At 38.4% G+C, this 48,918-nt stretch carries 48 protein-coding genes; 35 read left to right on the top strand and 13 right to left on the bottom strand.

The window, feature by feature from the left end:
* The first annotated feature begins 174 nt into the window (after positions 1 to 174).
* Together CD138_RS10545 and CD138_RS10540 are read left to right on the top strand one after the other, a co-directional pair.
* The gene (locus tag CD138_RS10545; protein ID WP_051005963.1) at positions 175 to 1,356 is read left to right on the top strand and encodes a glycosyltransferase; all 1,182 of its coding nucleotides are present in this window, start codon (positions 175 to 177) and stop codon (positions 1,354 to 1,356) included.
* Positions 1,357 to 1,366: 10 nt separating this feature from the next.
* Positions 1,367 to 1,672: a glycosyltransferase gene (locus CD138_RS10540; RefSeq protein WP_081583070.1), complete on the top strand. Its 306-nt coding sequence runs from the start codon at positions 1,367 to 1,369 to the stop codon at positions 1,670 to 1,672.
* Between the two features lie 71 nt (positions 1,673 to 1,743).
* Here CD138_RS10540 and CD138_RS10535 read toward each other — a convergent pair whose 3' ends face one another.
* Genes CD138_RS10535 through CD138_RS10525 form a run of 3 tightly spaced genes read right to left on the bottom strand, consistent with a single transcriptional unit; the run spans position 1,744 to position 4,707 of the window.
* On the bottom strand, positions 1,744 to 3,243 hold the full coding sequence (locus CD138_RS10535; RefSeq protein ID WP_096559587.1) for a tripartite tricarboxylate transporter permease: 1,500 nt from the start codon (positions 3,241 to 3,243) through the stop codon (positions 1,744 to 1,746).
* A gap of 12 nt (positions 3,244 to 3,255) precedes the next feature.
* Positions 3,256 to 3,699, bottom strand: coding sequence for a tripartite tricarboxylate transporter TctB family protein (locus CD138_RS10530; protein ID WP_019167513.1), 444 nt, complete (start codon positions 3,697 to 3,699; stop codon positions 3,256 to 3,258).
* A gap of 18 nt (positions 3,700 to 3,717) precedes the next feature.
* Positions 3,718 to 4,707: a tripartite tricarboxylate transporter substrate binding protein gene (locus CD138_RS10525; protein WP_019167514.1), complete on the bottom strand. Its 990-nt coding sequence runs from the start codon at positions 4,705 to 4,707 to the stop codon at positions 3,718 to 3,720.
* A 311-nt stretch (positions 4,708 to 5,018) separates the two neighbouring features.
* On the opposite strand from CD138_RS10525, the gene CD138_RS14060 reads away from it, so the two are divergent.
* Positions 5,019 to 5,123: a type I toxin-antitoxin system Fst family toxin gene (locus CD138_RS14060; RefSeq protein WP_019167515.1), complete on the top strand. Its 105-nt coding sequence runs from the start codon at positions 5,019 to 5,021 to the stop codon at positions 5,121 to 5,123.
* Between the two features lie 159 nt (positions 5,124 to 5,282).
* Here CD138_RS14060 and CD138_RS10520 read toward each other — a convergent pair whose 3' ends face one another.
* Positions 5,283 to 5,945, bottom strand: a complete 663-nt coding sequence (locus CD138_RS10520; protein ID WP_019167516.1) for an NAD(P)H-dependent oxidoreductase — start codon at positions 5,943 to 5,945, stop codon at positions 5,283 to 5,285.
* Positions 5,946 to 6,056: 111 nt separating this feature from the next.
* Between CD138_RS10520 and CD138_RS10515 the strand changes: the two genes are divergently transcribed.
* Entirely contained in the window at positions 6,057 to 6,920 is an 864-nt protein-coding gene (locus CD138_RS10515) for a fructosamine kinase family protein (RefSeq protein WP_019167517.1), read from the top strand.
* Positions 6,907 to 7,353 carry a DUF1648 domain-containing protein gene (locus CD138_RS10510; RefSeq protein ID WP_019167518.1) on the top strand — a complete coding sequence of 149 codons (447 nt, stop codon included), beginning with the start codon at positions 6,907 to 6,909 and terminating at the stop codon, positions 7,351 to 7,353. The genes CD138_RS10515 and CD138_RS10510 overlap by 14 nt, the downstream gene beginning before the upstream one ends.
* Before the next feature lie 65 nt (positions 7,354 to 7,418).
* On the opposite strand, the gene CD138_RS10505 is transcribed toward CD138_RS10510, so the two are convergent.
* A complete protein-coding gene (locus CD138_RS10505) occupies positions 7,419 to 8,021 on the bottom strand; it encodes a YIP1 family protein (protein ID WP_019167519.1) in 603 nt (200 codons plus the stop codon).
* Between the two features lie 177 nt (positions 8,022 to 8,198).
* On the opposite strand from CD138_RS10505, the gene CD138_RS10500 reads away from it, so the two are divergent.
* The 6 genes from CD138_RS10500 (at position 8,199) to CD138_RS10480 (ending at position 13,751) form a co-directional block, all read left to right on the top strand.
* Positions 8,199 to 8,840 carry a hypothetical protein gene (locus CD138_RS10500; protein ID WP_019167520.1) on the top strand — a complete coding sequence of 214 codons (642 nt, stop codon included), beginning with the start codon at positions 8,199 to 8,201 and terminating at the stop codon, positions 8,838 to 8,840.
* Positions 8,841 to 8,945: 105 nt separating this feature from the next.
* Positions 8,946 to 9,998 (top strand): efflux RND transporter periplasmic adaptor subunit, encoded by a 1,053-nt coding sequence (locus tag CD138_RS10495; RefSeq protein WP_019167521.1) that lies wholly within the window; start codon positions 8,946 to 8,948, stop codon positions 9,996 to 9,998.
* Positions 9,995 to 10,690: an ABC transporter ATP-binding protein gene (locus CD138_RS10490; protein ID WP_019167522.1), complete on the top strand. Its 696-nt coding sequence runs from the start codon at positions 9,995 to 9,997 to the stop codon at positions 10,688 to 10,690. The genes CD138_RS10495 and CD138_RS10490 overlap by 4 nt, the downstream gene beginning before the upstream one ends.
* A complete protein-coding gene (locus CD138_RS10485; RefSeq protein WP_019167523.1) occupies positions 10,674 to 11,849 on the top strand; it encodes an ABC transporter permease in 1,176 nt (391 codons plus the stop codon). The genes CD138_RS10490 and CD138_RS10485 overlap by 17 nt, the downstream gene beginning before the upstream one ends.
* A 732-nt stretch (positions 11,850 to 12,581) precedes the next feature.
* A complete protein-coding gene (locus CD138_RS14255; RefSeq protein WP_019167524.1) occupies positions 12,582 to 12,725 on the top strand; it encodes a hypothetical protein in 144 nt (47 codons plus the stop codon).
* An 84-nt stretch (positions 12,726 to 12,809) separates the two neighbouring features.
* Positions 12,810 to 13,751 carry a cation diffusion facilitator family transporter gene (locus tag CD138_RS10480; protein ID WP_019167525.1) on the top strand — a complete coding sequence of 314 codons (942 nt, stop codon included), beginning with the start codon at positions 12,810 to 12,812 and terminating at the stop codon, positions 13,749 to 13,751.
* Between the two features lie 141 nt (positions 13,752 to 13,892).
* On the opposite strand, the gene yut is transcribed toward CD138_RS10480, so the two are convergent.
* The gene (gene yut, locus CD138_RS10475; protein WP_019167526.1) at positions 13,893 to 14,810 is read right to left on the bottom strand and encodes an urea transporter; all 918 of its coding nucleotides are present in this window, start codon (positions 14,808 to 14,810) and stop codon (positions 13,893 to 13,895) included.
* Positions 14,811 to 15,060: 250 nt separating this feature from the next.
* On the opposite strand from yut, the gene CD138_RS10470 reads away from it, so the two are divergent.
* The 8 genes from CD138_RS10470 (at position 15,061) to CD138_RS10435 (ending at position 22,586) form a co-directional block, all read left to right on the top strand.
* On the top strand, positions 15,061 to 15,363 hold the full coding sequence (locus CD138_RS10470) for an urease subunit gamma (RefSeq protein WP_019167527.1): 303 nt from the start codon (positions 15,061 to 15,063) through the stop codon (positions 15,361 to 15,363).
* An 11-nt stretch (positions 15,364 to 15,374) separates the two neighbouring features.
* Positions 15,375 to 15,731 carry an urease subunit beta gene (locus CD138_RS10465; RefSeq protein ID WP_019167528.1) on the top strand — a complete coding sequence of 119 codons (357 nt, stop codon included), beginning with the start codon at positions 15,375 to 15,377 and terminating at the stop codon, positions 15,729 to 15,731.
* Complete coding sequence (ureC, locus tag CD138_RS10460; protein ID WP_019167529.1) at positions 15,728 to 17,443, top strand: urease subunit alpha; 1,716 nt, start codon at positions 15,728 to 15,730, stop codon at positions 17,441 to 17,443. Before CD138_RS10465 ends, ureC begins: the two co-directional genes overlap by 4 nt.
* 343 nt (positions 17,444 to 17,786) lie before the next feature.
* Positions 17,787 to 18,332: a dCTP deaminase gene (gene dcd, locus CD138_RS10455; protein WP_026066776.1), complete on the top strand. Its 546-nt coding sequence runs from the start codon at positions 17,787 to 17,789 to the stop codon at positions 18,330 to 18,332.
* Complete coding sequence (locus tag CD138_RS10450; protein ID WP_019167531.1) at positions 18,333 to 19,235, top strand: CobW family GTP-binding protein; 903 nt, start codon at positions 18,333 to 18,335, stop codon at positions 19,233 to 19,235.
* A gap of 205 nt (positions 19,236 to 19,440) precedes the next feature.
* Positions 19,441 to 19,863 (top strand): universal stress protein, encoded by a 423-nt coding sequence (locus CD138_RS10445; RefSeq protein ID WP_019167532.1) that lies wholly within the window; start codon positions 19,441 to 19,443, stop codon positions 19,861 to 19,863.
* A gap of 246 nt (positions 19,864 to 20,109) precedes the next feature.
* Positions 20,110 to 21,357, top strand: coding sequence for an ATP-grasp domain-containing protein (locus CD138_RS10440; RefSeq protein WP_019167533.1), 1,248 nt, complete (start codon positions 20,110 to 20,112; stop codon positions 21,355 to 21,357).
* Complete coding sequence (locus CD138_RS10435; RefSeq protein ID WP_019167534.1) at positions 21,354 to 22,586, top strand: ATP-grasp domain-containing protein; 1,233 nt, start codon at positions 21,354 to 21,356, stop codon at positions 22,584 to 22,586. The genes CD138_RS10440 and CD138_RS10435 overlap by 4 nt, the downstream gene beginning before the upstream one ends.
* 791 nt (positions 22,587 to 23,377) lie before the next feature.
* On the opposite strand, the gene CD138_RS10425 is transcribed toward CD138_RS10435, so the two are convergent.
* A complete protein-coding gene (locus tag CD138_RS10425) occupies positions 23,378 to 24,607 on the bottom strand; it encodes an MFS transporter (protein ID WP_019167237.1) in 1,230 nt (409 codons plus the stop codon).
* A 157-nt stretch (positions 24,608 to 24,764) separates the two neighbouring features.
* Here CD138_RS10425 and cidR point away from each other — a divergent pair, with 157 nt between their 5' ends.
* The 5 genes from cidR to CD138_RS10405 all read left to right on the top strand — a co-directional run bounded on the left by cidR (position 24,765) and on the right by CD138_RS10405 (position 28,421).
* Complete coding sequence (gene cidR / locus CD138_RS10420; RefSeq protein ID WP_019167238.1) at positions 24,765 to 25,694, top strand: cidABC operon transcriptional activator CidR; 930 nt, start codon at positions 24,765 to 24,767, stop codon at positions 25,692 to 25,694.
* A gap of 77 nt (positions 25,695 to 25,771) precedes the next feature.
* Complete coding sequence (locus CD138_RS10415) at positions 25,772 to 26,164, top strand: CidA/LrgA family protein (protein ID WP_019167239.1); 393 nt, start codon at positions 25,772 to 25,774, stop codon at positions 26,162 to 26,164.
* Positions 26,161 to 26,847 (top strand): LrgB family protein, encoded by a 687-nt coding sequence (locus tag CD138_RS10410; protein ID WP_019167240.1) that lies wholly within the window; start codon positions 26,161 to 26,163, stop codon positions 26,845 to 26,847. The genes CD138_RS10415 and CD138_RS10410 overlap by 4 nt, the downstream gene beginning before the upstream one ends.
* Before the next feature lie 291 nt (positions 26,848 to 27,138).
* Positions 27,139 to 27,315 carry a hypothetical protein gene (locus tag CD138_RS14250; RefSeq protein ID WP_019167241.1) on the top strand — a complete coding sequence of 59 codons (177 nt, stop codon included), beginning with the start codon at positions 27,139 to 27,141 and terminating at the stop codon, positions 27,313 to 27,315.
* A gap of 281 nt (positions 27,316 to 27,596) precedes the next feature.
* Positions 27,597 to 28,421 (top strand): hypothetical protein, encoded by an 825-nt coding sequence (locus CD138_RS10405; RefSeq protein ID WP_026066752.1) that lies wholly within the window; start codon positions 27,597 to 27,599, stop codon positions 28,419 to 28,421.
* 216 nt (positions 28,422 to 28,637) lie between these two features.
* Here CD138_RS10405 and CD138_RS10400 read toward each other — a convergent pair whose 3' ends face one another.
* Entirely contained in the window at positions 28,638 to 29,087 is a 450-nt protein-coding gene (locus CD138_RS10400) for a MarR family winged helix-turn-helix transcriptional regulator (RefSeq protein WP_019167243.1), read from the bottom strand.
* Positions 29,088 to 29,227: 140 nt separating this feature from the next.
* Between CD138_RS10400 and CD138_RS10395 the strand changes: the two genes are divergently transcribed.
* Positions 29,228 to 29,857 (top strand): nitroreductase family protein, encoded by a 630-nt coding sequence (locus CD138_RS10395; RefSeq protein ID WP_019167244.1) that lies wholly within the window; start codon positions 29,228 to 29,230, stop codon positions 29,855 to 29,857.
* Between the two features lie 685 nt (positions 29,858 to 30,542).
* Positions 30,543 to 31,262 carry a GTP pyrophosphokinase gene (locus tag CD138_RS10390; protein ID WP_019167245.1) on the top strand — a complete coding sequence of 240 codons (720 nt, stop codon included), beginning with the start codon at positions 30,543 to 30,545 and terminating at the stop codon, positions 31,260 to 31,262.
* Positions 31,263 to 31,536: 274 nt separating this feature from the next.
* Here the strand turns inward: CD138_RS10390 and CD138_RS10385 are convergent, their stop codons facing one another.
* Together CD138_RS10385 and CD138_RS10380 are read right to left on the bottom strand one after the other, a co-directional pair.
* Positions 31,537 to 32,094 (bottom strand): M23 family metallopeptidase, encoded by a 558-nt coding sequence (locus tag CD138_RS10385; RefSeq protein ID WP_019167246.1) that lies wholly within the window; start codon positions 32,092 to 32,094, stop codon positions 31,537 to 31,539.
* 169 nt (positions 32,095 to 32,263) lie between these two features.
* Entirely contained in the window at positions 32,264 to 32,971 is a 708-nt protein-coding gene (locus tag CD138_RS10380; protein ID WP_019167247.1) for a transglycosylase SLT domain-containing protein, read from the bottom strand.
* Between the two features lie 422 nt (positions 32,972 to 33,393).
* Here CD138_RS10380 and CD138_RS10375 point away from each other — a divergent pair, with 422 nt between their 5' ends.
* Both CD138_RS10375 and CD138_RS10370 read left to right on the top strand, forming a co-directional pair.
* Complete coding sequence (locus tag CD138_RS10375) at positions 33,394 to 34,812, top strand: phosphate--AMP phosphotransferase (protein WP_026066753.1); 1,419 nt, start codon at positions 33,394 to 33,396, stop codon at positions 34,810 to 34,812.
* 116 nt (positions 34,813 to 34,928) lie between these two features.
* Entirely contained in the window at positions 34,929 to 35,804 is an 876-nt protein-coding gene (locus CD138_RS10370) for an alpha/beta hydrolase (protein ID WP_019167249.1), read from the top strand.
* A gap of 109 nt (positions 35,805 to 35,913) precedes the next feature.
* Here the strand turns inward: CD138_RS10370 and CD138_RS10365 are convergent, their stop codons facing one another.
* Complete coding sequence (locus tag CD138_RS10365) at positions 35,914 to 36,123, bottom strand: hypothetical protein (RefSeq protein ID WP_019167250.1); 210 nt, start codon at positions 36,121 to 36,123, stop codon at positions 35,914 to 35,916.
* Between the two features lie 186 nt (positions 36,124 to 36,309).
* Between CD138_RS10365 and CD138_RS10360 the strand changes: the two genes are divergently transcribed.
* The gene (locus CD138_RS10360) at positions 36,310 to 37,434 is read left to right on the top strand and encodes a hypothetical protein (protein WP_019167251.1); all 1,125 of its coding nucleotides are present in this window, start codon (positions 36,310 to 36,312) and stop codon (positions 37,432 to 37,434) included.
* 541 nt (positions 37,435 to 37,975) lie between these two features.
* On the opposite strand, the gene CD138_RS10355 is transcribed toward CD138_RS10360, so the two are convergent.
* Positions 37,976 to 38,728 carry a DeoR/GlpR family DNA-binding transcription regulator gene (locus CD138_RS10355; protein WP_019167203.1) on the bottom strand — a complete coding sequence of 251 codons (753 nt, stop codon included), beginning with the start codon at positions 38,726 to 38,728 and terminating at the stop codon, positions 37,976 to 37,978.
* Positions 38,729 to 38,896: 168 nt separating this feature from the next.
* Here CD138_RS10355 and CD138_RS10350 point away from each other — a divergent pair, with 168 nt between their 5' ends.
* Genes CD138_RS10350 through aldA form a run of 6 tightly spaced genes read left to right on the top strand, consistent with a single transcriptional unit; the run spans position 38,897 to position 46,998 of the window.
* Complete coding sequence (locus CD138_RS10350; protein WP_019167204.1) at positions 38,897 to 40,666, top strand: L-fucose isomerase; 1,770 nt, start codon at positions 38,897 to 38,899, stop codon at positions 40,664 to 40,666.
* 12 nt (positions 40,667 to 40,678) lie between these two features.
* Positions 40,679 to 42,079, top strand: a complete 1,401-nt coding sequence (locus CD138_RS10345) for a rhamnulokinase (protein ID WP_019167205.1) — start codon at positions 40,679 to 40,681, stop codon at positions 42,077 to 42,079.
* 15 nt (positions 42,080 to 42,094) lie between these two features.
* On the top strand, positions 42,095 to 42,748 hold the full coding sequence (locus tag CD138_RS10340; RefSeq protein WP_019167206.1) for a class II aldolase/adducin family protein: 654 nt from the start codon (positions 42,095 to 42,097) through the stop codon (positions 42,746 to 42,748).
* Between the two features lie 27 nt (positions 42,749 to 42,775).
* Complete coding sequence (locus CD138_RS10335) at positions 42,776 to 44,137, top strand: MFS transporter (protein ID WP_019167207.1); 1,362 nt, start codon at positions 42,776 to 42,778, stop codon at positions 44,135 to 44,137.
* A 30-nt stretch (positions 44,138 to 44,167) separates the two neighbouring features.
* Positions 44,168 to 45,532 (top strand): alpha-L-fucosidase, encoded by a 1,365-nt coding sequence (locus tag CD138_RS10330; protein ID WP_019167208.1) that lies wholly within the window; start codon positions 44,168 to 44,170, stop codon positions 45,530 to 45,532.
* A gap of 32 nt (positions 45,533 to 45,564) precedes the next feature.
* Positions 45,565 to 46,998, top strand: a complete 1,434-nt coding sequence (aldA, locus tag CD138_RS10325; RefSeq protein WP_019167209.1) for an aldehyde dehydrogenase — start codon at positions 45,565 to 45,567, stop codon at positions 46,996 to 46,998.
* Between the two features lie 201 nt (positions 46,999 to 47,199).
* On the opposite strand, the gene CD138_RS10320 is transcribed toward aldA, so the two are convergent.
* Entirely contained in the window at positions 47,200 to 48,714 is a 1,515-nt protein-coding gene (locus CD138_RS10320) for a M4 family metallopeptidase (RefSeq protein ID WP_019167210.1), read from the bottom strand.
* Positions 48,715 to 48,918 lie beyond the last annotated feature (204 nt).

The raw sequence follows: 48,918 nt of genomic DNA, 5'->3' as shown, positions 1-48,918 counted from the left end.
GAGGGCTATTATATAACCGCAAATAAAAGATTTGTATCACCATATTAAGTGTTGAGTAATATATTTAGTTATGATACATTATATTATTATAACTTAATAATTTAGAGGGGAAGATGAATTGAAAAATGATATCTTTCTTTTTCAATCATCCTTTTTATTATATGGAGGGGAATAATGTATTATACTATTACATCAACATTGCCACAGTTTCACGGGGGACGCACAAAGGCACTTTTAAAAAGAATTAGGTTTATGGAAGCCAATTTCGATGATTCACATATGATTTTGACAACAAATTATAATCCGAACTATCCTTTAGTGTTAGAACGTTTTAAAGAGCGCAAAATTTTAAGTCATCAAACGAAAGTGTTAAATATTTATGAATGGTTTACCAATGGTGAAAATTTTTGTTTTCCACATTCTAAATTTAGAAAGAAAAAAATTATAAATAAAACACCTGTTAACATTGACGGTTTAACACATCAACCCAATAAAAAAGATGCCAATGTGATACGTTACTATAAAGGGGATCAATACGTCTTATATCGAAAATATTATAATGCGGATTCTGAAATACTTCAGTTTGAGGATTTTATGTTACCAAGTCAAAAACATAAAGCAGAGAGACGCGAGTATAATGAATATGGCTATTTACATCGTATTATCATGTACGACAAGAAGAAAAACGTGAAACTAAGTGACAGATTATATAATCAAGATGGTCAAGTATACTGTGTGCGCCATTTTACGAATAATAAAGTGAGCCATATCGCATTGTACAAAAATAATACGATAGTGCACACATTTGATAATGAAAAAGACTTTTTTACTTATTTTTATGAAAGTGTCATTGAAAAGGATGCAATTGTATTTAATGATGCACGTATATTGGATGATGCGATTTTAAATGTTAAAAAAGCATTAAAAAATGTTTTCGTTATCCATAGTAGCCATAAAAAGATAGATGGCAATATTAAAGGGAGTTATCGCCTATTATATAATCGTGCTGAAGAAATTGATCAAATTGTTGTGCTCACGCCACATCAAAAGGAAGAAATGATGGAAGATTTTGGTATCTCAGAGTCGCGTTTTTCTGTTATTCCCCACTTTTCAACTATTAATGAACCACAACAAAACGATAGATATTCGAAATTTTTATATCTTGGACGTATCGATGAGAATAAACAAGTGTCTCATATTCTTCAGGCGTTCAAACGCTATAAAGACGCAGGATATGACTATGGGTTAAATATTTATGGTTATGGTGAGCCGCAAGACATTAAAAATATGAAAAATGAAATTTCTAATTTAAACCTCAATGAACATGTTAAATTAATTTCACGGAAAAACGAATGAACCTGAAACAATTTTTCGAAAACATGCTGCCTCTATTTTGGCAAGTCAATTTGAAGGATTTGCATTATCTGTAATGGAAAGTGTTAACAATGGATGTCCAGTACTCGCTTATGATATTCGCTATGGCCCACGAGACTTGATAGTTGAAGGTAAAAATGGTCATCTCGTTGAATCACAAAATATTGAAGATTTAGCAGAAAAAATGAAGCGTATTACAGAATATCCTGTTACCGACGTAAAGCTAGATGAACGCTTCAGCATAGAACAAGCTAAAAAGAATTATAAGGTCTTGATTGAAAAATTAATTCAATCATAACTGAACATCATGTATGATAGAAAAAGTCTGGGAAACTTCATGGTATCCCAGACTATATTTTTATCCTTATATCAATTTGATGATGCTTTTTTCTTCAACAATTTCATGATTAAAGGATAGAAAAGTGCTAATACGGTCATTATCGTTAAAACAATCGTAATTGGTGAACCAAAGAAAATGTCACCAAGATGATTATGACTCGTGATTAAGCTTTTACGGAAGTTTTGTTCCATATCTGAACCGATAATTGCTGCTAAAATGAGCGGTGCAATTGGAAAGTCTAGTAATTTTAATAATAGGCCAATGATACCGAAAATTAATAAAATGTAGAAGTCAATGACACTATAACTCAATGTATAGGTTCCGAGAAAAGCAAGGACTAAAATAATAGGATAAAGTGTTTTAGGTGGTGTTTTTAAAATTTTTAATAACAGGCCAATCATCGCAATATTTATAATGACTAAGAAAATATTACCGATAAACATACTATTAACAAGTGTCCATACCATTTCAGGTTGTTTCTCGAATAGGAGTGGTCCAGGTTGTAAACCAAGCATTACGACTGCACCCAGAATCACGGCTGTCGTTCCTGATCCAGGTACCCCCATCGTTAAGAGCGGAATGAGTGAACCGACTGAAGCAGCATTGTTCGACGCTTCAGGTGCCGCCACGCCTTCAATAGCCCCTTTACCAAACTGTTTACCATTTTTAGAAAATTGTTTCTCAGTGGCATAACTGAGTAGGGAAGCCACTGATCCACCCGCACCAGGTAAAACTCCGATAAGGAAGCCGATGGGACTTTGTCTTAACATCGTCCAGCGTGTCCGTTTCCAATCTTCTTTCGTTAATTTCATCGAGCCTAAATCACTTTTCGGTGGCTCTAATGTATCTAAATGCATGTAGTTGTACAGGACTTCAGCGACAGCATACACACCGATAATGATCACGAGAAAGTCGACGCCTTCACTTAAATGCGTCACATCGAAAGTAAAACGATACACACTTGTCTGTAAATCTACGCCGATTGTACTCATCATTAAACCGATGGACATGGCGATAAACCCTTTGACCATTTTACCGAGTGACAATGTAACAACCATAGACAAAGTGAATAAGAAAAGAACGAAATATTCACGTGGTCCAAAGTGCATGGCAAATTCGGATAACGGCTTAGCAAGGAGAATAAAGCCAATGACTGAAAAGAGTCCTCCGAATAATGACGCCACTGCTGAAATTGTTAAAGCTTTCCCGGCTTGGTGATTGAGTGTCATCGGATAACCATCAAATGTTGCGGCAATGGCAGACCCATCCCCTGGTGTATTCAGCAAAATTGAACTTCTGGAGCCACCATACATCGCCCCATAGTAAATCGAAACCATCAAAATCAACGCACTGACCGGATTCATCCCAAACGTGACGGGAATCAGTACAGCCACCGCCGTTGCAGGTCCCAAACCAGGTAACATACCTACGACGGTACCTAAGAAACCGCCAATGAGAATCCACAATAAATTCATCGGTTGGAAGGCGGTTAACAGTCCTTCCCAGAAACTATTGATATCGATACCCATATGACCGCCTCCTTATGGCAAACTAACGTCTAACAGCTGTGCAAAGGTATACCATGCAACACCTGAAAAGACGATAGCGACGATTAAATTTTTCAGCCAATGTTGAAAGCCATTGACTAAAAACATCACTGCTGCAAGAAATAATACTGTCGAAATTAAAAAGCCAATGCGTTCAAAAATGATGGTATAAATCAGGATAAATAAACATGTCAAACCAATACGTTTAAGTACGAGTGGTGTTAAGAATGCTTTGAATTCATCAAACGACACATTTTTATCACGAAGCATCTGAATAAAGTAAATGATACTCATCACAATCAATAAACTCGCGATAAGAATTGGAAAATATTTTGGACTTTGCGGATCACCAATTCTTGAAATCGGTAAATTGAGAGAGAGGAGTAAGTAGGTAACGCCAATAATGAAACATACGATCGGCGCAATAAGTCGTACCATTTTTGATTCCCCCTTTGTTTAAAAACCTGCATCTTGAATCAGTTGTTCATACTTTTTCTGTTGCGCATTTAAAAACTTTTCTGATTCATAGCTGTCTTTGTAAAATGCATCCCAGTTTTTATTTTTGCGAATAGTTTCCCACTGTTTGGATTGAACGACTTTTTTCATTGTGTCATTCCAATAAGCGCGCTCTTCTTTCGTCATGTTTTTAGGCCCCATCACGCCGCGCCAATGTGGAAACACCATATTCAAACCTTGTTCTTTCCATGTCGGAACATCTTCTAAACCTTTCACACGATGGTCAGATGTGGTTGCCAACACTTTAAGTTTGCCAGCCTGATGTTGTGTTTTGACTTCAGAGACTGCTGTTGAAGCGATGTCCACATGTCCTCCGAGTAGTGCGGTTTCTAAGTCGCCCCCACTTTTATAAACGAGAAAGTCTAAATTTTTCACGTCTACCCCGTATGCTTTTGCGGCCTGAATGAAAGCAAGGTGATCGTTATTCCCTAGACCAGGTGCAACGCCAATCGTTAATGACTTAGGATCTGCTTTTAACTTTTCCATCACTTCTTTACCTGAAGATAGATGAGATTGATTAGAAGCGGATAAACTGATCCATTCCGTCGCTAGAATTGCAATCGGCGTGAAATCTCGATGACTTAAATCACTTAGGCCGAGTTCGTGATTAGAAAGTAACAAACTTGAATTAATCGCGATAGATGTTGGTTGACGTTCACTGAGATATTGCCAACCTACCTCGCCACCACCACCTGGTTTGTTGACGACTGTAATATTTTGATCAGTCAATTTTTCGTCTTGCATGATTTTTTGGATTGCGCGTGCAGTCGCATCCCAGCCCCCACCAGGTGAAGCAGGTGCAATGATTTCTAATGTGCGATTAGGAAATTTTTGACTGCTTGACGTTTGGGTCTCTTCATCTTTGTTGTTATTTGTACAAGCTGCCAAAATGAGCACAAGGCCCATGAAACATGTCACGAGTTTTCGCATAACTCCATACCCCCTTTGTATGTGACAGTTAAAATAATTTTATCATAATATTCAGAATTGTTGAGGAAGCATTCAAATAATATACTTTTGGCATTCTTATTTTGTTTTTAGCTATGGATCAAAGATTGAATGAATATAGGGGAGAATGTTTGAAGATTTTTATAAGGGTAGCGTTGTATTTTAGCCAAATGGAAATTTTTAATTGATGGATGTGAGGTTGATAATGAAAATGATGATTCTTTGAAAAGGGTGATGGAAATGGGGTCGTCTAGCTCTCAGACGTCAATTTGGCGTGAGAGGAGGTGTTTATTATGGGGGAAATCCTTCTGAATGGCCTAACCACAATAGTTAGTGGTTGCTTTATTGCGTATTATGCGCATTGGCTACGTAAACGCGATAAAAATAGGCGACAATGACAATAGCCACACCTAACAAGAATCCCCTCACTAACGCGACTAGTGAGGGGATTGGTGTTTATTATGTTGGAATCCTTATAACTAAATATTAACCTATCAATTCACATTTGTCAACGACTGTAAATTTCGATACAAATCACGTTTATTTATTCCCAACAACTAAATCCATTCAATGACGTCTTCTTTGCTACGGCGTGTTTTGGCACGTTTTGGATCTTCTTCACGATAACCAAATGCGACCATCACTGAAGGTGCAAACTCAGTATCATCGAAGTATCCTTTTTCAGCTAAAATACGTGATACTTCATCATATTGGAAACCTTCAATTGGGCATGAATCTACACCTAAAAATGCTGCAGATGTCATCATATTTCCAAGTGCGATATACGTTTGTTTACTTGCCCAATCCCATAATGCACGATCACTTTCATAAAGATTTAAGTTATCATTTTGGAATGCTGACGTTTTTTCACTCATTTGTTCAATCATGTCCGTATCCATTTGTTTGACGTCGCGCAATAATTTTTGCACATATTCGTTTTCAGGACGTACATTTTTACGCGCTAAAATCAATACAAAGTGGCTTGCTGTATCTAATTGCCCTTGTGCCCCCCAACTGATTGGTTTAAGTGCTTCACGAACTTCCGGGTCCTGAATGACTAAAAATTTCCAAGGTTCAAGACCAAGTGAACTCGGTGACAGGCGTCCCGTTTCTAAAATCGTTTCGAAATCAGCGTCGTCAATTTTACGACTTGCATCAAAACGTTTTGTAGCAAAGCGATAATTAAAAGTATCTAGTAACATTTGGCGTTTATCTTCCATGTTTGCAACTCCTTTTAGTAGTGTCATACAATTATAGTATAGATGAGTTTAAAACGACGTGAAAATAGTTTGATTGGGTTCAATTTCAAAAGAGAAAAGGAGTTGAATGTCATGAATGAAAAATGGTATCAGACATTGCCGTTCGAACATATCCAATCGATTGAACCGGTTAGTGGGGGTGATGTCAATCAGGCTTATCGTGTGGATACGACTGAAGGACCTTATTTTTTACTGGTTCAACCTGGTCGGGATGCGTCTTTTTATGATGCAGAAGTCGCGGGTCTCGAAGCGTTTGAAGCAGCAGGTGTGACGGCGCCAAGAGTCATTGCTCAAGGACAGGTCGATCAAGATGCCTATTTATTGCTGAGTTATTTAGATGAAGGACGCGGTGGCAGTCAAGAAGCGCTCGGAAAATTAGTCGCACAACTTCACCAAACGCATGAACCAAAAGGACGATTTGGTTTTCATTTGCCTTATGAAGGTGGAGATATTCAATTCGACAACTCGTGGACAGAGGATTGGAAAACACTATTTTTAAAACAACGTATCACACCACTTGTTCACGTGATTCGTCAGCGTCAATTGTGGTCTGATGCTGATGATGCATTATTTGAACAAGTCTATCGTTTAATGGAGGATACGCTTGCTCAACATGAGAGTGCACCATCATTGTTACATGGTGATTTGTGGGCAGGTAATTATATGTTTTTAACGGATGGTCGTCCGGCACTCTTTGATCCTGCGCCATTATACGGTGACCGTGAATTCGATTTAGGCGCAACGAAAGTATTTGGTGGATTCAGCCCAGCGTTTTATGAAGCGTATGATGCCGCTTATCCACTTGCTGATGGGGCGACGTTACGCATTCGATTTTACGAATTGTATTTGTTACTCGTCCATTTAGTAAAATTTGGCACGATGTATTTAGGTAGTGTGAGAACAACGATGGAGGAAATCATAGATGAAGCAAGTTAATCGATTAATTCCTGTATTGTGGTTGATTTCGATTGTGATACTAGCTCTATATGATGCGCAACTCCCTCCACAAGTGGGAACACATCTGACCTTTAATGGTGAAGTCGACAATTGGGGTCCGAAAAGTCATTTATGGATCTTACCCATCACTATGTTGATCATATGGTGCTTGCTCTTTTTATTGTTTAAGTATTTACCTGTTATCGAGCATAACATCAAGGGAAAAATAGACGGGAAAAGTCATGCACAAAGGCGAGATGTGCTCATGATAACACTCGTCATTCAACTGACGGTATGGGTGCTTTACACGGTGTATCTGATTGCTACGATGAATGGTATAGAAGGCATCCCGTTTTGGCTCATGTGGTTGGCCTATGCCGTCATTGGTGTGACACTCATGATACGAATGGTACGTGTTGTCAAACGAAAATAATATAAGGATAAAAATGAGAGACTCGAACATTTAGTTGCTCGAGCCTCTCATTTTTTATGTAAGTGTTATGCGCCGATAGCAGTCAATCCAACACATAGGATGAACACTGCAATGCCTAATATCCAAGACCACTTAGCAGAAATGTGACCATTAGAATGCAACATGACACCGAATAACCAACCTGTCAATAAATTCGTCAAACTGAATGCACTGAGTAATGTGTTTTCAGGGGCGAAAATATTAAGTGAATCAATTTTGATTGTTGTGATATCGAGTTGGAATAACAGTTGAATGATGAGGATGACAATCATCACGGCTAAAATGGTGTTGTAGTAACGTAAGACTGCACCGAATATCGCTTTTTTAGCAAGCACTTTCTTGAAAATTTTATAAATGAGTAGTGTGATCAAATAAGTAATACCCACAACGACGAGACTGCCGATAACGGTACCAATGATGCCAGCAACCATAGTAAAAGGCGCTGATTGTTGCGCTTGAGCTTCAGTTAATCCTTGTTCAGTGAGTAGCTTTGTGTAATCGACAGAAAGCGTTGTAAGTGCAGTTTGGATAATAATGAATAATATCAATAGTAAAACTTTCTTCCAAATGCTAGGTTGAGTTCTATCTCTGTTAAAAGCTTCTATGTATAGCGGTTTTGAAAATTCCATAGACCTACCTCCCATGAAAAGTATAAAAATAGTATAGCATTTAATAATATAATTTTATACTTTAATCACAATATTTGCGATAGCTTTTGTCATATTTTAGAATTTTTACTTTTAATACAAAAAAGCCTCTAACAATGTGATAATATTAAGATAATCTTTTTGAGGAGGCAAACAAAGTTGGTTAAGACAAATCTACCTCTATTCCAACATTTTGAAAATTTACGCAACCATCCTACATGGAAAGTGAAAGCTGTATTGATGTTGGCTGTCACACTCATTCATGCGTTTTTATTAAAAATTGATACGGATAATACCAAGCTGTTAGAAGGTTTTGGTTATTCAAAAGAAGATATAGAAGAGTTCCATCAAATTCATTGGTTCGCTGATACGATGAGTAGTTTGATGGGGGTGTTGATTAGCTTTTTGTTTACATTTGTCGTATTTATGATGATTTCTAAACTGTTGCACTCCGATGCTTCAACTCAAACGATACTATCTGCCTCATTCAGTCATTCACTTATTGTGACGTCGGTTGCTTTAGTATTTGTATGTATTCAACTTATCTTTCATTTACCATTCCCGACTTATAACATCACCAGTCTGAATGTTTTTCTGCCAGGGAATATGTACTTAGCAGCTTTTGATTTACAAACGATATTCAAAGGTTATGTGACATTTATCGTTTACTATGCAACCAGTCGTTTGTCCTTACGTGCATCTTTAACTTTAGGTTTGTTGACCATCATATTGACCATATTACTCGCATTAGGTTCGGCGGCTTTAGAAGACACGATACTTAGTTTAGCTGGAGAGTTATAAGCGAGTCTAATTTATATATAATTTATTGATTTTTTAAAGAAAATGTATCCTTCTTAATGGTATAATACAACCAAAGTATTTTATGCCATTGAGGAGGATTTTATTTTGAAGAAAAAAACTTTGATTGTTTCATCAGTGATAGGCATTTTTTTACTTGTAGGCATTGCTTTCTTAGTGAAAACATTTGGTGGTGTTGGAGACCCAAAAAATGAAGATGCTTACGATACATATACTGTAAAAACGGATAAGCCGCTACGTGTGACGGGTAAAATTTCGCCGGAAACGATTAAGACATATTTGAATAATGCACAGCTAGGGACTTTTTTAAATGTGCAAGTGAAAGACGGACAAACAGTAACACAAGGTACACCATTGTTGAATTATGATATTGATCCAACACAACGTCAAAAGTTAGTTAAACAATTGAATGACGCTCAACAAAGCGGGGATCAGCAAGCGATTAATCAAGCGTGGAGACAATTGAATCGTTACGACGGTCAAGTGAATAATAGCGTCAATGCAACATTTAATGGCACAGTGTCATTAATTGACGATGGCCAAGTCGGTGAAGGTGAGCCGATTTTGAAATTAATTGCGAATGAGTTAGAGATCCAGTCAACCATTTCGGAATTTGATTTAGAGAAAATTAAAGTGGGTGACACGGTCAATGTTAAAGTGACGAGTACCGGTAAAGAAGGCAAAGGGAAAATTACGCACATTTCACAACTTCCGACAAGCTACCAACAAGATGCTAAAGGTGAAGCTGCAGGTGGTGCGCCCGTCGCAGGTGAAGGCAGTGAGGGGGCAGAGTCATTAACAACGAATAACCCAATACAATCACATCCGACTGGCGAAAATGACAAAGAAACATCGAAATACAAAATTACAATTGGTGAACTTGATTTTGAAGCGCGTAACGGCTATTCCGTAGAGGCGACAATTCCTTTAGATACACTCAAAATTCCAAAGTCTGTACTAACGAAAGATCATCACGTGTATGTCGTGGATCAATCAGGCGTAGCACATCGCACGAAAATCACGTATGACGAAAAGAATGGTGAATTGATTGTGAAAAAAGGTGTGAAAAAAGGTGATCGTATCATCAACCATCCTGATGCAAAAGTTAAAGATGGTGAGAAAGTTGAGGTGTCCAAATGATTGAACTGAAGGGGATCAATCGTCATTTTAAAAATGGGAATGAAACAAATCACATTTTAAAAGATATTGATTTGCGAATTGAACAAGGTGAATTTGTCGCAATTATGGGCCCTTCAGGATCAGGTAAAAGTACACTTATCAATATTTTAGGTTTTATCGATCGCGGTTATGAAGGCGACTATTTATTTAACGGTGAAAATTATCAAAAAACGTCAGATAATGAATTGGCTGTGATTCGTAACCGGACAGTAGGGTTTGTATTTCAAAACTTTAAACTGATACAAAATAACACTATTTTAGAAAATGTCAGTGTGCCACTATTGTATGCAGGTATGCGAGCAGCTGAACGTCATCAACGTGTGTTGGACATCTTACATCGTGTCGGTCTGTATGATAAAGAAAACTTGGTTCCGAACAAATTGTCAGGCGGGCAACAACAGCGTGTGGCGATTGCAAGAGCGATTGTGAACCGTCCTCGATTTATTATTGCGGATGAACCAACTGGGGCACTCGATTCGAAAACGTCTGAAGATATTATGGCGTTATTTATGCAGTTGAACCAGGAACAAGGTACAACGATGATTGTCGTCACACATGATCCGAAAGTTGCTGCACAAGCAGATCGCGTGATTCACATTTTAGATGGTCGTGTTCAAAGAGAAGAGGTGCTGTCGCATGGCGTACATCGCTAATATTATTCACGTTTCATTACGTTCAATTATGAAAAATAAGCGCCGTAACATATTTACGATGATAGGGATTATTATCGGGATTGCGGCTGTGATTACGATTATGTCATTAGGTAATGGCTTTAAAAAGACAGCCAATGAACAGTTCAGTGATGCAGGGGCGTCAAAAGATAGTGCCTTGGTCAGCTTTTTACCGAGCAACTTTGAAACTGTGAAAGAGCCGCCTTTTACAACGACGGATATTGACATTGCACGCCAAGTTGAAGGGGTTCAAGATGCGAGTATTAAAGAAGATGATACACTTGGACTAACGGCGGAAGCGCGCACTGTGAAAAAGAAAACGGATATTGCAGTCGTTAAAAGTGAAACGGTGACTGAAGCGAATGAAGGTAAAGGATTTAGTAAAGAAGATAACGCCTTAAAACAACGCGTCGCAACCGTGTCATCAGAAGTGGCAGAGACGTTATTTAAAGGCGATGCAGTCGGTCAAACGATTTATATTGATGATATTGGCTTTGAAGTTGTCGGTGTGAAAGAAAAGGCACAGATTCCGAATGCGGTACAAATTCCGACAAAAACGGTTGAAGCGGACTTGCCGAATTTGAAATCTGACTTTCCACAATTGATGTTAAAAGTCGGTGAAGATGCCAATAAAAAAGAAATTGCTACAAAAGTTGCAGATCAATTGAATCAAAGAGGTTCAGCCGTCTCACAAGGTGAATATCAATACGCAGATACGGAAGAATTTGTGAAGAGCATCGGTAAAATCTTTGACTCTATCACGTACTTTGTCGCAGCCGTGGCAGGTATCTCATTGTTTATTGCAGGGATTGGTGTGATGAATGTGATGTATATTTCTGTTGCTGAACGTACGGAAGAAATTGCAATTCGTCGTGCATTCGGTGCAAAAGCGAGAGATATTGAGTTTCAATTTTTAATCGAAAGTGTCGTACTCTGTTTAATCGGTGGGATTATCGGATTGATTATCGGTATTTTCATTGCGAAATTAGTGGATGTCGTGACACCAGAATATATTCAAAGTGCTGTCAGTCTCGGTTCGATTCTATTGGCGGTGGGTGTGTCTACATTAATTGGGGTTGTGTTTGGATGGATTCCCGCACGCGCCGCAGCCAAGAAAGAGTTGATAGATATTATTAAGTGATGCTGCATTTTGATGATGCTGAAACATTTCAAAAGCATTTACTTTTCTATATAAGAGAGCATCTTGCAGATTGCTGAACCTTTCTCAGTGTTTAATAATTTAGCCTTTATTGATTGCGATTATGGGCTTCGCGTTCCTAGGCGCCTCGCTTCAACTAACCAACGCTTTGATTTTTAAAGTAACATAGTTGAAGCGTTGGTGGATTTTCAGCTTCGGCTGGATGCCTCAGGAGTCTCGCCCAATTTTGCAATCTCATAAAGGCTATTTATTTTTGTGGTGAAGAAAGGTTCTAGCAATCTCGTTTAAAACTTCTAATGGTAAAAAATGAATGTATGGGATTCAGCATCATCGTCGTGTAGTAAAGATGAGGATGAGAAGTTTAGTGTAGGAAAGGAGTCATACACTAGGGTGCGTTTTTGCAATCTCGTTCAAACCTTCTACTGTTGAGAAGGGAATGTGTGAGTTTCAGCATTATCGTCGTGTGAGGTGTGTGTCTGCAACTTATGACAAGTAAAGATATGCTCATCACGAATAACGCACTACTTTTAAGTTTATGGAAATGATTTCGTTGTTTTTGAACTTTTATTTTTCTGATGTGTCGCTTATTGAGAATTTTGTATGGCATCTTGTTAGCACATACTGTAAAAGTATTTTAGCAGATTGATAGAGCATGTTTGTACGTACTCAATGGGTGGGTATGATAAAATGAAAATTACCATGGGGGCTGATTAAATGACTCAATTTTATAAAGTTTCAGCGTTCATTTTCGGAGGCATCGCTGTGGCAGTGCTCTCTGGGGTGGCATATTTGACTTACCAACAATATCAAACAGATGAAAGTTTAGTGAATGACGAATTCAAAACATATCGTAAGTAGAATGTATGAGGTGAATGCGACAGCGGTCGTATTCACCTCGCGTCGTTTATAGGGACTGAGAAAAGTTATCAAAGGAGTATCATTATGGCTAGAAGAATATATTTTCATCATGTTGAACATCGTAAAACACAAGCACACTCGAAAACAACGTTATGGCTTTCGCTAATTATCACTCTTTTTTTTACAGTTGTGGAATTTGTAGGAGGTCTTGTTTCTAACTCGCTCGCATTGTTATCAGATTCATTTCACATGTTGAGTGACGTTATTGCTTTAGGTTTATCGATGGTCGCAGTTTATTTTGCGAGCCGTCAACCGACTGCACGTTATACATTTGGGTTTTTAAGGTTTGAAATTTTAGCAGCCTTTTTAAATGGGTTAGCACTCGCAGTGATTTCTGCATGGATTTTTTATGAAGCTATCGTGCGCATTATCTTTCCAAAACCTGTCGAAAGTGGTTTGATGCTGATCATTGCGACGATTGGATTAATTGTAAATGTTGTATTGACTATCATTTTAATGCGGTCATTGAAGAGTGAGAACAATATTAATATTCAAAGTGCATTATGGCATTTCATTGGTGATTTATTGAATTCTGTGGGTGTCATTGTCGCAGTGGGCTTGATTTATTTAACAGGAATTCAGTTGATTGACCCGATTTTAAGTATGGTCATTGCCTTAGTTATTTTGCGTGGAGGTTATAAAATCATGCGTAATGCGTGGTTGATTTTGATGGAATCTGTACCAGAACATTTGGAGACGGATGAGATTATGGAGACGATGAAATCAGTGGATCAAGTACTGGATGTGCATGAGTTTCATTTATGGTCGATTACTACGGAACATTATTCACTCACTGCCCATGTTGTATTGGATAGCAAAAATAGTGAAGATGCATACCGTACGATTAACCGATTAGAGCGGTTGTTAAAAGAAAAATATGGTTTAGCACATACGACATTACAAATTGAACATTTAGATATTAACCATTTGGATGAACCGTATTTTGAAGAAGTAAAGCATAATTGAATTTAAGATATTTTGTGAATCACAAAGGCAAGGGACAAATCAGATAGGTTTAACGCGTGGAGGGATGTCCCATGACGTAGTGAACGCAATAAAAGTGCACACATCGATAGGGTGAACGATGTGTGCTTTTTTTGATGTACTTTATTTTGAAGCGTGGCGTATGGTTGTTGACTGTCCAGCGAGTAGTAAAGCCCAAGTTGTAATGATAAATGGGAATGTCAGTGATGGGATACCAATCGGTTCGAAAAATGTTGCGGTTGCTGCGTACATCATCGGAGTCATTACGATTGTTAAAATAAAAGCAATGACCGGTTTGAGATGATTGGCTGAACGGAATGTAACACCAATTGCGATAATTGAGAGGATCAAGTTAAAGCCAAAGAGCCCTTCATTCAATGTACCAATATCTGCGCCAAAGAAAAATTCCAATAATAAACCTAAGAAATTGGCAACTAAAATATAAATGCCAGCACGTCTTGAAGCGATAAAACAGGCGATGACGATGAGAATACCACTGATCGTATGTTCGACTAAGAAGATTTGGCTCACATCACTGAAAAAAGAATGTATCGGATGAAATGTCGTATTTAAGTTGACGTGTACATCCGCGGTCAACGGCAACACATCGACATTTGTTTTAACAAATTTAAACTGTTGTGACATTAAAAGAACGACCCATGTGATGATGACAAAAGGTGTTGTCAGTTCGGGTAGGCGAAAAGGTTTTAAAAAGTTTTTGATGGCTTGTGCAATTGGCATCGACAAAACAATACTGATTAAAATGACGAGTATACTTTGCCAAGACCAGAGTAGGAATAAAGTTAAATCAATTGCAATCAGTACAGGATTGAAGCCAGCGAGGCCGGAATGAATCTCTTCGTCTGTGTAATTGAAGTATCGTGCAGTTAAGAGACTAATGAAACTTCCAATCATTGCAGCGAGTCCAATTTTCCAGTTCCCAATCCATAAGGCGATTAAAATGAGAACACCGGTCCATGTGTTTTCGAGTAAGACGACCTGAGAGATATTTTTAAAAAAAGTATGTATCCATTTTGACATTAACGTTCACTTCTTTCACTTTACTTAAACAGAATTTAATGTATGTCCAAATTTTAACATTTGCACATATCAATTAACAACTATATTATCATAATATTAATAAAGGTTTAGAGCTTTTGATATTTGTTATATATTGGTTTGATAAACACTTTTGTTATTTTCGTATAACATTAAAATTTGAAAGAACATAAAGAGAGGACTATAATGAAAGTCTAGGGCAATTTATTAATGAGGATAAGGAGTGAACGTCATGCACTTTACGCAACGAGAACAAGACAAACTGATGATTGTAGTGGCTGCAGATTTAGCACGACGACGTAAAGAACGAGGCTTGAAATTAAATCACCCTGAAGCAGTGGCATTAATTAGTTATGAAATATTAGAAGGGGCACGTGACGGTAAAACAGTCGCAGAGTTGATGAGTTACGGGCGTGAAATTTTATCAAAAGATGATGTGATGGAAGGTGTCGAAGCGATGGTCACAGATATAGAAATCGAAGCGACTTTTCCGGATGGCACAAAATTAATTACAGTTCATCATCCAATTGTATAGGAGGGGATATCATGAAACCTGGAGAAATTATTGTAAATTCAACAGAGATTATGATTAATGAAGGGCGTGAAAATACCAAATTGCGTGTTAAAAACACTGGAGATCGCCCTGTTCAAGTCGGCTCGCATTATCATTTTTTTGAAGCTAATCCAGCATTAGCATTCGACCGTGAACAAGCGTATGGGAAGCATTTAGATATTCCAGCAGGTGCGGCGGTGCGATTTGAACCTGGTGATGAAAAAGAAGTACGTCTTGTGCGCTATGCGGGTAAACAACATGTGTATGGCTTTCGCGGCTCAGTCGATGGGCCACTTGATGAATCTCGTATCACGGCACCTAATATGACAGAGGGAAGTGAAGTGAAATGAGTTTTAAAATGACAGAATCACAGTATACAAGTTTGTATGGTCCAACAGTTGGAGATTCCATTCGCCTTGCTGACACGGATTTATTTGCGAAAGTCGAAAAAGATTATGCTAAATATGGCGATGAGGTTACTTTCGGTGGTGGTAAATCAATCCGTGATGGTATGGGGCAAAACCCGAATGCGACACGTGATAATGAAGCAGTGGCAGACTTGGTCATTTCAAATGCGGTCGTTATTGATTACGATAAAGTCATTAAATGTGATATTGGTGTGAAAAACGGCTACATTATGAAATTAGGTAAAGCCGGCAATCCAGATATTATGGATGATGTCGATATTATTATTGGTGCTTCGACAGATGTCATCGCTGCAGAGGGCATGATTGTCACTGCGGGCGGTATTGATACACACGTGCATTTTATTAATCCTGAACAAGCAGAAGTCGCATTAGAAAGCGGGGTTACAACGCATATCGGTGGCGGAACTGGAGCATCAGAAGGTTCGAAAGCAACGACTGTCACACCAGGTTCTTGGTACATTCACCGCATGCTTCAAGCTGCAGAAAATTTACCACTGAATATTGGTTTTACGGGTAAAGGTCAAGCAGTAAATCCAACTGCATTAGTTGAACAAATTCAAGCAGGAGTCATCGGTTTGAAAGTGCACGAAGACTGGGGTGCAACACCTTCAGCATTACGTCATGCACTTGAAGTAGCAGATGACTATGATGTCCAAATCGCACTTCACGCGGATACATTGAATGAAGCGGGCTTTATGGAAGATACTATGGAAGCGATTGGTGATAAGGTCATCCATATGTATCATACAGAAGGCGCTGGTGGGGGTCACGCGCCTGACTTAATTAAATCTGCGGGCTATCCAAATGTATTGCCATCTTCTACTAACCCAACTTTACCGTATACACATAATACAATTGATGAACATTTAGACATGGTTATGATTACACACCATTTAAACGCATCAATTCCAGAAGATGTGGCGTTTGCGGATTCTCGTATTCGTAAAGAAACCATCGCTGCGGAAGACGTTTTACAAGATATGGGTGTATTCAGTATGATTAGTTCTGACTCTCAAGCGATGGGTCGTGTGGGTGAAGTCATTACGCGTACATGGCAAGTGGCACACCGTATGAAACAACAACGTGGACCACTTGAAGGTGACAGTGAATATGATGATAACAACCGTATTCGTCGTTACATTGCGAAATATACGATTAATCCTGCTATTACACATGGTATTTCTGAATATGTTGGTTCTGTTGACCCTGGTAAATTAGCAGACCTAGTCATTTGGGATCCACGTTTCTTCGGTGTGAAACCGGACATGGTGGTTAAAGGCGGTATGATTAACGTTGCGGCGAATGGTGATGCGAACGGTTCTATTCCAACTTCTGAACCGATTAAATACCGTCATATGTATGGGCAATACGGTGGTAACTTACAAAGTACTTCCATCACATTTGTGTCACAAGCGGCTTATATGAACGGCATTCGTCGTACATTAGACTTAAAACGTGACGTAAGACCTGTACGTAATATTCGTCAATTAACTAAAAAAGATATGAAAAATAATAATGCTTTACCAAAACTTGATGTCGATCCACAAACGTATGAAGTGTTCGTGGATGGTGAAAAAGTGACAAGTGAAGCAGCGACAGAATTACCAATGACACAACGTTATTTCTTATTCTAAAGTAGCTTTGGGATAGGTAAATAAGAATTGCATGAGACATATCCATAAAGAGAAGCTTGTTCGATTGTGTAGCGATGACACTCGAGCAAGCTTTTTCATACCATTCAATATTGCGTTTATATCATGTGAGTAGCGGGTATGGACATTTCAACTGGTTTGACTTCCGGGATATTTTCACGATGATATAATATGACCTATTTAATGTATTTTGATAATATTGCTTAAAAATAAAATGGAAAACATTCAAAAAAATCTTGTCTGAATCTTCTGGACATGATAAATTATGAAAGCATCACAATTCGTAAAAATTACGATTCATATTGAAGAAACTGAGGTGCATCGTATGATTTTGTCAGATAGTGATATTAAGGCGTATCTCAAACGTCAATTGCTTAATATTGAACCATTAGTAGAAGCACATATTGAACCGGCATCTGTTGATTTAACACTAGGGTCTCAATTTTTAAAGCCCATACCACCCGAAACAGGTGTACAACGTATGAGTGACCCGATTGCGTATGAGGAAATTGATCAGTCTCGAGTGGTGATACCTGCGCACGCTTTTATTTTAGCCACGACGGAAGAGTATCTCACACTACCTCAACAATTGACAGGGTTCATCGAGGGGCGGAGTTCAGTCGGTCGTGCAGGACTATTCATTCAAAATGCAGGTTGGGTTGATCCTGGATTTGAAGGTCGAATCACACTGGAACTGTACAATGCAAACGACTTTCCGTTAGAAATTGAACAAGGTCAACGTATTTGTCAAATCGTCTTAGCTGAAACAAAAACGATACCAGAAAGAAAATATCAAGGGAAATATCAAGGCCAAGACACAACAACGGGTAGCCGTTTATTTCGTGATTGGATGAAAGATGGAGGAGATTAGATGGATATCGTCATAGTAACGGGCTTCTTAGGTGGCGGTAAAACGTCTACACTGAACTACTTAATACAAGACGCGTTAGATCGAGATTTAAAACCAGCTGTGATCATCAATGAATTTGGGGCTAAAAATGTTGATGCACAGCTCGTGACAGAAGATGTGAAAATGGCACTGTTGACGAACGGTTGTATTTGTTGTGACTTGAAAGCTGATGTCTCACAGCAGTTACATGAATTGTATTTAGCACATCAACCAGATATTGTTTTGATTGAATGTAGTGGTGCCGCACATCCAGTTGAAGTGTTTGATGCGTGCATGACGCCTGTGCTTGCGCCGTACATTCAAGACTTGAAAATGTTAGGAATCATTGATGCTGCAGCATATGACAGTCGAGATGCTTTACCTGAAACAATTCAAAATTTAATGGATGAACAAATTCGTTATTGTAGTCATTTGATTGTTAACAAGATTGATTTAATGGAAAGTGAACAATTGTTAGCGGTCGTTCAAACATTACAACAACAATATCCTGACATACCGTATATTTTGACGCGTTATGGTGAAATCACATTACAAGAAATTCAAAGCACAGCAGAATACCGTATCAGTGAACGTACATCAGTTCACCATCACGGACACTTATCACATTTACTGTATGAGTTTGAATCACCTATCCAACAAAGTGCATTGATTGAAGGTTTGAAACGATTGAAAGGTGTTTACAGAATCAAGGGCTTTGTTTATTTTAAAGATTATGAAACACCTTATGTCGTTCAATATTTACCTGGACAGTTAGAGTTGAAACCATGTCCGATAGAAATGTCACCTTATTTAGTCGTGGTAGGGCATGATTTAAATGAAGAAGACATTATCGAGACGTTAGACATTGTTGAATTTTCATCATAAATTTTTAAGGGACTGGGATATTAAGTTTTCCCAGTCCCTATCCTTTTTATGAAAATTTTGCGCTGCTTGGAGAACATGATAAAAGTGCGTCGCCTTGAGAAAGCGCTATCTTAGTGTTAAAATAAAAGTGATAAGAAAGCCGTCTCCGATATGGATATTTCGACAGCAAAGTAAAGGAGACACCAAAAATGAGGAGGGATTAGATATGTTTAACAATATTCTCGTTCCATATGATTTTGGCAACAGCTTTAAAAACGTCCCTGAACAATTAAAAAAATTGACCGGCAATGATGCATCAAACAAAATTGTCGTATTTAATGTCATTTCAGAGACAGAATTAGCGAATTATGTTCGTTATCAAGGTAAACACTTTGACGAAGTGGTGGAAGAAAAGACAAATGAAATGAAGCCGTTTTTGAAAACAATTGAAGATGTTGGCTTATCTTACAAAGTAAAGTTTGCGACAGGTTCACCGACAAAAGAAATTGTGAATGAAATCGAAAGCGAAGACTATGATGTCGTCGTAATGAGTAATAAACGTTCAGAAATGGATATTAAGCATGTACTCGGTCATGTGACACACAAAATTGCAAAACGTGTGAATATCCCTGTGTTGATTGTTAAATGATTATAAATAACCTTAATGAATGATACAGTTATCGTATCGTTACCCTTCAGACATTCGTTGTTTGAAGGGTTTTTTGGCAGAATACCTAGATGAAGAGGTTACCTGTATGGACGCAATCGTATTCTGTGGATATCAAAAAATAGTAAAAAAGTCGCGATAAGTTGTGTGTTATTTGTATGAGCTACATATCTTTGAATTTTATCTTAATAATAATTTATAGAGACATTACATAGGGGTGTGAAGTGTGTGAAAACATTACTATTTATTAATTTAAGAAGCCATAAAGTAGAAAGAGTGACACCGATTTTAGAGGCCAAAAGACAAGGATATCGTGTCGTATTGATGACTGATCGTGACCCTCAATTGTTAGACAGCGGGCTAGATGAAGTGATTGAAATCGATACGTATGATGAAACAGCAGTCGTTGAAGCAGTGCTTGCGTATCATCAAAAACAACCTTTGAGTGGGATTCTGACGTGGTCGGATAAAGATGTGGAGTTGGTTGCGCAATTAAATGACCGCTTGCAATTGCCAGGTATACCGATGTCGCATGTCAAAAATGCACGTAACAAATATTTAATGCGTGTGGCGTTTGATCAAGTGCCTGACATTTCACCGTCTTTTGAAAATGTGCGAACTGAAGCGGATTTACGTCGAGCTGTTGCACGCATTGGCACGCCAGGGATATTGAAACCGGTTGGCGCTTCTGGAAGTAAAGGTATCTTTAAAATTGAAAGTGAAGCATGTATCGACTATGTGTATGAGGCTTTACGTCATGCGACATCACCAGAACGTGATAAAGTGTACCGTTATTATCCGAATGATTACATTTATGAAGGCTATCTTGTAGGTGAAGAAGTATCGGTAGAAGGCGTTGTGCAAAATGGTGAAGTGTACATTGCAGGGATTACGGACAAGGCGGTAACACCTGAGTATTCACTGGAGTACATTGCGATTTTTCCATCAGATAAACATGTAGCCTTACAACAAGAAATTAAGACGAAAGCGACACAAGCGATTCAAAGTTTAGGCATTGATCACTGTGCCTTTCATTTAGAAGGTAGAGTGACGAAAGATGGTTTTAAAGTAATTGAATCAGCAGCAAGACCAGGTGGCGGCTTTATTACGTCACTTTTAATCCCTGGTGCATCTGGTCATTCATTTATTCAAAAAGTGTTAGATGTGTCAGTCGGAAAAGATGTGACGAGCCATTGGCCTGCTTTTGATCAGGCGACGAAGAAAATGTGTTTTTATAGTATCATGGCAGAGCGAGCGGGGACATTTAAAGGGATTAAAGGTGTCGATCGATTGGTCGAAATGCCCGGTGTTCACTATGTTGTGCCTTTGAAAAATGACGGAGACTCGGTCATCATGCCGCCTGAGCATTTTTCAAGTTGTTTCTTACTCAATATCGTTTTCGAAGCTGAGACAGCAGAAGCGGTTCAACGAAAAATTGATTGGATTCATGAAGTGATTGAGGTGATTATTGAATGACGATATTAATGTTATCAAGTACGGATCATGCTAAAACACCGTATGATGAATGGTTTCCAGATACAGCAGAGCAGATGATTTTATTTTGTCCGGCTGAGAAAAAAGACAGTTATGCTGAAAAAGATTATTTGCGTATTGAAGGATTTGCGCATTACGTGTCTAACCGTAACATTGAAATGCGTGCGCTTGAATTAAGTCGACAATATCATATTACCCACGTCCTATCGATTTCGGAATTTGACGTGATAAGAGCAGCTAAAATTAGAGCATTGTTGAATCTTGAAGGTCAATCAATGATAAGTGCCGAAGCGTATCGCGATAAAGTGCTTATGAAACAGTTGCTACAAGGGACTTCCGTGAAAACGCCGCAATTTGACAAAGTGATAGACGTTGAGAATATACAACGGTTTGTAGTGGAAAACGGCTTTCCTGTCGTACTCAAACCGATAGATGGTTCGGGTTCCTCGGATGTCGTCATTGCACGTGAACAGCAAGATATTGACACGTTTTTACAGACGCATCCCGACATGGGGAAATATGAAATTGAACAGTTTATTGATGGGGAAATGTATCATGTCGATGGGCTTGTTCACAATGGAGAAGTGAAGTGTGCCTATGTGTCGCACTATTACAACGGATGTTTAGCCTTTAAAGACCACCAACCGTTAGCGAGTTATATGTTGAAGGCAGACCATCCACTCAGTCAAGCGTTACAACAACAAGTGAAGCAAGTCGTTGAAGCATTACCGACCTTGCCGAACGGATCATTTCATGCCGAATTTTTCGTGACGCCGACGAACGACATCTATTTTTGTGAAATTGCGAGTCGTACAGGGGGCGGTGAAATTGGTCGTACGCTAGAACATGCTATTGGGATGCAGCTCAATCAAATGAGTCTTTATTTGCAAACTGGGCGTGTAGAAGAGGTAGAGGCGCACATACAAATTCAGCGGTATGGCGGATTTATTTTGTTGCCGCCTCAAAATGCGACATTTCAAGGGCTACAGCACCCGTTAGATGAAGATTGGGTCCTGTTTCAATCACTCAAAGCTACACCAGGTCAACAGTTTGGTGATGCACAATTGAGTGTCGATCATATCATGTCAGTTGTCATTGAAGGAGAAGACGAGGCGATATTGATTTCCCGTATTGACCAAGTGATAGATTGGTATCAGAAGGCGGTACAGTGGGAATTATTGCAAGATACAGCATACAATGATAGCCTCTAATATGAACGGACGTCAGTTGATAAAGGGAGATAGGATGAATGAACCTAAGCACACAATGCCAAAATCACAACAAGTCTTATTAGTTGTGATTCTTTTGATTTTAATACTAGAAATTGTATTAACAGCCTTTTTCGTTTCTTTCAGTTCATTCATTTTTAAAGGACTCACTATCATACACGGCCTACTTATAGCCATATTTTTGAATCGACAAATCAAACGAAAAGGGATGTAATTGAAGTTTAAAACAACCATTTTCTACAACAAAAGGCTGGGGGCATAAAAATTTTTGATGCTATGGTTGCATTATTTTTGTTAAACTTGCCCCTATGATTTGTGGTATTTGATTGCCCTATGCTTCTCTTTCCTAGGGGCTGGTCCTTCGACTAACTCACGCTTGATTAAACTGTTACATTTGTTGAGGCGTTAGTGGATTCTGGGAGCAGTACAGAAATCTCAAGTTCGACAAAGATTTCGTCGTACTGCCCCCGCAAGGCTGACTAGACTTCTCAAAAGTTCAAACATTGAGAAGTCAGACAGCTACTGCGATAAACAGCAACCATGATTAAACATTAGAACTCGCATTAAGCCCTTGTATTATCCCTCAGGAGTCTCAGCCTTCTGGGCAATCTTACACCCAATGCAGTCACTAAGGGCAAGTTTATAAAATGAAGATCACCCCATACCATTGATTCCGTCCCACTCATATTCATTTTTGGCTGCTTTATCATCATTAATCCATTTCTATCCATAAAAAGGTAAGGACAGGGAAAAGTTAATCTCCCAGTTCCTTTTTAAACCGCCTCATAACGTTTGACGGTTGCGAGTAACAAGACAAACCCCAATACGACCGTTGCTAAAACAACTCCAGACATCATTATAGGCGTGAGTACGGTACCGATAATTAAAAATAGCCGGGATACAAGTTCTGCACCAATCGGCACCCAACTGTCTAATGCAGAATGTGCTCCACGTGTATCAGCAGGAATAAAACGTATTTTTTCTGCTTCAACAGTTGGCGTAAACAATATTTCACCGATTGTTGCCATCAACATAAAGATAACGAGGACGAGTGCATGATTATTACTCATGACGACCGTATAGCCACCCGCGAAAAAGAAGAAGCCGATATTTAAAATGGTCGCGACTTTGAAACGTTTGAAATAATGTAAAATCGCAAAGCTTAAACTAATAATCGTCAACGTATTAATTAATAACAATATTGAAAACATACGTACGCCATCAATCGGAAAGTCAAATAACTGAATCGTTTTGAATTGATGTTCTAAACGGACCGCGACATAGGAAGAAAGCGACATTTCCGCACTTAATATAAGCATGCTACTGATCAGTAACAACACAAATGGACGATTCCGATAGGCCACTTGATAACGTTGAAACATTGCTACAAAGCGACGTGCTGATGGTTGGCCGATCGTGCGTTGTGTTTCCTGTACACCAAAATAGAGAATCAACACATTCACGGATAAACAGATAAAAATGACCACAAATAAACTTACTTTGAATGAGCTATAAAATAATCCCCCCATCAACATCCCCAAAGCTGTAGAAGTGTTCGAAATCCAGTATTTGAAGCGGGCGTAGCGTTGTCGATGTGTCTCATTAATACTGTCTAAAGCTAAGGCATTGTACATCGGTTTAGCTAAAGCGGTAAAGAGTTCATTGAGAAGATAACAGCTTAAGAAAATGAGAAACAACTGCTGAAACGACTGTGAACCTTCTAACTGCGTTAATACGGTCCCCATACCTAAGAAAAGCAGTGCACTCATTAACGTCAAACAAGCAATAACATATTTCTTAAATGGTAAATGATCACTTAAATAACCACCAATAATGGAGCCACTAAATTTTAATAAAATCCCAATGATAAGCATCATACCCGCTTTTTTACCGCCTAAATAGTGGGTCAGTAATAATGCCATAAAGGGAAACACGGCATTCACAGAGGCATTTTGAATAAACAACATGAGTAAACGCAATTTCACATTTTTAGGTAATGTCATAAGCATATCTCCATTGTATAAGATAAAAAATATGTAAAATTAATAGTATATTACCCTTAAAATGTAAGCGTGTCAAAATTTGTATGAACGGACTGTGCGCGATACAATTTGAAAGAGACACTACGCTAAAATATAGAGACAGAATGGAGGGTGACAGTTGGATATTAAACAGATGAAGTATTTTATAGAAATTGTACGTCAAGGGGGGATGACCCGTGCAGCTGAGACGTTATACATTGCACAACCGACAATGAGTAAAGCGATTAAAGAACTCGAGTCTGAAATCGGTCAGCCGCTATTCGATCGAACACGCCGCCAATTGTTACTAACGGATGTGGGGGAAGTGTTTTATCATAAAGCTGTTGAAATACTCAAATTATATGAAAGTTTGCCGAATGAAATCAGTAGTTTGCTCGGTCTTGAGAAAGGTTATATCTCTATCGGCATTTCTGCATTGATGGACATGGAACGTTTAGTACAAGTACTCGCACAATTTCACCAACAGTATCCGAATGTCGTTTTTAATTTAGATGAAAATGGGGGTAAAACGATTGAAAATCAAGTGCGCAACAATGAAATCCACCTCGGACTGACTTCTTTACCTGTGGATAGTAAAATATTTGATTCGTTTCCATTGTATTCAGAGGAATTCAAAGTTGTGATGCATCATACCCATCCACTCGCACAACAACAAACGGTGACTTTTAAAGCATTAAAAGATGAAGATTTTATTATGTTTAATGAAGACTTTTATATTAATGATAAAATCATTGCGCTCACACGACAAGCAGGGTTCGTACCGCATATCGTTTCTAAAATTTCGCAATGGCAATTTATTGAACATTTGATTACTGCAAAAATGGGTATCGGTATTTTGCCTAATAACATTGTACGTATCATTCGTCGCAATCCCGAAATTCGTGTGTTATCCATTGAGGACAGTCAGCTTGATTGGACGATGGGCGTCATTTGGCGTAAAGACGTCTATTTGAACCATGCGACACAAACGTTTTTAGATTATTTGAACATCCATTTACCATTAACAAAAGTTGAAGAAAACGATTCCATAGATAAAAGTAATGAATAGCATGAAAAACCAATATTTTTATAATAATTGATTACCCGTTACAATAGAATCATTCGAACGAAGAAAGGATGATTGGAATGGCAAAAGTGAAACAGCTATTAAAAACTGTAACGCAATTATGCATCATATATGGGATTACGGTGTTAGGTAATCAAATACAGCAGTTTTTCAACATCCCCCTAGCTGGTAGTATTGTTGGGTTGCTTTTATTTTTCCTTTTACTTCAATTTAAAATTATTAAAGTGGAATGGATTAAAGAGGGTGCCAATTTTCTACTTGCCACGATGGTGTTTTTCTTCGTTCCGTCTGTGATAGGGTTAATGGATGTCATCTCAGAATTGAACTTAAACTTCATTATATTTTTCACATTAGTGGTTGTCGGTACGATACTTGTTGCATTTAGTTCTGGTTTAGTGGCGGAAAAAATGGTGACAGGACATATCTTCCGGAAAGGACATCACCAATCATGATCGTTTTACAAGGCTTAGCAATGATTGTATTAACAGTCGTGATGTTTATATTGTCCAAAAAAATATATAACAAGTTTAAATCACCTATACTCAACCCCGCTTTGATGACATCTCTTGGCGTCATTGCGATATTGTTACTTTTTAATATCGACTATCACAGTTATATGGTGGGAGGGCAATGGATTAATCATCTATTGAGTTCCACAGTTGTGTGTCTTGCGTTTCCACTGTATATCAACCGGCATAAGATTGTGAAGTATTTTAAAACCATCTTCGTCAGTGTATTCACAGCCGTCATTTTAAATTTTTCCCTTATTTATTTTTCATTAAAATTACTCGGCTATGGACGCGAAGATATTGTGACGTTGCTTCCCCGCTCAATTACAGCAGCGGTCGGTATTCAAGTGTCGCATCAGCTCGGTGGCGAGGATACGATGACGATTCTCTTTATCATCGCGACGGGTTTGATAGGAAGTATGATGGGCGCATTTCTCCTCCGTATGACGAACTTTCAATCTTCCATTGCACGTGGCATGACGTTTGGTAACGCTTCTCATGCATTTGGAACCGCACGTGCATTGGAAATGGATCTAGAGTCAGGCGCATTTAGTTCGATTGGTATGATTTTATCAGCCGTTATGAGTTCTGTGATGCTTCCAATATTATTGATGTTGTTCTATTAATATTCAAAACCACCATGGCCAACCCCTATATATGCCGTGGTGGTTTTTTATTTTGGGTTGAAAATATGATGTTTACAAAAATGAGTCATGTATTACAGTCGTGAAAAATCAGAGTCTTTTGCTTTTCAATTCACCTGTTGATGTCGCTATTGAATGGTTTACGTATTCATAGCATAAACCTCAAAATTTTGAGTGTTCGATATTTTTGTGACAGGTGCACTTTATATTTTTCTGTTATTCATTTTGTGATAATATAAAGTTATTCATGATTGAACGCGGGAGGTGCTTGCGATGTATACGATATTAATCATTTTGACAGTGCTGACCGTCATTGCTTGGATTAAGGCAATTCGTGCATTTCGTCAGACAGAACAAAAAGGCAAAATCAGCCCAAATACATGGGTGATTATTGGTGCGGTGTTGACAACATTGACGATCATGATGATGTTTATCTTCAGCCAAAATTAAACGTGTGATTTGATGCATGTGAATGATAATGATGAAAGACAAATGTGAAAAATTGCGGTGGCAGTTTTCAACCTTTGTCTTTTTTTATGCACATTTTTGCAGGAATAAAGCGGTTGGAAGGAAGGATTTATTAATTTTTATTAAGAATCTACTATAATCCAGTGTAGGAAAGTGGAGAAGTGGTATAATACTAAAAAACAAAAACAGATGAGAGAGTGAAAGTCATAGTGAATATTTTAGTGATTACTGATGGTCATCCTTATACGCATCATTATGTGGAAATGCTCGTTGCTGAAGGACATGATGTATTCGTGCAAACGCCACCGACGATGAGACAAACGACTGTCGCACAGACACGAGAGATTGATTTATTTGATTTGTCGAATGTCATGACGGCATTGGAAGATATTGCACTTGTGGTCGTGATTGGGAATCCGTTATTTTCAAATACAAGGCTGACACAAAGTCACGCCGTACAGTTGCAACGGTTGATGTATGATAATTTAGGTTACGCGATGAAACAGGCAAACATTGAGCAGTGTATCGTTTGGCAATCGCAATTACAGCCGGCACTTAAACAAACGATGGCTGCATTTCAAATTGGAGTCGTCCATCATCCATTGAAAACGACGAAATGGTTTCCGCAACGTCGCGTTCTTTATCAATGGAGTGAGGAGCGTCATACGGTGCGCTCAATTCAAGCATTGGATATTCCGCAAAATGTCTCGATGGAAGCGGTCACTGCAATGTATGGTCGGTTTTTAAAAACACTGAATGGCCGTCTTGTTAATGGCATTTATGATGGACAACAGTTTACCATTGTACTCATGCCGTTTAAAATACCACTCATCCAAATGCATCATCATCCGAACAGCGACTTATCTCAACGTGTGATTTTGAACATTACTGGTGGGTGGCTTGCACAACAAAGTGGACGCACAGCGCGTATGGAATTTAGACGTTTAGAAGGCGATACGACGACATGTTTAATCTCATTGCATGACTTTGTGCCGCGGTTGCCATGGGGTGTGTACCGTATGACACAAGCACCGATGCATCGATTGGTCTCATATTTATTCCGTCGATATTGGGAACAATTTAATTAACCCAACCATTTGGCAATAAAATGGGACCAGCGACATCGGAGGAGTAGAAATGTAATAGCGAGAATTCTACTCCATGTGTCAGACTGTAAATGGAGATGTGTGCGACAATGAGTCATACTGTTATCAGGTGTCACTGCGATGTAACTGGGAGATACCTTTATTGATTTGTGTCGCGTATCATTCTGTCGGCATCAGTATCGTGATATAGGTGTAAAGTTAGACTGTCAAAGGGTGAGAAGGGAAGTTGTTTTCAAGGAATCGTTGTAATATTCCAATTAATTCTGTCATGTCTGTCCCTTCCATTGACAAAGACGCATGTACATCTTCATTTAAATGTGCGAGTTGTTGCTTCAGTTCGCGACCTTTATCGGTGAGTGAAATGTTGAGGTTACGTTCATCTTCAGGCTTTCTTACTTTTTTAATCAAGCCCTGTGCCACTAATTTTTTAGTCAGTGGTGTCAAAGTGCCAGAATTCAAATAAATGCGATCACCAAGACGTTTAATATTCACAACTTCATCGTCACCAATTGAAATGAGTGTAATATAGCCTGTATAAGTGAGATCATATTCCTTTAAACAAGCACTATATTTTTTGATCACTTCTTTCGATGAAACATAGAATAAAAAACATAGTTCGTCATGTAGCGCTTTTGGATGTTTTGTCATGTTGTAGACCCCCAATACTTTTAAACAATAGTTACTACTATTATACATACTTTTTTCTTGATTCAAAACTATGTATAAAATATAATTGAATCGCACTTTATTTAATGAAAGTTTACATTATAAGAGGAAAGGTGACTTTTATGGCACACAATCAAGATTTTCAAACAATACTTACTGGCCGCCGCTCTGTTAAGTTATTCGATACAGAAGTAAAAATTCCACGTGAAGAAATGAACGAAATGATTAGAAAGGCAACATTAGCGCCATCATCAATTAATATGCAACCTTGGCGTTTTGTCGTAGTGGATACTGAAGAAGGCAAAGATACATTACGTCCACTCGTACAATTCAATAGTCGTCAAAACGATACGTCAGCAGCAATGGTTGTGATCTTTGGTGACATGTTGAACTATGAACACGCCGAAGAAATTTACGGTGCAGCAGTTGAAAAAGGCTATATGCCACAAGAAGTAAAAGACGAATTAGTCGGCAGATTTGTCGCGATGTATGAAGGTTTGGATCAACAATCGATGAATGACATTGTTAAAGTTGATAGTAGTTTAGCGGCAATGCAATTTATGCTTGTAGCACGTGAACATGGTTATGAAACAAATCCTATCGGTGGCTTTAATCGTGAAGAGATTGCGGCAGGTCTTGGATTAGATCCTGAACGTTATGTGCCTGTGATGATTATCGCAATCGGTAAACCGGCTGAAGAAGGTCGTCCTACATCACGTTTAGATGTTGAAAGAATTGTGCAATATCGTTAAGAAAAATCATACTTTAAAAATGGGGGATGGGACATAATCACTTTTGATGCTATGGATGAGATATTTTTGTTTAACTTGCCGTTTCGCTATGAATTGTATTATTGATTGCCCTCATGGCTTCGCGTTCCTAGGGGCTGGTCCTTCGACTAACTAACGCTTGATTAAACAGTTACATTTGTCGAGGCGTTAGTGGATTCTCCGGACCAGCTGACCCCTCAGGAGTCTCAGCCTTCGGGCAATCTTACCCAAATACAAGTAGTAGAGGTCAAGTTGATAATATAAAGATAATTCATAGCATCAATTTTTTATGTCCATTCTTCCTCATTTTCGTTGTTATTATCATTAACTGAAGATATAGCTCCACGAATAGGGCTGGGATATCATGATGTCCCAGCCCGTATTTTTTTGCTATGATTCAATATTAAGCGACAAACAAAGGGCATACGCTATCGAGTAGACCCTATTTTTAGTCGAATGCACAGTGGCTTTAGTGCCTTCAAACCATAAAAAAGGGTGATTTTATTGAAAAATACAGATGTTCAAGGACAAGTGATTCTATCAATTTTAATTTTCACCGCAGCTTTAAGGAAAAGTAGTAAAGGCCTATTGAACCTGATATGATGGTGAAAGATAACATAGCATTTAGGACTTTGATTTTAAATACAGTTATGTTGAGGTGAAAGAAATGTTTGTAGAAAAAAATGCACCTTTTAATGAAGAGAGCTTAAGACAAGAAATTGCCAAATATATGAATCGTGATTTAAAAGACATTGGTAGTGTTGAAGAAATTGTCGCATTTATTGAACTAGAACATATCTATCGTGCAGCTTTAGAAGAAATTAGTACAAAGTTGCGTATTTTAGACGAAGATTTCCAGATTAAATACGCTCACAACCCGATTCATCACATGGAGCGTCGAGTCAAAGAAATCCCAAGCTTATTGCAAAAATTAAAACGAAAAGGCTATCCGCTCACAGCTCAAGCCGCAAGAGAAAATATTATGGATATTGCTGGTATTCGAGTTGTTTGTAATTATATTGATGACATCTATACTGTCGAACAATTGCTTTTGAAACAAACTGATATACAATTATTGACGCGTAAAGATTATGTTGAAAATCCGAAGAAAAATGGTTATAGAAGTTTGCATATTGTGATTTCAGTCCCGATTTTTCTCACAGATGGCATGATTGATACCCCTGTGGAAATCCAATTACGCACCATTGGTATGGACATGTGGGCGAGTTTAGAACACAAGCTGCATTATAAAAATCAGCGTGGTGATTCAGAGATGTATTGTGATACATTGAAGGCGTGTGCATTGGAGATTGGTGATGTAGAGGAGAAAATGCAACGTATCCATTTGAGCATACAGCATGATAGAGAAAAGTTAGGGACATGTTGATTACTTTTTAGTGTCTTACTTCAACACAATGCAACTAGAATAAATTGTTATTTTGAGGAATCGATGTATACGAATAGTTTGACGACCTGATAAATATAAGTAAATCAAGTTTCTCACCATTCTCGTTATAATATGTGTACTGTTAACACCATTTTGTTTATTCTGTCTTATTTAATATTTTCAGTGAATAGAATGGGGAGTAAGAAACATAAAAAACAGGTGCTAAGAGCGGCGTTGTCTCAAAGCACCTGTTTTATATTTGCCCCGTATCACGTTAATCTATTCGATAAAGACTGCGTTGTTGATTGGGAAGTTGGTCCACAAAGTCATCAGGGTCCTCAGCAAACCGATTGCCCACACCGCCATGCATCCGTTGAAAATGGAGATGAGGTCCTGTCGTTTGTTCTCCTGTATTTCCTGACAATGCGATGACATCTCCGGCAACAACCGTATCACCTGGTTTTACTTTGAATGTATTTAAATGCATGAACCATTGATAGTATTGGTCGTTATCTTCACGTATTTCTAACACACGACCACCGAGATTGTCATTGAAAGTTCTTGTCACAGTGCCATTCGTAGGTGCAAGAATCGGTGTATCTTCGGGTAAGCGATAGTCATTACCGTAATGCCGATTGTCGCCATCGAAAGATAAATTACGATTATATGTGCCAAAGCCGTGTGTTTTACGGTCTTGATTGAAAAATGAATCTGAAAAGGGATGATTCTCTTTTGAGGTTTCGCGCTGAATCGAATCGTAATGCATCACAGCTGTGACAGCAATCACAATCACAACGCCCAAAAAGAATAGTGGAAAAAACCATTGCTTCATAAGCTCACCTTGTTTTTTAGATTGTTTACTATTGTATCGGGCGTCGTATAGCAATGCAATGATTTTGATTGGTACGTAACGCAAATGATTTGAACTGAATGATGCAGCGAAATAAAAAAAGAACTTGAAGTGTGAGATACACTTCAAGTTCTTTAACTCTATATGAGGCTTACATTCCCCAAGCTGATAAACCTTGTGCGTTGTAAGCTTTTGTAGCTGCAGCGATTTGACCTTCATAAGTGCTTGTTGAACCCCAACCAGGCATTGTTTGGAATAAACCAGATGCGCCTGAAGCGTTACGAGCATTTAATTGACCATTTGATTCACGTGCAATAATTGCTTCCCAAGTTGATGCTGGAACACCTGTACGGCTAGCCATTTCTTGAGCAGCTCTTGTACCATAGCTACCAGCAGTGTTACCGTTTGCTAATCTAACTGAACCAGTTGAAGTTGATGCAGTTTGGTAAGAAGGTGCTGCTTGTTGTTTTGGTGCTTGACCAGATGTTTGTTGAGTCGCTGATGGACCATTGCTATATGATTGTTGTGAAGCTTGTCCACTTACGTCAGCCATTTGTGTTGGTTGTGCAACTGAAGCGTGGTCATGATTTGATGATTGACCAAAGCCATTGTATGACCAACCGAAGTATACACCGTCTGACCAGAAGCTATATGATACACCGTCTAAAGTGAAGTTATATTCGTATGAACCTTCTTCAATTGGGTGTTGGTTTAATGATGGATCGTTATGTTGTGCCATTTCTGCTAATTTAGCTTGATCAATGTTTTGTTCTGCTGCATTAGCATCATGAGCGCTTGCTACAAATCCTGTACCGATTGTAGCCGCAAGTGTCGTTGTTAAAAGTAATGATTTCTTCATAGTAAAAAAGTCCTCCAGTAAAGTAAGTTTTTATATATTCATTTTCAAAAGTATGCGTAATTAAAAAATTCAACAACCACACTCTACCAATGAAACCTCTTTTTGTAAATTACGCGTAAATAACAAAACATTACAATCGTTTTTCATTTTATCGCTTTGTAACATAACTGTTATATTGTTGGATCGTTGTTTGAAATGATAAGTGTTAACAAAGGCTGTTTTAATAAGGTTTATTAGAGTTATTGCGAAATTAATAAAAAATGACATATATTACAAATATTACAGAGCAAAGTTGAATTGTAATGAAAAAATGGGTAAGGCTCGAATAGAAAAGTGTTGATCCGGTTAATCGTGAGTTAAAAATTGTTCTGGCATTGCTCATATTGAATTGACTTTTATATAATAAGAGTAATGAGGTGAGAATGATGAAAAAACTGGATACGTTACGTTTAGAAATTGCGAAATTAACACGACAAACACATGCACTTGGGATACCGACGCTCATTATTTTTGAAGGCGTACCTGCTTCAGGGAAAACAAGATTAACTAACGAGTTATTGCTCAATTTAGATGCAAAGTATACAAAGTTTATTGCGACGAAAACACCATCAGACTATGATTTACGATACCCATTTTTACAACGCTTTTGGGAAACTTTACCGGAAAAGGGTCACATTAACATTTATTTTAGAAGTTGGTATTCACATTATGTGGACTATCAAGTACATCAAATTAAATATCCGCTGTTTAAAAATCCACAAATTTTAAAATCTGAAATAGATGACTTTGAAACGATGCTCGACAATGGTCATCACGAAATGATTAAGTTTTTTATTCAGATTAATGAAGAAAAGCGTCAAGAACATATTGCGCAAATGAAGGCGAACCCGTTAACGAGTTGGAAAGCCCAAGAATATGAACAAGTCGTTGCACCGGATACTTATTTAGAGTATATGCAACCGCTGCTAGATGATTCTTGGGAAGTGATTGATTATGATGAACGTGAAAAAGCGCTCGTTCAAATGTATACGCATATTCAAGAGCGTTTGACACAAGCCATTTCACGACATGAACAACGCGATACACATCGAGACGGTCGTTTTTCGGATACGTTTGAAACCAAGTTATTTGAAAATAAGCCAACTAAAATTTCGAAAGAGGATTATAAAGAAAAATTGACAGCGTTACAAAAGCGGATGCGTGAACTTCAATTTGCTTTATATGAACGAAAAATTCCGCTTGTACTCGTATATGAAGGGATGGACGCAGCAGGTAAAGGGGGCAACATTAAGCGTGTGCGTGAGTTGCTCGATCCAACAGGCTATGAAGTCAATGCGGTAAGTGCGCCAACCGATGTTGAATTAAATCATCATTATTTATGGCGTTTTGCGAAAACGATGCCGAAAAGTGGTCATATTGGTATTTTTGACCGGAGTTGGTATGGTCGTGTATTAGTTGAGCGTGTGGAAGGTTTTGCGACTGAAAAAGAATGGTCTCGCGCATATGATGAAATTAATGCGTTCGAAAAAATGTGGACCGATGATGGCGCGATTATTTTAAAATTCTTCCTTTCTCTAGATAAAGACGAACAGTTGAAACGATTTAAAGCGCGTGAGACAGATGTTGATAAACAATGGAAAATTACTGATGAAGATTGGCGTAACCGTGATAAATGGGAGCAATATCTTGAGGCAAGTGAAGATATGATTCAGAAAACCGATACTGCGGATGCACCATGGCTTGTTGTGGCTGCGGATCATAAAAAGACAGCGCGTATTGAAGTATTGAAGTACATCATTCAAAAATGTGAAGAAAAACTTTGGGGTGTACAACAATATTAAGAAAATCAGACTCAAGCCCTTTTTTATAGTGATGGTTTTCTACTATAATATAGAGACATATCATCAACGACGTATTGCGCGTGCAAAAAGAATAGAACTGAGATAGAGGAAAAAATATGTCACTAGCTAATTATGAAACAAATATCATGAAATTATCACAGTCAAACGATGCAGTATTAGAGGTTGCCGTTATGGGGGATCAGGAGACAGATAAAGCGGTCGTCCTCCTTCATGGTGCGATCATGAATTATAAAATTATGACGATTTTTGCGAAATACATTCATGATGCTAAATTGATTTTTATTAACTGTCCTGGTCGCGGGGGAAGTACAAGCCTTGAACGTCAAGATTATGACCTTTCTGAATATGCGAGACGAATTAACGAAGCGCTCGTTAATATTGTTAAGGATTCTAATATTACAGAGATGTCGATGATTGGCTATTCGATGGGCGGTTTAATCGCGACAAAACTTGCAGGATACAATACATTGCCAATCAAACATTTAATCTATTTAAACAGTGCTGCCAAAATTGATTATAAAGAGTTACGCTTTTCTAAATTGTTGTATGAAATCATGAAAGACGTCAAACCTGGCGAACAAAATGAAATGATTAATAGTATTCCTGAATTTGTATTGTCACAAGGCGTTTCTAAAAATCAGAAAGCGGGCTTTAATTTTTCTCAATATTTCGCACCAGTTGAAACGATGATCACAGATTTAATGTATACGTTGCGTGCAGATTACTTGGCAGATATTGATCAGATTAAAGAAATGCCGAAAGTCCTCTTTTTACTCGGAGAAGATGACGTTATCTTTCCGAACAAAGACTCGAAAATGACACATGAAAAATTTGAAACATTAGGTGCAGACGTTCAATCGATTATTTATCCAGATGTTGGTCACTTAGATTTTTTAAGTGTGCTTGATGATTCGAGTGTCTCTGAACAAGATAGTATGACCTATCATATTAATCAACTGTTGGCAGAATGATGATGTCCATTCAGTTTGAATTGTGTGTTCTACCAAATGAAGCTACAATAAAAAATGCGCATTCAACCTTTGTCTAGCAAAGTGTTGATGCGCATTTTTTGCCTTTCAGTTAAAAGAAATCAGAAGGTAATAAATCTTCAAATTCAAAATGCTCTATTTTTTGAACGGGCTGACTATTTAAAAAGTCTTGCACGAAAGAAGACTGAACAACATCATTTTTGTAATTTTCGACAGCCGCTAAGTTGTCGCTATCTTGGAAATAGTGTGCAGCAAATAGGATTACACCTATCGCAATCGCAGCACGTAAAAGGACACGCATTGTAGAAACCTCCTTCTAGCATGATACCTTAATCATACACGAATGAATAAGAAAAGACATGCGTCTAGAGCAACAAGGATTTATCCAACTTTAGCATGAGAAGGTGACGATTTAATCTCGCTTTACATTGAATTAACATCATTACGTTACGATAAAAGAAAAGAGGAATCAAAGGAGGCACACGGTGTGAAAGTGACGTTCGAAGCGATTCGACATCAGCAAGGGTGGATTGAAGCGGTTTATTACGATGAAATCCATGAAGGCACGATTCGATTTGAAATGGCAGATCCTATCGAAGTGCGCGATGATTTGGTAGCAGAAGCATTGGCAGCGCTTTGTGGTCAGTACTATGACATGATCGAAATGGAATGGAAAGTATCTCAACGAACGAAAGAACAGATTGAACGTCGCACAGGGGCTAAGCTCGTTTGTAAAGTACGATTGCTCCATTGGAATCTAAATCGAATGATGCGACATGATATCAAAACACTTAATTTTAATGGAGACGTGTATAATTTGTCCGCATTAGCGCTCACACCAGGTGACGTCAATGATGTGTCACTCGATTTTGGTCGGGAATCTGCACATATGTATGACATGTTTGATGCATGGCAAAGCCGCATTGTCAAAACGAATGTGATGGAAACGCACTTTCCTTTGATTACTTCGGATTATTACATGATTGGAAGTATTTTGTATAAAGACTTTTTCAATACGACTTATATGGTGACGGGAATGCAGCTGAATCCGCTAACAGTGAATATGACGAAAATGGAGGCTGAACAAGCAATTGCAGGTATGGTGAACTTGCCACATGCGCTAGGTTTGACGGCGGTAGGTCATACGAAAATTGCATGTCAACGTTGGCCTCATTTGCTTGAACAGGCATGTCGCGCGGTGAGAGTTTCGCAACCCCATATTGATGTACAACAACGCTTACTGATAGACATGGAAAATGAACGTGGACGACTCGGATTGGGTTCCTATGCAAATCAAATTCAACCAACAGGAATTGTTTGGGGGACGGATGAACGTTTGGACTTTTTAGCACTCTATATATTGAAATATGGTGGTAGGGAACAAGCAGAAAAGTTAGTTCAACACATCCCAGTAGAAGCGGATGCCCTTGTGCGACAATGCGATTTTAAATTTTATGAGCGCTATTATCCAGGTGTGTTACATTATATGAGCAAGTCCATGCGTGAAGCAGTACAACTACGGCTAGAAAAATATGGTATTGTGATGATGAGTGAGATAGATTGGCAAAATTTTATCACTGTCAGAGCATGGATTCAACAAACAAGAAAATAAAAAAGAGGGGATAGAACATAAAAATTTTTGATGCTATAGATGCAGTATTTTTGCTAAACTTGCCCTCCTTATGGTTTGTGGTTTTTGATTGCCCTCATGGCTTCCCTTTCTTAGGGGCTTGATCTGGCCCTTCAACTCACTAACGCTTAATTAAACTATTACATTTATTGAAGCGTTAGTGGTTTTTGGGAGCAGTACAGAAATCTCATGTGGAACAAAGGTTTCGTCGTACTGCCCCCGCAAGGCTGACTAGGATTCTCAAAAGCATTAGCATTGAGAAGTCAGACAGCTACTGCGATAATCAGCAACCACTATTAAAGTTAAAGGACGACAATTTGTTTTTAACTTCATCCCTCAAGAGTCTCAGCCTTCTGGCAATTATACTCCAAATACTGGAACAGAGGGTAAGTTTCTAATATGAAGACAATCCATATCATACAATTATTACGTCAAATTCATCCTTGTTTTTGGCTGTTTTATTATCAATAATCGATATAATTCCATAAAAAGTACTAATGTACCACCCACTTTTAAGGTCGTACTAAAGCACTTCTACATGGTGACGTTTGAGTACTTCGTGATATGCTTCTGGAAGTGGCGTATCGCTCACCACATAGTCAATGTCATCAAATGATGCGAATTGAAACAGGGCATCTTCATGTGGGATCAATTTACTCGAATCGACAAGCATGATGACTTTTCGACCTTGACGTACCATTTCCTTCTTAGTAAACCCTTCCTGTTCACCGTTCACTGAAGCCCCATTAACCGAAAAGGAACGACAACTCAATAATGTAACATCCGTATAGTAATGATGAATCGTATTAATGGCTTGTGAACCAACTAATGTGGCTGAATCCGGCTTCAACATCCCGCCTGTTGAAATAAAATCGAGTGGTGTGGATGACAATTCGTATAGCATATTAATCGAATTCGTAATGACTTTAAATGATTGCCCTTGAATCGATAACAAACGTATCGCCTCTAATACGGTAGAACTGGAATCTGCCATAATACTATATTGCTCCTTCAGTAAAGGAAGTATTTTTTTAGCAATAATTTTTTTCTTTTCCGAATTAGTTGTCGCACGAAATGCGTAAGGAAAATCACTTTCCGCAACTAATGAAGCGCCACCATGTTTTCTTTTAACGACGCCATCTTTTTCCAACTGTTCCAAATCACGGCGAATCGTTTCTTCGCTCACTTTGAAAGTATCTGCTAAATCTTTGACGTTCACATGTTTGAAAGTATGTAAACGATTCATGATTTCGCTGTAGCGCTGAAATTTTTTCATCTCATCCATCTCCTTTTCTCACATTATAGCAAAAAAATCCCACAAAAAAACCAAAATTAAAACGGTCATATTACCACAATTAATGTGAGAAAATCTTTACTTTATGTAAGCGTTATCATATAATGAGTTTGAAATAGAGAGAAGTCAATCATTTAAGGAGGGTTCATGATGTTTACACAGTTACCTAAAATTGGGATTCGTCCAACAATTGATGGGCGTCGAAAAGGAGTAAGAGAGTCACTCGAGGCACAGACGATGGATATGGCAAAAGCTGTGGCACAACTCATCTCAGAAACTTTGAAATACCCAAATGGTGAAGCCGTACAATGTGTGATTGCGGATACAACGATTGGTGGTGTGACTGAAGCCAATAAAGCAAAAGAAAAGTTTGAACAGCATCAAGTGTGCGCAACAATCACTGTTACGCCTTGTTGGTGCTATGGCTCGGAAACGATGGATATGAACCACAATATCCCACATGCGATTTGGGGATTGAATGGTACAGAACGTCCAGGTGCAGTGTATTTAGCGGCAGTATTATCTGCGCATGCTCAAAAAGGAATTCCAGCATTTGGCATTTATGGTAAAGATGTTCAAGATGCAACGGACCGTCATATTCCTGAAGATGTTAAAGAAAAATTATTACTGTTTAGTAAAGCAGCACTTGCCAAAGGACTCATGCAAGGTAAAGCATATTTATCGATCGGTAGTGTATCAATGGGGATTGCGGGTTCAATGGTAGACGAAAGCTTTTTCCAACAATATTTAGGCATGCGTAACGAGTATGTCGATTCGACTGAACTGATTCGCCGTATGGAATTGGGCATTTATGATCATGAAGAATACGAACGTGCACTTGCTTGGACGAAAGAAAAATGTCATTTCGGTAAAGATAATAATGCGCCAGAAAATCAAATTAGCGATGAAGAAAAAGCAAAACAAGTTGAATTTATTGTGAAGATGACATTAATTAGTCGCGACTTAATGGTAGGTAATCCTAAATTGGCTGAGCTCGGTTATGAAGAAGAGGCAGAAGGTCATTTTGCGATTGCTACAGGTTTCCAAGGCCAACGTCAATGGACTGATTTTTATCCGAACGGTGACTTCACTGAAACGATTTTGAACACGTCATTTGACTGGGACGGCACGCGCACACCATACATTTTAGCGACTGAAAATGACACACTCAATGGTGTAACCATGTTATTCAACTATTTATTAACAAACACGGCACAAATCTTTGCAGACGTGCGTACATATTGGAGTCCTGAAGCGGTTGAACGTGTGACAAGTAAGCCATTAGAAGGTCGTGCGAAAGATGGTATTTTACATTTAATCAACTCAGGTTCAGCGACATTAGATGGAACAGGTCAACAACGACGTGACGGTCAACCTGTGATGAAACCATATTGGGAAATTACAAATGAAGAAGTGGACGCTTGTTTAAATGCGACGGAATTCAGACCAGCGACACAAGAATATTTCCGTGGAGGCGGTTTCTCGACAAACTTCTTAACAGAGGGTGACATGCCTTTAACAATGGTGCGTTTAAATCTTGTTGCAGGATTAGGGCCAGTGCTTCAAATTGCAGAAGGTTATTCGGTGACATTAGATGAAGACATCCATCGCACTTTAGATGAACGTACGGATCCTACTTGGCCAACGACATGGTTTGCGCCGCGTTTAACAGGTCAAGGTGCTTTTAAATCTGTATACGATGTGATGAATCATTGGGGTGCAAATCACGGTGCCATCAGTTACGGTCATATCGGTCAAGAGTTAATCACATTGGCATCGATGTTAAGAATTCCAGTCAGTATGCACAATGTGTACGAAGCAGACATTTTCAGACCACGTGTATGGCAACATTTTGGTACGGAATCATTGGAAAGTGCGGATTATCGTGCTTGTGCAACATATGGCCCAGTATATCGCTAGGGTGGTGACTTTATGAGTGAAACAAAGCATATCGCCATTGATTTTGGTGCGAGCTCTGGGAGAGTCATACTAGGCACATTTGATGGTCATAAAGTGCTATTAGAAGAAGTGTACCGTTTTGCGAATACACCTGTTGAAATGAATGGCGTTTTGTATTGGGACTTTCCGAAGTTGTTTCAAGAAATCAAAAATGGTTTGAAAGCGGTGAGTCGCATCACAACAGCAGTGGAAAGTTTAGCCATTGATACTTGGGGTGTAGACTTTGGTTACATTGATCAACACGGTCACTTATTATTGTTACCTAAAAACTATCGCAATGAGACGAAATTAAAATATCAAGAAGCCATTTACGATTGTTTGTCAGAATTTGAATTTTATGAAGAAACAGGCGTATTACCAAGTTCGATTAATTCATACGTACAACTTTATGCAGACCTTCAAGAACATCCTTGGTTGAAGGAAACAGTTGCTCACGTACTCTTTATGCCAGATTTGTTCAACTATTTCTTAACAGAACAAACGAATGTGAACTATGCCATCGCAAGTACGAGTGGTTTGTTGTCAACAGAACAAAAATGGTCAACGAAAGTCTTGGACACCCTTGGCATACCGGAACACTGGTTTCAGCAAAGTGACATGACGTTGCACACCATTCTTGGTTCGTTAACGCCAACACTTGTGAAAGAAACAGGATTAAAGGATTTACAAGTCATTGCCTCAGCAGGTCATGATACAGCAGCGAGTATTTTAACGGTCGCTTCAGATGCCATATTTATTTCTTGTGGCACGTGGTCTGTTATCGGTATTCAACTTGAACAGCCTATCATTTCTAAAGCAGCTTATAAGAGTTGTTTAACGAATGAAGGAACGAGTGATGGCTATATTAAATGTTTAAAAAATTTGAATGCGTTATGGGTGTTACAACGATACTGGTCTGAACAAGGACATCAATATAGCTATAATGAACTCGTTAAAAGTGCGGTAACTTGTAAAATTGACAGCTATATCGATGTGGAGGATCCCATTTTTCTAAAACATGAAAATATGTATGAACTTATCAGACAACACTTAATAGAGACAGGACAACGCATTCCAAATCATGTAGGAGAATGGGTGCGTGTCGTGATTCAAAGTATTGCATTAAATTATCAACAAACGATTTCAGCTATTGAAAAACTATCAGGTCGACATTACGACAGAGTACATATGGTTGGTGGTGGCATCCAAAATCGATTGTTGTGTCAATTGACGGCGGACTTAACGAATAAAGAAGTTGTAACGGGTCCAGTAGAAGCCAGTGCAATGGGCAATATTTTAAGTCAATTATTAACATTAAAATTAATTGAAAAATCAGAAATTCAACAAGTGATTAATGCATCTGTTGAACTCAACAGCTATGTACCAAACGAATAAGAAGGGGGAGGTCAGATGACTGAAAAAGAACAACAGTTAAGAGAGTTGATTTGCGACATAGGAAGAAATCTATTTAACAAAGATTATGTAGCAGCCAATGATGGCAATATTTCAGCACGTCTATCAGAAAACGAAATTTTAGCCACACCTACTGCAACAAGTAAAGGTTATTTGCGACCAGAAAATATCGTCAAGTTGGATTTAGAAGGGAATATTTTGGAGAGTAAAGAGGGCGTTAAACCATCAACAGAAGTGAAAATGCACTTACGTTGTTATCAAAAAATGCCACAATGTCAAGGTGTTGTTCATGCGCATCCACCTTATGCGACAGCTTTTGCGATTAAAGGTGAAGTTTTGGATAAGGCGACAATGCCTGAAGTTGTCATTGCAATGCCTCAAATTCCATTAGCACATTACGGTTGTCCTTCCACTGAAGAGGTACCGGATTCAATCGAGCCCTACTTTAATCAAAGTGAAGCAGTATTACTTGAAAGTCACGGTGCAATTACATGGGGCAAAGATTTGATGTCTGCGTATTTAAATATGGAGCGTTTAGAATATATTGCCAAATTAACGTACATTACGCGACAACTTGATGGTGAACGTGAATTATCACAAGAAAGAATTGATGAATTAATTAAATTGAGATCATTTTATGGAATGGCTTAAAGGTTTATAAGAAGTGAGGAGATTAATATGTCAAAACAAGCAGGCGCGAACTATAAAGCGTCAGTTAGAGAAAAACTAGCATACGGTTCAGGGGACGGTGCAACAGCATTTGCAGCTGTAATGGTAGGGAGTTTCTCTATGTATTATTTCACAGATGTAATCGGGATTTCAGCAGCTTTTTTAGGAAGTGTTTTATTTTTTACACGTATTTTTGATGCGATTACGAACATTTTAATGGGTTATGTCGTTGATAAAACAAGTACGCGATGGGGGAAAGCGCGTCCGTGGGTATTATGGTCAGCAGTGCCACTTGCGATTTCGACGATACTTGTCTTTAGTATGCCGACCGGATGGAGCGATTCTGCACTCAATTGGTATGTCGTGATTATTTTAAACTTGTATTTCTTAATTTATACAACGAGTAACATTCCTTATGGTACTTTAGGTGCTTTAATCACACAAGATTCCAAAGAGCGTAACAACTTGAACTTATTCCGTATGATTTCATTCTTTGTAATGATGTTGATTATTTCAAACGTCACGATTCCAGCAGTTAATGCATTTGGTGGCGATGCGCGTGCATGGCAATATGTAGCGATTATTTACGGTATTTTGCTCGTTGTCATCTTCATGTTTACATTTAAGTTTACGAAAGAACGTGTGACACAAACGAAAAAAGATAGAGAAGTTAAGCTCATGAAGTCGTTCAAATTACTCATTACAAACAAATATTGGATTATGATTTTTGGCATCATGCTATTGTCATGGGTATTACTTGGTATGATGACAGGAACAAATGTTTACTATGCGGATTATATTTTGAAAGATGCAAGTGTTGTAGGTGCGATGTCACTTTTCTTCACAATTCCGATGTTAGCTGGCTTTTTCTGTATGCCATACCTATTGAAGTTTTTCGATAGAAGACCATTAATTTTAATTGGTTTAATTTTAGTGGTTGTTGGTAGTGCAATCATGTTAATCAAAACAGACAGCCTTACGTTAGTATATGGTGCTTCTATTTTAAGAGGTTTAGGTTTTGCACCGATGATGGGTAGTGCCTATGCAATGTTAGCCGATACGATTGAGTATGGTGAATGGAAACAAGGGATTCGTAATGAAGGTATGATTTACAGTGGAGGTACGTTCAGTACAACATTAGCTGGGGGTCTTTCAGGTGCGATTACAGGATGGATTTTAGAGTTTGGTGGTCATATTAGCGGTAAAGACCATGCACAGCAACCAGAAAGTGTTTATACAGTCATTGAATTTATTTTCATTCACCTACCAATCATTTTAGCGATAATTATTTTTATCATTATGTTGTTCTACAAACTCGATAAAATTTACCCACAAATTGTTAAAGATTTAGAAAGTCGTGTACGCAATTAAAAACATATAAACTGTGGAGGTACGATAAACATGTATTATACACCAAGTTGGGAATCATTAAAGCAACATCCACTACCAAAATGGTTTGATGATGCGAAGTTTGGCATTTTTATCCATTGGGGACCTTATTCTGTATCACATTGGGCCAATACAGAAGGAAAATTTGGAGAAATTGACCGTGACATGCATTTTACATTGAACCCTTATTCAGAATGGTATCAAAATGCATTACGTATTGCTGGAAGTCCAACTGCAGAATATCATGCGAAAACGTATGGAGAAGATTTTGAATATGAGCAATTTGCTGATTTATGGAAAGCTGAGAAATGGGACCCAGAAGCATGGGCAGAATTGTTTGACAAAGCGGGCGCAAAATATGTCGTTTTGACAACGATGCATCATGATGGCTTTAACTTATGGCCAAGCCGTTACAATCAAGATTACAGTGTAGCGACAAAAGGGCCGAAACGTGATTTAGTTGGCGAATTAACCAATGCGGTACGTCAAAGAAAGTTGAAAATGGGTCACTATTATTCAGGTGGTTTGAACTGGCGCTTTACTTTTGAACCGATTGTGACATTTGAAGATGTGAAATATGTGCGCCCGATTACGTATGATTTTGCGGACTATGCGTATAAACAATTTGCTGAACTGATTGAAAAATACCAACCTGATATTTTATGGAATGACATTGGTTGGCCAGATAAAGGTTTAGAAGACGTGAAGCATTTATTTGCTTATTATTACAATAAAGTGCCTGAAGGTGTTGTCAATGATCGCTGGCATATTGAGAAAAATGCGCCGAACTGGAATCATCCACCAGAAGCGTTTGAAACTTGGGAAGACTTTGATACGAAAGAGTATTCTAATGATCACCAAGCGGCTCAAAAGAAATGGGAATATACACGTGGTATGGGCTATTCCTTTGCTTTCAACAGTAATGAAGGTGAAGAAGAAACAATTTCAGAAGAAGAACTTGTAAGTCTACTCATCGAAGTTGTAAGTAAAAACGGTAACTTATTATTAAATGTAGGTCCACGCCCAGATGGTACCATTCCTGAAATTCAAGTTGAACGTCTTCAACAACTTGGTGCATGGCTAGAGGTGAATGGAGAAGGAATTTACGGAACGCGTCCAAGTAAACAGTCTTCTCTTGTGTTAGATGAAGGTGCGACAGCGTACTTCACACAAAAAGAAGATGTCACTTATGCATATTTAACAGGTAAAATAACAAAAGAAATCACGCTTCAGTTGGACGAATTACAAACGATTCAAAAAGTAGAAGCTTTAAACCCAGCTGATGATATCGACGTAGACATCCAAGATACAACGATAACAATTCGATTTAATGCACAAGCAGATACAGTAGCACACGGTTTTAAATTGATTCATTAAAAAAGTATGTTTGACTAAAGGGAGGTCATCGTATGGCTGATGTATTAAAAAACTATGTAAATGGTGAATTTTTAGAAGGTGATGCAAGTCAGGTAATTGATGTCGTGAATCCGTCGACTGAAGCGGTGATTGCACATGTACCGACTGGTGATGTGGCACTCGTTCGTGAAGCCATTGAACATGCAGATGCAGCACAACAAACTTGGGCGACTTTGCCTGCTATACAACGTGGTGAATATTTACGTAAAATTGCAACAGGCATTCGTGAACGTGCTGCAGAAATTACGCAAACAATTATTGAAGAAGGCGGTAAAGTGCATGCGTTGGCTGAGACGGAAGTATATTTTACTGCAGATTACTTAGATTATATGGCAGAGTGGGCACGTCGTTATGAAGGTGAAATTATTCAAAGTGATCGCCAAGGTGAGCATATTTTCTTGTATAAAAAGCCACTTGGTGTAACGACGGGGATTTTACCGTGGAACTTCCCATTTTTCCTAATTGCGCGTAAAATGGCACCTGCATTATTAACAGGGAATACGATTGTCATTAAACCGTCAGTCGAAACGCCGATTAACGCACAAATTTTTGCAGAAATTGTCCATGAATCAGGTTTACCAAAAGGGGTTTTCAACTTAATTAACGGTTCAGGTCGTGTGCTTGGCGAAGAGTTAGCGAATAACGACAAAGTTGCACTCGTATCGTTAACAGGTAGTGAGCCCGCAGGTAAACAAGTGATGGCTTCTGCAAGTCAAACATTAACGAAAGTCAATTTAGAACTTGGCGGTAAAGCACCAGCGATTGTATTTGAAGATGCAGATTTAGATGCTGCTGTTGAAAATATCGTTGCATCACGTGTGATCAATACTGGTCAAGTATGTAACTGTGCAGAACGTGTATATGTTCATGAAAATGTGAAAGCGGCATTTACAGAAAAGCTTGTTGAAAAAATGGCAAGTGTACACTATAGCGATCCGAATGAAAATAAAGACAGTGCGATGGGACCGTTAATCAGCAAAAAGGCACAAGCAAATGTGCATCGTCTCGTTCAAGGTGCGGTTGAAGCGGGTGGCCAACTTTTACTCGGTGGTGAATTGCCAACAGAGAAAGGTTACTACTATCCACCGACAGTGATCGATCAATGTACGAATGAAATGGAAATTGTACAGGAAGAAATTTTTGGTCCAGTTTTACCATTAGTTTCGTTCAAAACATTTGATGAAGTCATTGAAAAGGCGAACGATACGAAATACGGTTTAACATCTTCTGTGTATACGAAAGATTTACAAACAGCATTTAAAGCAGTGGAACGTCTTGAATTTGGTGAAACGTATATCAATCGTGAAAACTTTGAAGCAATGCAAGGTTTCCATGCTGGGGTGAAACATTCTGGCATCGGTGGGGCTGACGGTAAGCACGGTTTAGAAGAATATTTACGTACACATATTGTTTACATGCAATTATAAAAAGCGAGGGCTGGGAAGCGTAATGTCCCAGCCCTCTGTATGTTTAAGGGGTTTAAAAGGTAGGATTGGAATGACTGTCCGAAGCCCTATCAACAATTCTGCCATGTCACTTTCATTTTAAGTGTTATGACATTGAATCAAGAGTAGGGGCTAACGGGACATTATGTGTCGTTTTTCAGTTGCCATGGTTAAGGCAAACGCTTATACGCCAACTTCATCCCATGCTGATTCTACTTGGCTTGCGACGTCTTCACCGTATAGATCAAATGCTGATTGAACTAAAGACGCTTTTGCATCTGCAAAGTTTGAATTTGAAGCTAAGTAAGTTGTTAATGCTCTGTAATAAATTTGTTCAGCTTGCTCTTGACCGATTTTGTCAACAGTAAGGTAAGCGGCTTTATTCGGAATACCTGAGTTCGTATGCACGCCACCATGGTCACTCGTTGTATTAACATAATCATCCATATGTCCAGGTTGGTTAAAGTCTTCTGGATTAGACATGCTTCGTAATGCATCACCTGGGCGTCCTGGTGTATACACATCTTCACCGATTAAAGCATCTTCTGGATCTATAAAGTAAGCAAATACGTCAGACATACTTTCGTTCAAAGCACCGGGTTGCCCTTGATAGACGAGTCCAGCTGTCTCTTGTGTGACACCGTGTGTAATCTCATGCGCAACGACATCATCTGCACCAGCTAAAGACGTAAATGTCGTACCATCGCCATCACCGTAAATCATTTTGTCGCCAATCCAAGCGGCATTGTTACGATTATCTTCCCCTTGATAGTTGTTGACATGAACAATCGACATAATATCACTATCTTTATTATCGTAAGAATGGCGATTAAATTTTGACAAGTAATAATCATATACTTTTTTAGCGTAATCGTTCGCATCGACACCTGCACTTTGATCCTCATCAGTAAATTCTGTATCTTCATCTGTCATTAACTCTGCAGAACCTGTTGCGGGTTGAAATGTATAAGCTGCCATCACTGCAGAACTTGTCACATCTTCTAATGCGTAGCCACCATCGATTGAATTGATGTTAATACGCTTCTTCTCGCCAAGTACACTAAGACCAGTCCCTTTTGCTGCTGCATGTGCAACTAAGTCTGTTTTTTCTACTACGTCACCAGTTTCAGCATCAATTTTAAGATCCCAGTGTGTCACATCCGGTTCCATTGTCACTAATTCGAGATGATAAATATATTTGTTTTCTTCACCATCAATTTCGACATCGTTAACTTTAACGACATCTTCATCTAAGTTTGATGCTTCAGATTGTTTCATGTTAACTGCTTTGAAGGCAGTTGAAAGCGCATCCTCTTTTGAAAGACTGACACGGTTTGTTGGGTCTACTTTTTCTGCTTTAATTGCACCGTTAATCAAGACGACTTTTCCTGATTTATCAACGTGGACTTTCACTTCTTGATCTTTTGCGTGGATACCATCGACAACAGGTTGAAGGGTGTAATGTGTATAACCAAGGTCGTCAGTAAGGGTGTTGACAACATCGTAATCTTTATAATTGTCTTTAACGTCACTTGGCAATTCTTTCAAAGCTTTATTTGCATCTGACTTCTCTTTGACTATCGTTTTAAAGTTTTTCTCTAGCGGCGTGTCTGATGATTCTGCATATACATTTGGAGAAACAGCTAATACGGATAAACATAAAGTACCGAATAAAACTCTTTTTGATAATTTGAACATTTAAACAACTCCTTAACTTTTGGTATATGTAAAGTTTAATAAATTTATAAATTGCTAAGTATATTTTTGCCTAAGTGTTATTAAATAATGCCTAACTGTAAATTTAATTTTTTCTATGCACGAATTTCGACAGTAAGTGCATGCCATATCGTTAGTAAACGTAACTATAAAAATATTGCTTTGTATAATAATAATATAAACGAA

The organism is Staphylococcus intermedius NCTC 11048, assembly GCF_002902385.1.
Lineage (GTDB): Bacteria > Bacillota > Bacilli > Staphylococcales > Staphylococcaceae > Staphylococcus > Staphylococcus intermedius.
This window is presented reverse-complemented; position numbering and strand designations above follow the sequence as displayed.

What these genes read in the sequence shown, in the direction of transcription:
- CD138_RS10480 (WP_019167525.1), top strand. Translation starts at nt 12,810, where the DNA reads ATGGCTAGAAGAATATATTTTCATCATGTTGAACATCGTAAAACACAA.
- ureC (WP_019167529.1), top strand. Translation starts at nt 15,728, where the DNA reads ATGAGTTTTAAAATGACAGAATCACAGTATACAAGTTTGTATGGTCCA.
- CD138_RS10410 (WP_019167240.1), top strand. Translation starts at nt 26,161, where the DNA reads ATGATCGTTTTACAAGGCTTAGCAATGATTGTATTAACAGTCGTGATG.
- CD138_RS14255 (WP_019167524.1), top strand. Translation starts at nt 12,582, where the DNA reads ATGACTCAATTTTATAAAGTTTCAGCGTTCATTTTCGGAGGCATCGCT.
- CD138_RS10425 (WP_019167237.1), bottom strand. Translation starts at nt 24,607, where the DNA reads ATGACATTACCTAAAAATGTGAAATTGCGTTTACTCATGTTGTTTATT.
- yut (WP_019167526.1), bottom strand. Translation starts at nt 14,810, where the DNA reads ATGTCAAAATGGATACATACTTTTTTTAAAAATATCTCTCAGGTCGTC.
- CD138_RS10365 (WP_019167250.1), bottom strand. Translation starts at nt 36,123, where the DNA reads ATGCGTGTCCTTTTACGTGCTGCGATTGCGATAGGTGTAATCCTATTT.
- CD138_RS10385 (WP_019167246.1), bottom strand. Translation starts at nt 32,094, where the DNA reads ATGAAGCAATGGTTTTTTCCACTATTCTTTTTGGGCGTTGTGATTGTG.
- CD138_RS10395 (WP_019167244.1), top strand. Translation starts at nt 29,228, where the DNA reads ATGGCACACAATCAAGATTTTCAAACAATACTTACTGGCCGCCGCTCT.
- CD138_RS10400 (WP_019167243.1), bottom strand. Translation starts at nt 29,087, where the DNA reads ATGACAAAACATCCAAAAGCGCTACATGACGAACTATGTTTTTTATTC.
- CD138_RS10335 (WP_019167207.1), top strand. Translation starts at nt 42,776, where the DNA reads ATGTCAAAACAAGCAGGCGCGAACTATAAAGCGTCAGTTAGAGAAAAA.
- CD138_RS10520 (WP_019167516.1), bottom strand. Translation starts at nt 5,945, where the DNA reads ATGGAAGATAAACGCCAAATGTTACTAGATACTTTTAATTATCGCTTT.
- CD138_RS10515 (WP_019167517.1), top strand. Translation starts at nt 6,057, where the DNA reads ATGAATGAAAAATGGTATCAGACATTGCCGTTCGAACATATCCAATCG.
- CD138_RS10485 (WP_019167523.1), top strand. Translation starts at nt 10,674, where the DNA reads ATGGCGTACATCGCTAATATTATTCACGTTTCATTACGTTCAATTATG.
- CD138_RS10435 (WP_019167534.1), top strand. Translation starts at nt 21,354, where the DNA reads ATGACGATATTAATGTTATCAAGTACGGATCATGCTAAAACACCGTAT.
- CD138_RS10370 (WP_019167249.1), top strand. Translation starts at nt 34,929, where the DNA reads ATGTCACTAGCTAATTATGAAACAAATATCATGAAATTATCACAGTCA.
- CD138_RS10390 (WP_019167245.1), top strand. Translation starts at nt 30,543, where the DNA reads ATGTTTGTAGAAAAAAATGCACCTTTTAATGAAGAGAGCTTAAGACAA.
- CD138_RS10465 (WP_019167528.1), top strand. Translation starts at nt 15,375, where the DNA reads ATGAAACCTGGAGAAATTATTGTAAATTCAACAGAGATTATGATTAAT.
- CD138_RS10350 (WP_019167204.1), top strand. Translation starts at nt 38,897, where the DNA reads ATGTTTACACAGTTACCTAAAATTGGGATTCGTCCAACAATTGATGGG.
- CD138_RS10450 (WP_019167531.1), top strand. Translation starts at nt 18,333, where the DNA reads ATGGATATCGTCATAGTAACGGGCTTCTTAGGTGGCGGTAAAACGTCT.
- CD138_RS10490 (WP_019167522.1), top strand. Translation starts at nt 9,995, where the DNA reads ATGATTGAACTGAAGGGGATCAATCGTCATTTTAAAAATGGGAATGAA.
- CD138_RS10380 (WP_019167247.1), bottom strand. Translation starts at nt 32,971, where the DNA reads ATGAAGAAATCATTACTTTTAACAACGACACTTGCGGCTACAATCGGT.
- CD138_RS10470 (WP_019167527.1), top strand. Translation starts at nt 15,061, where the DNA reads ATGCACTTTACGCAACGAGAACAAGACAAACTGATGATTGTAGTGGCT.
- aldA (WP_019167209.1), top strand. Translation starts at nt 45,565, where the DNA reads ATGGCTGATGTATTAAAAAACTATGTAAATGGTGAATTTTTAGAAGGT.
- CD138_RS10525 (WP_019167514.1), bottom strand. Translation starts at nt 4,707, where the DNA reads ATGCGAAAACTCGTGACATGTTTCATGGGCCTTGTGCTCATTTTGGCA.
- CD138_RS10415 (WP_019167239.1), top strand. Translation starts at nt 25,772, where the DNA reads ATGGCAAAAGTGAAACAGCTATTAAAAACTGTAACGCAATTATGCATC.
- CD138_RS10505 (WP_019167519.1), bottom strand. Translation starts at nt 8,021, where the DNA reads ATGGAATTTTCAAAACCGCTATACATAGAAGCTTTTAACAGAGATAGA.
- CD138_RS14060 (WP_019167515.1), top strand. Translation starts at nt 5,019, where the DNA reads ATGGGGGAAATCCTTCTGAATGGCCTAACCACAATAGTTAGTGGTTGC.
- CD138_RS10530 (WP_019167513.1), bottom strand. Translation starts at nt 3,699, where the DNA reads ATGGTACGACTTATTGCGCCGATCGTATGTTTCATTATTGGCGTTACC.
- CD138_RS10375 (WP_026066753.1), top strand. Translation starts at nt 33,394, where the DNA reads ATGATGAAAAAACTGGATACGTTACGTTTAGAAATTGCGAAATTAACA.
- CD138_RS10545 (WP_051005963.1), top strand. Translation starts at nt 175, where the DNA reads ATGTATTATACTATTACATCAACATTGCCACAGTTTCACGGGGGACGC.
- CD138_RS10405 (WP_026066752.1), top strand. Translation starts at nt 27,597, where the DNA reads ATGCTCGTTGCTGAAGGACATGATGTATTCGTGCAAACGCCACCGACG.
- CD138_RS10320 (WP_019167210.1), bottom strand. Translation starts at nt 48,714, where the DNA reads ATGTTCAAATTATCAAAAAGAGTTTTATTCGGTACTTTATGTTTATCC.
- CD138_RS10510 (WP_019167518.1), top strand. Translation starts at nt 6,907, where the DNA reads ATGAAGCAAGTTAATCGATTAATTCCTGTATTGTGGTTGATTTCGATT.
- CD138_RS14250 (WP_019167241.1), top strand. Translation starts at nt 27,139, where the DNA reads ATGTATACGATATTAATCATTTTGACAGTGCTGACCGTCATTGCTTGG.
- CD138_RS10535 (WP_096559587.1), bottom strand. Translation starts at nt 3,243, where the DNA reads ATGGGTATCGATATCAATAGTTTCTGGGAAGGACTGTTAACCGCCTTC.
- CD138_RS10340 (WP_019167206.1), top strand. Translation starts at nt 42,095, where the DNA reads ATGACTGAAAAAGAACAACAGTTAAGAGAGTTGATTTGCGACATAGGA.
- CD138_RS10330 (WP_019167208.1), top strand. Translation starts at nt 44,168, where the DNA reads ATGTATTATACACCAAGTTGGGAATCATTAAAGCAACATCCACTACCA.
- dcd (WP_026066776.1), top strand. Translation starts at nt 17,787, where the DNA reads ATGATTTTGTCAGATAGTGATATTAAGGCGTATCTCAAACGTCAATTG.
- CD138_RS10345 (WP_019167205.1), top strand. Translation starts at nt 40,679, where the DNA reads ATGAGTGAAACAAAGCATATCGCCATTGATTTTGGTGCGAGCTCTGGG.
- CD138_RS10355 (WP_019167203.1), bottom strand. Translation starts at nt 38,728, where the DNA reads ATGAAAAAATTTCAGCGCTACAGCGAAATCATGAATCGTTTACATACT.
- CD138_RS10445 (WP_019167532.1), top strand. Translation starts at nt 19,441, where the DNA reads ATGTTTAACAATATTCTCGTTCCATATGATTTTGGCAACAGCTTTAAA.